The sequence below is a fragment of the Marinicauda salina genome (assembly GCF_003122085.1).
Lineage (GTDB): Bacteria > Pseudomonadota > Alphaproteobacteria > Caulobacterales > Maricaulaceae > Maricicauda_A > Maricicauda_A salina.
The window spans coordinates 168,924-224,671 of sequence record NZ_QEXV01000003.1; the positions used below are offsets into that span (position 1 = coordinate 168,924).

49 protein-coding genes (2 of these 49 cut by a window edge) are annotated in these 55,748 nt (G+C 70.0%); 26 read left to right on the top strand and 23 right to left on the bottom strand.

Annotated elements, in window-relative coordinates; all coding sequences use genetic code 11:
• The 3 genes in view from sufB to DDZ18_RS06315 are tightly spaced (at most 21 nt apart) and all read right to left on the bottom strand, a layout consistent with a single transcriptional unit that may run on beyond the window.
• Window positions 1-193, bottom strand: partial view of a Fe-S cluster assembly protein SufB gene (gene sufB, locus DDZ18_RS06305; RefSeq protein WP_109252527.1) — the start only. It extends 1,313 nt beyond the left edge of the window; the window shows 193 of its 1,506 coding nt (coding positions 1-193); the start codon lies at window positions 191-193; the stop codon falls past the left edge of the window.
• Window positions 194-214: 21 nt separating this feature from the next.
• On the bottom strand, window positions 215-1,354 hold the full coding sequence (locus DDZ18_RS06310; RefSeq protein ID WP_109252528.1) for a cysteine desulfurase family protein: 1,140 nt from the start codon (window positions 1,352-1,354) through the stop codon (window positions 215-217).
• On the bottom strand, window positions 1,351-1,812 hold the full coding sequence (locus DDZ18_RS06315) for an Rrf2 family transcriptional regulator (protein ID WP_109252529.1): 462 nt from the start codon (window positions 1,810-1,812) through the stop codon (window positions 1,351-1,353). The genes DDZ18_RS06310 and DDZ18_RS06315 overlap by 4 nt, the downstream gene beginning before the upstream one ends.
• 227 nt (window positions 1,813-2,039) lie before the next feature.
• Between DDZ18_RS06315 and DDZ18_RS06320 the strand changes: the two genes are divergently transcribed.
• Window positions 2,040-2,723, top strand: coding sequence for an alpha/beta hydrolase (locus DDZ18_RS06320; RefSeq protein ID WP_109252530.1), 684 nt, complete (start codon window positions 2,040-2,042; stop codon window positions 2,721-2,723).
• Between the two features lie 5 nt (window positions 2,724-2,728).
• Here the strand turns inward: DDZ18_RS06320 and DDZ18_RS06325 are convergent, their stop codons facing one another.
• Window positions 2,729-3,835: an anhydro-N-acetylmuramic acid kinase gene (locus tag DDZ18_RS06325; RefSeq protein ID WP_109252531.1), complete on the bottom strand. Its 1,107-nt coding sequence runs from the start codon at window positions 3,833-3,835 to the stop codon at window positions 2,729-2,731.
• Window positions 3,836-3,902: 67 nt separating this feature from the next.
• Between DDZ18_RS06325 and tyrS the strand changes: the two genes are divergently transcribed.
• Window positions 3,903-5,141 (top strand): tyrosine--tRNA ligase, encoded by a 1,239-nt coding sequence (gene tyrS / locus DDZ18_RS06330; RefSeq protein WP_109252532.1) that lies wholly within the window; start codon window positions 3,903-3,905, stop codon window positions 5,139-5,141.
• On the opposite strand, the gene DDZ18_RS06335 is transcribed toward tyrS, so the two are convergent.
• A complete protein-coding gene (locus tag DDZ18_RS06335) occupies window positions 5,138-8,623 on the bottom strand; it encodes a YhdP family protein (RefSeq protein ID WP_109252533.1) in 3,486 nt (1,161 codons plus the stop codon). The genes tyrS and DDZ18_RS06335 overlap by 4 nt on opposite strands.
• Window positions 8,624-8,731: 108 nt before the next feature.
• Here DDZ18_RS06335 and bcp point away from each other — a divergent pair, with 108 nt between their 5' ends.
• The 4 genes from bcp (at window position 8,732) to DDZ18_RS06355 (ending at window position 11,993) form a co-directional block, all read left to right on the top strand.
• Window positions 8,732-9,199 carry a thioredoxin-dependent thiol peroxidase gene (gene bcp / locus DDZ18_RS06340; RefSeq protein WP_109252534.1) on the top strand — a complete coding sequence of 156 codons (468 nt, stop codon included), beginning with the start codon at window positions 8,732-8,734 and terminating at the stop codon, window positions 9,197-9,199.
• Window positions 9,196-10,035: a ferritin-like domain-containing protein gene (locus DDZ18_RS06345; RefSeq protein WP_109252535.1), complete on the top strand. Its 840-nt coding sequence runs from the start codon at window positions 9,196-9,198 to the stop codon at window positions 10,033-10,035. Before bcp ends, DDZ18_RS06345 begins: the two co-directional genes overlap by 4 nt.
• Window positions 10,036-10,183: 148 nt before the next feature.
• Window positions 10,184-11,419, top strand: a complete 1,236-nt coding sequence (locus DDZ18_RS06350; protein ID WP_109252536.1) for a M23 family metallopeptidase — start codon at window positions 10,184-10,186, stop codon at window positions 11,417-11,419.
• 61 nt (window positions 11,420-11,480) lie between these two features.
• A complete protein-coding gene (locus DDZ18_RS06355; RefSeq protein ID WP_233245738.1) occupies window positions 11,481-11,993 on the top strand; it encodes a bactofilin family protein in 513 nt (170 codons plus the stop codon).
• 87 nt (window positions 11,994-12,080) lie between these two features.
• Here the strand turns inward: DDZ18_RS06355 and prfB are convergent.
• The 3 genes from prfB to DDZ18_RS06370 form a co-directional block, all read right to left on the bottom strand.
• A protein-coding gene (gene prfB / locus DDZ18_RS06360) for a peptide chain release factor 2 (RefSeq protein ID WP_109252538.1) occupies window positions 12,081-13,209 on the bottom strand; the annotation gives its coding sequence in 2 pieces (ribosomal slippage) (window positions 12,081-13,139 and window positions 13,141-13,209; 1,128 coding nt in all).
• Between the two features lie 72 nt (window positions 13,210-13,281).
• Entirely contained in the window at window positions 13,282-15,831 is a 2,550-nt protein-coding gene (locus tag DDZ18_RS06365) for a penicillin-binding protein 1A (RefSeq protein WP_109252539.1), read from the bottom strand.
• 117 nt (window positions 15,832-15,948) lie between these two features.
• Entirely contained in the window at window positions 15,949-17,193 is a 1,245-nt protein-coding gene (locus DDZ18_RS06370; RefSeq protein WP_158272087.1) for an N-acetylmuramoyl-L-alanine amidase, read from the bottom strand.
• 513 nt (window positions 17,194-17,706) lie between these two features.
• Between DDZ18_RS06370 and DDZ18_RS06375 the strand changes: the two genes are divergently transcribed.
• The 3 genes from DDZ18_RS06375 (at window position 17,707) to DDZ18_RS06385 (ending at window position 22,514) form a co-directional block, all read left to right on the top strand.
• Window positions 17,707-20,208: an Rne/Rng family ribonuclease gene (locus DDZ18_RS06375; protein ID WP_109252541.1), complete on the top strand. Its 2,502-nt coding sequence runs from the start codon at window positions 17,707-17,709 to the stop codon at window positions 20,206-20,208.
• Window positions 20,209-20,318: 110 nt separating this feature from the next.
• Window positions 20,319-21,713: a M48 family metalloprotease gene (locus tag DDZ18_RS06380; protein WP_109252542.1), complete on the top strand. Its 1,395-nt coding sequence runs from the start codon at window positions 20,319-20,321 to the stop codon at window positions 21,711-21,713.
• A 39-nt stretch (window positions 21,714-21,752) separates the two neighbouring features.
• Window positions 21,753-22,514, top strand: a complete 762-nt coding sequence (locus DDZ18_RS06385) for a DsbA family protein (RefSeq protein ID WP_233245739.1) — start codon at window positions 21,753-21,755, stop codon at window positions 22,512-22,514.
• A gap of 3 nt (window positions 22,515-22,517) precedes the next feature.
• Here DDZ18_RS06385 and DDZ18_RS06390 read toward each other — a convergent pair whose 3' ends face one another.
• The gene (locus DDZ18_RS06390) at window positions 22,518-23,321 is read right to left on the bottom strand and encodes a thiazole synthase (RefSeq protein WP_109252543.1); all 804 of its coding nucleotides are present in this window, start codon (window positions 23,319-23,321) and stop codon (window positions 22,518-22,520) included.
• A 2-nt stretch (window positions 23,322-23,323) separates the two neighbouring features.
• Window positions 23,324-23,557, bottom strand: coding sequence for a sulfur carrier protein ThiS (gene thiS, locus DDZ18_RS06395; RefSeq protein WP_109252544.1), 234 nt, complete (start codon window positions 23,555-23,557; stop codon window positions 23,324-23,326).
• A gap of 71 nt (window positions 23,558-23,628) precedes the next feature.
• On the opposite strand from thiS, the gene aroQ reads away from it, so the two are divergent.
• From aroQ to aat, 4 genes are read left to right on the top strand one after another with little or no spacing between them, the layout of a single operon-like run.
• Complete coding sequence (aroQ, locus tag DDZ18_RS06400) at window positions 23,629-24,084, top strand: type II 3-dehydroquinate dehydratase (RefSeq protein WP_109252545.1); 456 nt, start codon at window positions 23,629-23,631, stop codon at window positions 24,082-24,084.
• A gap of 22 nt (window positions 24,085-24,106) precedes the next feature.
• Window positions 24,107-24,601: an acetyl-CoA carboxylase biotin carboxyl carrier protein gene (gene accB / locus DDZ18_RS06405; protein ID WP_109253072.1), complete on the top strand. Its 495-nt coding sequence runs from the start codon at window positions 24,107-24,109 to the stop codon at window positions 24,599-24,601.
• Between the two features lie 20 nt (window positions 24,602-24,621).
• Entirely contained in the window at window positions 24,622-25,968 is a 1,347-nt protein-coding gene (gene accC, locus DDZ18_RS06410; protein ID WP_109252546.1) for an acetyl-CoA carboxylase biotin carboxylase subunit, read from the top strand.
• 13 nt (window positions 25,969-25,981) lie between these two features.
• On the top strand, window positions 25,982-26,632 hold the full coding sequence (gene aat / locus DDZ18_RS06415; RefSeq protein ID WP_109252547.1) for a leucyl/phenylalanyl-tRNA--protein transferase: 651 nt from the start codon (window positions 25,982-25,984) through the stop codon (window positions 26,630-26,632).
• Here aat and DDZ18_RS06420 read toward each other — a convergent pair.
• Genes DDZ18_RS06420 through DDZ18_RS06430 form a run of 3 tightly spaced genes read right to left on the bottom strand, consistent with a single transcriptional unit; the run spans window position 26,599 to window position 27,961 of the window.
• Window positions 26,599-27,051, bottom strand: coding sequence for a DUF2155 domain-containing protein (locus DDZ18_RS06420; protein ID WP_109252548.1), 453 nt, complete (start codon window positions 27,049-27,051; stop codon window positions 26,599-26,601). The genes aat and DDZ18_RS06420 overlap by 34 nt on opposite strands.
• Before the next feature lie 43 nt (window positions 27,052-27,094).
• Window positions 27,095-27,547 (bottom strand): outer membrane lipid asymmetry maintenance protein MlaD, encoded by a 453-nt coding sequence (gene mlaD / locus DDZ18_RS06425; RefSeq protein ID WP_109252549.1) that lies wholly within the window; start codon window positions 27,545-27,547, stop codon window positions 27,095-27,097.
• A gap of 6 nt (window positions 27,548-27,553) precedes the next feature.
• The gene (locus tag DDZ18_RS06430) at window positions 27,554-27,961 is read right to left on the bottom strand and encodes an NADH:ubiquinone oxidoreductase subunit NDUFA12 (RefSeq protein WP_109252550.1); all 408 of its coding nucleotides are present in this window, start codon (window positions 27,959-27,961) and stop codon (window positions 27,554-27,556) included.
• Window positions 27,962-28,172: 211 nt separating this feature from the next.
• On the opposite strand from DDZ18_RS06430, the gene DDZ18_RS06435 reads away from it, so the two are divergent.
• Window positions 28,173-30,701, top strand: coding sequence for a TSCPD domain-containing protein (locus tag DDZ18_RS06435; protein WP_109252551.1), 2,529 nt, complete (start codon window positions 28,173-28,175; stop codon window positions 30,699-30,701).
• 57 nt (window positions 30,702-30,758) lie between these two features.
• The gene (locus tag DDZ18_RS06440) at window positions 30,759-31,970 is read left to right on the top strand and encodes a pentapeptide repeat-containing protein (protein ID WP_109252552.1); all 1,212 of its coding nucleotides are present in this window, start codon (window positions 30,759-30,761) and stop codon (window positions 31,968-31,970) included.
• Window positions 31,971-31,985: 15 nt separating this feature from the next.
• Here the strand turns inward: DDZ18_RS06440 and aspS are convergent, their stop codons facing one another.
• Together aspS and DDZ18_RS06450 are read right to left on the bottom strand one after the other, a co-directional pair.
• Window positions 31,986-33,800, bottom strand: a complete 1,815-nt coding sequence (aspS, locus tag DDZ18_RS06445) for an aspartate--tRNA ligase (protein ID WP_109252553.1) — start codon at window positions 33,798-33,800, stop codon at window positions 31,986-31,988.
• A gap of 95 nt (window positions 33,801-33,895) precedes the next feature.
• On the bottom strand, window positions 33,896-35,545 hold the full coding sequence (locus DDZ18_RS06450; RefSeq protein ID WP_109252554.1) for a DUF885 family protein: 1,650 nt from the start codon (window positions 35,543-35,545) through the stop codon (window positions 33,896-33,898).
• A gap of 355 nt (window positions 35,546-35,900) precedes the next feature.
• On the opposite strand from DDZ18_RS06450, the gene DDZ18_RS06455 reads away from it, so the two are divergent.
• The 4 genes from DDZ18_RS06455 to rnd are packed head-to-tail and all read left to right on the top strand — an operon-like array spanning window position 35,901 to window position 39,753.
• A complete protein-coding gene (locus tag DDZ18_RS06455; protein WP_109252555.1) occupies window positions 35,901-36,512 on the top strand; it encodes a TetR/AcrR family transcriptional regulator in 612 nt (203 codons plus the stop codon).
• A 24-nt stretch (window positions 36,513-36,536) separates the two neighbouring features.
• Window positions 36,537-37,250: a lysophospholipid acyltransferase family protein gene (locus DDZ18_RS06460; protein WP_109252556.1), complete on the top strand. Its 714-nt coding sequence runs from the start codon at window positions 36,537-36,539 to the stop codon at window positions 37,248-37,250.
• Entirely contained in the window at window positions 37,247-38,548 is a 1,302-nt protein-coding gene (locus DDZ18_RS06465; RefSeq protein WP_109252557.1) for an MFS transporter, read from the top strand. Before DDZ18_RS06460 ends, DDZ18_RS06465 begins: the two co-directional genes overlap by 4 nt.
• Window positions 38,549-38,592: 44 nt before the next feature.
• The gene (gene rnd, locus DDZ18_RS06470) at window positions 38,593-39,753 is read left to right on the top strand and encodes a ribonuclease D (RefSeq protein ID WP_109253073.1); all 1,161 of its coding nucleotides are present in this window, start codon (window positions 38,593-38,595) and stop codon (window positions 39,751-39,753) included.
• Here the strand turns inward: rnd and DDZ18_RS06475 are convergent.
• The 4 genes from DDZ18_RS06475 to DDZ18_RS06490 are packed head-to-tail and all read right to left on the bottom strand — an operon-like array spanning window position 39,750 to window position 45,351.
• Window positions 39,750-41,276, bottom strand: a complete 1,527-nt coding sequence (locus DDZ18_RS06475; RefSeq protein WP_109252558.1) for a Ppx/GppA family phosphatase — start codon at window positions 41,274-41,276, stop codon at window positions 39,750-39,752. The two genes, rnd and DDZ18_RS06475, sit on opposite strands and share 4 nt — an antisense overlap.
• Entirely contained in the window at window positions 41,273-43,468 is a 2,196-nt protein-coding gene (locus tag DDZ18_RS06480) for an RNA degradosome polyphosphate kinase (protein ID WP_109252559.1), read from the bottom strand. Before DDZ18_RS06480 ends, DDZ18_RS06475 begins: the two co-directional genes overlap by 4 nt.
• A gap of 12 nt (window positions 43,469-43,480) precedes the next feature.
• Window positions 43,481-44,218 (bottom strand): P-loop NTPase family protein, encoded by a 738-nt coding sequence (locus tag DDZ18_RS06485; RefSeq protein ID WP_233245740.1) that lies wholly within the window; start codon window positions 44,216-44,218, stop codon window positions 43,481-43,483.
• Window positions 44,194-45,351 (bottom strand): DUF2066 domain-containing protein, encoded by a 1,158-nt coding sequence (locus tag DDZ18_RS06490; RefSeq protein WP_109252560.1) that lies wholly within the window; start codon window positions 45,349-45,351, stop codon window positions 44,194-44,196. The genes DDZ18_RS06485 and DDZ18_RS06490 overlap by 25 nt, the downstream gene beginning before the upstream one ends.
• A 164-nt stretch (window positions 45,352-45,515) precedes the next feature.
• On the opposite strand from DDZ18_RS06490, the gene purM reads away from it, so the two are divergent.
• From purM to DDZ18_RS13715, 6 genes are all read left to right on the top strand, one after another.
• Window positions 45,516-46,547: a phosphoribosylformylglycinamidine cyclo-ligase gene (purM, locus tag DDZ18_RS06495; protein WP_233245741.1), complete on the top strand. Its 1,032-nt coding sequence runs from the start codon at window positions 45,516-45,518 to the stop codon at window positions 46,545-46,547.
• Window positions 46,548-46,551: 4 nt separating this feature from the next.
• Window positions 46,552-47,208 carry a phosphoribosylglycinamide formyltransferase gene (gene purN / locus DDZ18_RS06500; RefSeq protein WP_109252562.1) on the top strand — a complete coding sequence of 219 codons (657 nt, stop codon included), beginning with the start codon at window positions 46,552-46,554 and terminating at the stop codon, window positions 47,206-47,208.
• A gap of 11 nt (window positions 47,209-47,219) precedes the next feature.
• The gene (gene arfB / locus DDZ18_RS06505; protein ID WP_109252563.1) at window positions 47,220-47,636 is read left to right on the top strand and encodes an alternative ribosome rescue aminoacyl-tRNA hydrolase ArfB; all 417 of its coding nucleotides are present in this window, start codon (window positions 47,220-47,222) and stop codon (window positions 47,634-47,636) included.
• A 15-nt stretch (window positions 47,637-47,651) separates the two neighbouring features.
• Window positions 47,652-48,983: an MFS transporter gene (locus tag DDZ18_RS06510; protein ID WP_109252564.1), complete on the top strand. Its 1,332-nt coding sequence runs from the start codon at window positions 47,652-47,654 to the stop codon at window positions 48,981-48,983.
• A gap of 79 nt (window positions 48,984-49,062) precedes the next feature.
• Window positions 49,063-50,967, top strand: a complete 1,905-nt coding sequence (locus tag DDZ18_RS06515; RefSeq protein WP_109252565.1) for an N-acyl-D-amino-acid deacylase family protein — start codon at window positions 49,063-49,065, stop codon at window positions 50,965-50,967.
• A gap of 89 nt (window positions 50,968-51,056) precedes the next feature.
• Window positions 51,057-51,464, top strand: a complete 408-nt coding sequence (locus tag DDZ18_RS13715) for a hypothetical protein (RefSeq protein ID WP_146190619.1) — start codon at window positions 51,057-51,059, stop codon at window positions 51,462-51,464.
• Between the two features lie 492 nt (window positions 51,465-51,956).
• Here DDZ18_RS13715 and ndk read toward each other — a convergent pair whose 3' ends face one another.
• Window positions 51,957-52,379, bottom strand: coding sequence for a nucleoside-diphosphate kinase (gene ndk, locus DDZ18_RS06520; protein ID WP_109252566.1), 423 nt, complete (start codon window positions 52,377-52,379; stop codon window positions 51,957-51,959).
• A 94-nt stretch (window positions 52,380-52,473) separates the two neighbouring features.
• On the opposite strand from ndk, the gene DDZ18_RS06525 reads away from it, so the two are divergent.
• Window positions 52,474-54,357, top strand: a complete 1,884-nt coding sequence (locus DDZ18_RS06525) for an ABC-F family ATP-binding cassette domain-containing protein (protein WP_109252567.1) — start codon at window positions 52,474-52,476, stop codon at window positions 54,355-54,357.
• Window positions 54,358-54,959: 602 nt separating this feature from the next.
• Here the strand turns inward: DDZ18_RS06525 and DDZ18_RS06530 are convergent.
• The 3 genes in view from DDZ18_RS06530 to DDZ18_RS06540 are tightly spaced (at most 10 nt apart) and all read right to left on the bottom strand, a layout consistent with a single transcriptional unit that may run on beyond the window.
• Complete coding sequence (locus tag DDZ18_RS06530) at window positions 54,960-55,292, bottom strand: hypothetical protein (protein ID WP_109252568.1); 333 nt, start codon at window positions 55,290-55,292, stop codon at window positions 54,960-54,962.
• A 10-nt stretch (window positions 55,293-55,302) separates the two neighbouring features.
• A complete protein-coding gene (locus DDZ18_RS06535) occupies window positions 55,303-55,641 on the bottom strand; it encodes an I78 family peptidase inhibitor (protein ID WP_109252569.1) in 339 nt (112 codons plus the stop codon).
• Window positions 55,638-55,748, bottom strand: partial view of a DNA polymerase III subunit chi gene (locus DDZ18_RS06540; RefSeq protein ID WP_109252570.1) — the 3' portion only. Its footprint extends 339 nt past the window's final position; the window shows 111 of its 450 coding nt (coding positions 340-450); its start codon lies off the right edge, out of view — the gene reads right to left on this strand; it ends in the stop codon at window positions 55,638-55,640. Before DDZ18_RS06540 ends, DDZ18_RS06535 begins: the two co-directional genes overlap by 4 nt.

Sequence of the window (55,748 nt, forward strand, 5' to 3'; positions counted from 1 at the left end):
AGCGGCGATAGGCCTCGAGGCGCCATTCGAGCATCCACTCCGGCTCGTTCTTCTTCGCGGAGATGAACCGGATCGTGTCCTCGTTCAGGCCCTTCGGGGCGTATTCCTGCTCGATGTCCGTCGTGAAGCCGTACTTGTACTTGTCGGCTTCAAGCTTGCGGACGTCTTCGACGGTTTCCTTGACCGCGGCCATTGCGATCCTTCCTTCAAGCGTTCAGACGGCGGCCGATTGCGACCGCGCCATGGCGTAGGCGTCGAGCCACGCCGCGGCGAAGCCCTCGGCCTCTTCCATCGTGTTCGTGCGGCCGAAGCTCACGCGCACCGCGGCGCCGGCCTCGTCCTCGCGCGCGCCCATCGACTCGAGCACGCGCGAGCGGCGCGTCTTGCCCGACGAGCACGCCGAGCCCGCGCTGATCGCGAACCCGGCGAGATCGAGCGCGATCACCTGCAGCTCGCCCGGCCAGCCCGGCGCTGACATGGACAGCGTGTTCGGCGTGCGCGGCGCGTTCTCGCCCCAGATACGCACCTCCGGCGCGCCGTCGCGGATGAGCGCGGCGGCCCGGTCGCGCATTGCGCCGATGGCGTCGAGATCGTCGTTCATCGCCGCCTCGATCGCCGCGGCGAACCCCACCGCGCCGACCACGTTCTCGGTGCCCGAGCGCCGGCCCTTCTCCTGGCCGCCGCCGTGCTGGCGGCGCGACAGCGGCGCGCCTTCCTTCACCAGCAGCGCGCCGACGCCCAGCGGGCCGCCGATCTTGTGCGCCGACACCGCCGCGTAATGCGCGCCCGAGGACGCGAAATCGAAACTCGTCTTGCCGAGCACCTGGACGGCGTCGACATGGAGATAGCCGCCGACCTCGCGGACCAGGCGCGCGGCGTCGGCGACGGGCTGGATGACGCCGGTCTCGTTGTTGGCCGCCATCAGCGCGACGAAGGGCGGACCGTCGCGTTCGACGTCCCAGCCGGACAGGCGCTCGGCGAGCCAGTCGAGATCGACCACGCCGTCGGCGGTCACGGGCATGTATTCCGTCGGCAGATCGCTCGCGCGGGCGGGATCGAGCACCGCTTCGTGCTCGATGGACGAGACGATCAGGCGGGTCGCGCCGGCGGTCTCGGCCGAGGCGAGCGCGAGATTGTCGGCCTCGGTTCCGCCCGAAGTGAGCACCAGCTCGTCCGACATCGCGCCGAGCGCGCCGGCGATCACGGCGCGCGCCTGCTCGAGACGCGCCCGGGCGGCGCGGCCTTCGGCGTGCACCGAGTTCGGGTTGCCGACGGCGGCCATCGCCTCGGCGACCGCCTCGATCGCCTCGGGGCGGGCCGGCGCGGTCGCGTTATGATCGAGATACGCCTTCACTCTGCAGCCTCCAGCGATTTCGGGGCGGCCCTGCGGGTCGCCTTGCCCAGCACGCGGCGCTCGATCACGTCCTCCAGCGACACCGAGCTCAGGAAGAGATGGATGTGCCGGCCGAGTTCGTCCCAGAGGTCGTGCGTGGCGCAGCGCCGTCCGTTCTCCATGCAGCCTTTCGCGCCGTTCCGGCAGCGGGTGACGTCGACCGGCTCCTCGACGGCGAGCATGATGTCGGCCACGCGCGTGTCCGCCGCCGGGCGCGCAAGCTGGTAGCCGCCGCCGGGGCCGCGCACGGCGTGGACGATGTCCGCCCGGCGCAGCTTGGCGAAAAGCTGCTCGAGATAGGAAAGCGATATCGCCTGCCGCGAGGCGATATCGGCGAGCGGCACCGGTCGATCGGCGGCCGAATCGGCCAGGTCGACCATCGCCATCACCGCATAGCGGCCTTTCGTGCTGAGCTTCATTGTCTGTCTCCCGCCCGTCCGTCGAAAGCGAACGGGCCTCGCATCCGGGGACGGCGTTGTGCTAAGAGGCCGGACCTTGATCGAACCGCCGCCCGTACAAGGACGTAAGTTCCCGACCGCTCAGGTCAAGATTCGCCGTCTGCGCGCTCTCTATAGCGCCTGCAAGCGGGTCTGAAAAGCCTGAGCTGTGTACTCGGAAATCAGACAGACAGGACGCGACTGATCTCATGCCCGACGTGATCATCTCCGGCCCGGCCGGCCGACTGGAAGGCAAGTACAGCCCGGCGAAGGAGAACGCCGCGCCGGTGGCGCTCATCCTCCACGCCCACCCGCGCGGCGGCGGCCACATGGACACGCCGGTGCCGCTGCAGATGTACGACACATTCAAGCAGCGCGGCTTCTCGGTCCTGCGCTTCAATTTCCGCGGCGTCGGGCGCAGCCAGGGCGTCTACGAGCAGGGGCTCGGCGAACTGTCGGACGCCGCCACCGCGCTCGACTGGATCCAGGCGCACAACACGCACGCGCCCTATTGCTGGGTGGCGGGCCACTCCTTCGGCGCGTGGATCGGCATGCAGCTGCTGATGCGCCGGCCCGAGATCGCGGGCTTCGTCTCGGTCTCGCCGCCGACCAACATGTACGACTTCACCTTCCTCGCGCCCTGCCCGGCCTCGGGCATCGTCGTGCACGGCGAATCCGACACCATCGTGCCCTACGAGGAGATGGAGCGCGTGATGAGCAAGGTGCGCACCCAGAAGGGCATCGAGATCACGCGCAAGGCGGTTCCGGGCGCCGGCCACCTCTTCACCGATCATCTCGACGACCTCGAGCGGGAAGTGTCGGGCTATCTCGACGAGCGCCTCGCCATCCTCGACGCGCCGCGCATCGAGGCCGCCGAGGAAGACGGCGAGTAGGCGCGTCAGCCCCGGGCGATGCGCCCGCCCGTCATGGGCTCGGAGACGCCCGTGGTTCCCGGAAAGCTGATCGGCCGGCCCGCCGCGCAGCGCGCGGCGAGAAAGGCGAAGGCCTCGGCCTCGATCAGGTCGCCGCGCCAGCCCACGTCTTCGGCGGGAATGGCGGGCATGTCGCACGCCGCCTCGATGAGCGCGCGCAGGGTCGCGTTCTTCCGCCCGCCGCCGCACACGATCAGCCGCGCCGGCCGCTCGGGCAGGCGCTCGACGCCGAGGGCGACGCTGCGCGCGGTGAAGGCCGTGAGCGTCGCCGCGCCGTCCTCCGTCGACAGGTTGGCGACCGCGTCGAGATCGAAGTCCCAGCGATCGAGCGATTTCGGTCCGCCGGCGGCGAAATGGTCGTGGGCGAGATACTCCGCGAAGGCGGCCTCGTGGACGCGCCCGCGGGCCGCCGTCTCGCCGTTCGCGTCCATCGCCTCGCCGGTGCGCTGCTCCATGAACGCGTCGATCAGCCCGTTGGCCGGCCCCGTGTCGAAGGCGACGAGCGCTCCGTCGGAGGCGATCAGCGTGATGTTGGCGACGCCGCCCAGATTGAGCACGCCGAGCGGCCGCTCGAGCCCCGACCAGTCGGCGAGCGCGCGGTGATAGACCGGCGCCAGCGGCGCGCCCTGCCCGCCCGCGGCCACGTCGGCGCTGCGGAAATCGAAGGCGACGTCGCAGCCGAGCCGGGCGGCGAGCGCGGCGCCGTCGCCGAGCTGGCGCGTCCGGCCCGGAACGCCCTCAGCCGGGGCGCGGTGGAGCACGGTCTGGCCGTGAAAGCCGACGAGATCGAGATCGGAAGGCGCGATCCCGGCGGCCTCGCAGACCGCGGCGACCGCCTCGGCATGGGTCGTCGTCAGGACCGTTTCGGCCTCGGCGAACGCAGCCGGCTCGGGGCCTTCGAAGCGCCAGGCGCGCGCGGCGTCGACGGCGGCCTGCAGAATCCGGCGCTCGCCCGGCGCGTACGCGCGCTCGAGCCCCGGACCGAAGCGCGCTACCGTCTCCCCGTCGGTCTCCATAAGCGCGGCGTCCACCCCGTCGAGCGACGTGCCGCTCATCAATCCGACAACCTTCATGCGCGCCTCTTTCCGCCAGCGCCGAGTTGTTGCTATTAGCCCCCGGTTCGTTCCGAGGAGAAACCCCATGACCGACACCAAGTCGGACCTCGTCTCCGCACTGGTCGAGCGCGGCTACGTCAACCAGGCGACTGATCTCGACGGTCTCGACGCGGCCGCGGCCAAGGCTCCGGTCACGGGCTATATCGGATTCGACCTCACCGCGCCGTCGCTCCACGTGGGCAGCCTCGTCCAGATCATGATGCTCCGGCGCATGCAGCAGGCCGGCCATCGCCCGATCGTGCTGTTCGGCGGGGCGACGACGAAGATCGGCGACCCCTCGGGCAAGGATTCGGCGCGCCCGCTGCTGACGCCCGAGCAGATCGCCGTCCACAAGGAAGGCATCCTCAAGCCGTTCTCGCGCCTGCTCGATCTCGACGCCTGTCTCGTCGTCGACAACGACGAGTGGCTCGCCGGCTACGGCTATCTCGAATTCCTGCGCGAGTACGGCCGGCATTTCACGATCAACCGGATGCTCACCTTCGATTCGGTGCGCCTGCGGCTCGAGCGCGAACAGCCGATGACCTTCCTGGAGTTCAACTACATGCTGCTCCAAGCCGTCGACTTCCTCGAGCTGAACCGCCGCCATGACTGCACGCTCCAGATCGGCGGACAGGATCAGTGGGGCAATATCGTCAACGGCGTCGAGCTGTGCCGTCGCGTCGACGGCGTCGAGGTGTACGGGCTGACCACGCCGCTCATCACCACGGCGTCCGGCGCGAAAATGGGCAAGACCGCCGAGGGCGCGGTGTGGCTCAACGAGGACCTGCTCAGCGCCTATGACTACTGGCAGTTCTGGCGCAACACCGAGGACGCCGATGTCGGCCGCTTCCTGCGCCTGTTCACCGATCTCCCGCTCGACGAGATCGCGCGGCTGGAATCGCTGGGCGGCGCCGAGATCAACGCCGCCAAGGTCGCGCTGGCCAACGCCGCCACGACCATGCTCCACGGCGAGCAGGCCGCCCGCGACGCCGAAGAGACCGCGAAAGCCACGTTCGCCGGCGGCGCCGGGGCCGGCCTGCCGACGGTCGAGATCGACGCCGCCGCGTTCGAGCGCGGCGAGGCCGGACTCGTCGCCGCGCTCGCCGACGCCGGGCTGTGCGCCTCCCGCGGCGAGGCGCGACGCAAGATCAAGGAGGGCGCGGCGCGGGTGAACGACGCCGTCGTCGACGACCCCCAGCGCGCGCTGTCTGCAGAGGATCTGCGCGACGGCGCGATCAAGCTCTCGGTGGGCAAGAAGCGCCACGCGCTGGTCCGGCCGGTCTAGCCTTCCGATCCCGGATCGGAGTCCGGCGACGGGGACGGGTCCTCGCCGGACGGATCGGCGGACTCCTCCGCATCTTCAGCCGCCTCCTCGGCGGCGCGGCGCTGCGCCTCGAGCGCTTCCAGCTCGCGCTCGGCCGACGTGCCCTCGAAGATGCGGCGGAACACGCCCGGCGCCAGCGCGGAGAGCGGGTTGGCCACGACGCGGGTCTCCTCGAACGGACCCGACACCGAGAAGGTGACGCCGAACACGCCTTCGCCCCGGCGCGAGGTCAGGAGTTCGCCGAGCACCGGGATGCCGCCCAGCGCGGAATTGACGCCGTAGGACGGCAGCAGCGTGCCGTCGAGGGCGAGGCGCTCCTGCTGGAAGTCGACGACGCCGCTATAGGTGACGCCCAGCGACGGACCGGCGGTGCGCGCGGATTCGAGTTCGAGCACGCCGTCATTCCACACGAAGCCGGCCTCGAGGGTCTCGAACACGATGCCCTCCCCGCTCAGCAGGCCGGCCAGCCCCTCAAGCGAGCCGGCGGCGAGGACCCGCGCAAGCAGGGGGAGACGCTCGAGCGTGAAGTCGTCGACCTGGATGTCGCCCGCGAGGCCGCCGCTCTGGCCGAGCGGCGGCGCCCGACCGGACAGGACCAGCGCCCCGCCCCGCGCGTTATCGTAGCCGGTGAAGGCGGCCAGCAGGCCGCCGGCGTCCGCCGTCGAGGCGGTAAGCGTTCTTTCCCCCGTCCCGTCTCCCGCCGGGCCGAACGCGACCTCGACCGGTCCGGCGCCGGAGCGCGCGGCCAGCGCGAAGCGCTCCAGCCCGTCGGGCCCGCTGCGCAGGAACAGGTCGACGTCCTGGAAGCGGCTGTCGCGAACCGCGACCTGCTCCACCGCGCCCTCGAAGATGAAGACGCCGTCCTCCTCGTCGTCGGCCTCCTCGGCGGCGAAACCGCTGGCGCGCAGCACGCGGTCGAAGATGTCGCGGGCGTTGAGATACGCCCCGGTGACGCGGACCCGCAGGGGTCCGTCCGGTCCCTCGGGGCGATCGGCGGCGGCGCTCAGCTCCATGACGTCCTCGAGGAAGACCCGCTCCGCGCTCGCGTCGAGCAGGCGCCCGTCCGGCGCAAGCCCGACGCTGGCCTGCAGCGCGGCGCCCTCCGCCTCGGCCCGGATGCCGTCGAGCTGCAGCGCGCCGCTCTCGGCAAACACGGCGCGGAACGCGGCCGCGCCGGGCGCCCCGGCGGGCTTGCTCCACAGATCGGCGGGAAGCGCGACGGCCGCGTCGGCGAGATCGAGCGAAACCTCCAGCGTCTCGAACTCGAAGCCGCGCCCGCGCGCGACCGCCTCGAGCCCGACGGACCCGTCGAGGAACCGGCGCAGCGGCAGGCCGAGCTCGTCGAGGCTGCGGCCGTCCATGGTCGTGGCGATCTCGATCGCCGTGCTCGGCGCATCGGGTTCGCCGCCGAAGGCCTCGGTCCAGACGATATCGGCGCGGCTGCCCGCGAGCGTGGCCTCGGCGTTCGCCGTCACTCCCGACGGATCCGCCTCGAGGCGCACGTCGCCGTCGGTGAAGCGCGCACCGGGCAGGCCCGCCGGTCCGGTCACGTCGCCGAACTCCGCAGACACGTCAAAGCCGATTTCCTCCACCGGAACAAAGCGGCGCATGGGACGGCGGATCTCGAAATCGATCGTCCCGACGCCGTCGAACTGGGCGGGGTCGATGCCGTAATCGCTCGCGAATCCGAGCGGCTCCTGGTCGAGCAGGCGAATGACCGGCTCGGCCGCCGAGCGCGCGGTTCCGCCGAAGCGCGCCGTCGCGCCTTTCGGGTTGAGGCGCGGAATCTCGACGAAGATGCGCTCGACCTCGATCTCGCCGATCGACGCGCCGGTTCCGGTCAGCGACAGCGAATTGCCGCGCAGCTCGGCCTGGCCCGTCAGCCCCCGCAGGGGCGTCATGGTGGAGACGTAGCGGACGTCCGCATCCGCGAAATGGAAGCTCAGGGACAGCGCCTCGTCCTCGATGAAGCGATCCGCGAGCGCCGCGGCGGAGATGTCCATGTCCATCCGCGCCCGCGACAGCCGGCCGCCTAGAATGCTCTGGCTGAGCCAGTCGCGCGCGCCGAGGGCGAAATCGACCGGCCAGAAGCGCAGAACGTCGGCCTTGCCGATATCCCCGTCGATCGGTCCCTCGAGCCGGACATTGGGAAGCAGGTTCCCGTCGATGACCTCCAGCGAGACCGCCCCCTCGAAACGCCCGACCGCGCCGGGCACCTCCGCCTCGAGCGTTTCGAAGCCCATGCGCACGTCGAACGGCCGCAGCGATCCGGAGGCCGCGACCCGGTCCCAGGCGATCGGCTCGGGGAACACGCCGCCGAGATCGAGCACGCCCGCGTCGGCCGCGATTTCGTACCGCGCCTCGCCCGGCAGCGCGCCCTGGAAGTCGGAAAGCGCGAACAACCGTCCGGACGCGTCCAGCTGCAGAAGGTCCGACCGGACCACGAGCTCGCTCACCTCGATCTCGCCGCGCGCGATGTCGAAGACGATGTCGGCGCCGCCCGACTCGATGGCGTGAACTTCCCCGGCGGCGCGGATGACCCCCTCGCCGACATTGAGATCGGCGAAAGCCGAGCGCAGGCCGTCGGCCTGGGTCGCGTCGATGACGGCCTCGATGTCGACCGGCGCCTCGACGCCCGACAGCCACGCCATCGGACCGCGCCGGGGCGCGGCCGCGGCGGGCGCCAGGTCGCGCACCCGCAGATCGAGGAAGAAGGTCTCGAGGGCGCGATCGGTCTCCACGCCGAACGCGACCGGGGCGCGCCCCGCCGAGGTCACCAGCGCGCCGGAGATGTCCACCTGCACGCGCGCGTCGGAGAGGTCGGCCTGCGCGCGCGCATCGTCGAAGAAGAGCGACAGGTCGGAGACCTCGTCGCGGATCCGGATGTCGGTCCCGCGGAAATCGATCTCGCGCAGCCGGGAGAGCATGCCCTCTCCCTCCGCGTCGGCGAGACCGCCGAGCAGCGTGCGCAGGCCGCCGCCTTCCGAAGGCGCCGCGGGCGACAGGAAACGTTCGGGCCGGCCAAGTCCGGCGGCGATCGTTCCGTCGGCGCGACGCACCAGGGCGAAGGCGCCGCCCTCGGCCTCGAGGCGCACCGGCGCGGCGCGGCCGATGATGAGCCGGTCGAGGGCGAGCGCCGCTTCAAGGCGATCCGCGCGCGCGACCACTTCGCCGCCCGCCGCGGCGATGCTGACATCGCGCGCCGCCAGGACGATCGCCGCCTGCGCCGGGTCATAGCTCACCGTCAGCGCGCTGATCGCGGCGGCGTCGCCCTCGAAGGCCTCCAGCAAGGCGTCGGTCATGGCCGGGCGCACGATCTCGGCGTCGACCGGCCCCTCGGCCAGCCGCCACAACGCCGCGCCGGCGGTGAAGATGACGAGCGCCAGCAGGGCGGCGAGCGCCTCGAGCACGTAGAGCAGGGAAAGGCGAGCGGCGCGGCGCATCAGATCGGAGAATTCACCATCGCTACTGGACGAAGCGGAGCCGCCGGACAATGTTTGCGCCGGCCGGAGCCCCGCGAGCCCGGCGCATGCGCGAGAGGAGACTGTCTCATGAGCGAACTCAAGCCCGGCGACAAGGCCCCCGACTTCACGCTCCCGACCGACGACGGCGGGGAAGCGTCCCTGTCCGCGCTGCGGGGCCGGACGGTCGTCCTCTACTTCTACCCGCGGGACGACACGCCGGGTTGCACCAAGGAAGCCGTCGGTTTCACCGAAAAGATCGGCGATTTCGAGGCGGCCGGCGCCGCCGTGATCGGCGTGTCCAAGGACACGGTCGCCAAGCACGGCAAGTTCCGCGACAAGCACGATCTCAAGGTGACGCTCGCCTCCGACGCCGACGGCGACGTGTGCGAGCGCTACGGCGTCTGGGTCGAGAAGAACATGTACGGCCGCAAGTCGATGGGCATCCAGCGCGCGACCTTCCTCATCGACGGCGAAGGCGTGATCCGGCGCGTCTGGCCCAAGGTGAAGGTGGCCGGCCATGTCGACGAGGTGCTGGAGGCCGTTCGCGACCTATGACGGGGACCGATGTCCGCGAGGCCGCCGGCCGGGTCCTGGAGGCGGCGGATCCGGCGGAGAAGGCCGGCGCGGCCCGCAGCGTCGCCGCCGACTGGCGCGCGGGCCGGTTGGGCCTTCCCGATGAAGGCGCGCCCGGCCTCGCGCCTGACCGCCCCGCCCGGCCGGCCCGACTGCAGCTCGTTCCGCCCGGCCAGGTTCCGCGGCGGCGGCTGACCTCGCAGGCCGGCCGCTTCGCGCTGCTCCACGCCGTCGCCCATATCGAGTTCAACGCCATCGACCTCGCCTTCGACCTGGTCGCCCGCTTCGGCGCGGATCCGCGGATCGCCGCGGAGGAACGCGCCGCCTTCATCGGCGACTGGATCGGCGTCGGCGACGACGAGGCGCGTCATTTCGACCTCGTGCGCGGCCGCCTCCGCGCGCTCGGCGGCGATTACGGCGACCTGCCCGCCCATGACGGGCTCTGGGCCGCCGCGCGGAACACCAGCGACGACCTCGCCGCCCGGCTCGCCGTCGCCCCGATGGTGCTGGAAGCCAGGGGGCTCGACGTGACGCCGGGGATGATCGAGCGCCTGAAATCCGCCGGCGACGCGGACAGCGCCGCGGCGCTGGAAGTGATCTACAACGACGAGATCGGCCATGTGGCCGCCGGCGCGCGCTGGTTCGACCATGTCTGCGCCGCCGAGAACGCCGATCCCGAAACCCGGTTCCGGGAGCTGGTCTCGGCGCGTTTCAACGGCGGCCTCAAGCCGCCTTTCAATATCGAGGCCCGGGGGCGCGCCGGATTGCCGCGGCGGATGTACGAGCCGCTGGCCGGCGGAAGCGGTTCAAACGCCTAGGTCATTTGTTAACGCCCGGCCCGCATCATGCATGACCAGCGGCTATTCGCCCTTGCGGATGCGCGGGCTTTGTTGAAAACGATCGGAGGATCGTGCCACATTCCGCATTCATGAGGGGTGGCCCGAAAATCGCGGCGAGCAGGTAGGAATGGTGAAACGCATTCTCGCCGGTCCGTGGGAAGCGCTCAAGGAGCGGTTCCCGGAGCGGCAGATATATCACCGGACGGAAGGCCAGGTCCGCTATTTCGTTCTGACCACCGGCATGCAGGTCGGGGCGGTGGGCGCGGTGTGCGCGATCGCGGCCTGGATCACGATCGCCTCGGTCAATCTCATGCTCGGCGGCCACGCCATGGACCGCGAGACGGCGCGCTTCGCCGAACTCGAGGCGCGATACCAGGCCGAGATCGAGGAGATGCGCGCGGCCGAAGCCGCCGCGATCGCGTACCTGGAGGCACGCACCAACGCGTTCGACCGCACCGCGGGCGAGTTCCAGATCCGCCACGAGACGCTGCGCCGGCTGCTCGACTTCGCCGAGGACCTGCAGATCGGCGACCAGAATCTCAGCCCGAGCCTCGATGGCGGGCGCATCCTGATGGCGGCGACGACGGCCGATCCCGCCCCGCGCACCGCGCTGGTCTCGCTCGACTCCGACATCGACGTCGACGGCCCCGCCGAGGAGCGCGTCGCCGCGCTCGTGTCCGAACAGGACGCCGTCCTGGCCGAAGCCGAGGATTCCGCCGAGGCCCGACTGGAGAACCTGCGCGCCGTGCTGCGCCTGACCGGCCTGCGAATCGACGACGTCCTGGAGGAGGCCCCTGTCGAGGACGGCGGCACCGGCGGCCCCTTTATCGCGCTGGAGAACAGCCCCTTCTTCTCCGACGCCTTCGTCAGCGGCGAGGACCCGTTCAATGCGCGGGTGTCGCGCATCGCCTCGCGCCTGGTCGAGGCCGAGGAGCTCGAATCGATGGTGCGCACGCTGCCGCTCGGCGTGCCTATCGGCACGCGTCACCGCGAGACGAGCGGCTATGGCGAGCGGGTCGATCCGTTCACGCGCCGGCCCGCCTTCCACGCCGGCAAGGACTTCGCCGCCTACCGCAACGCGCCCATCGTCTCGACCGCGCCGGGCCGCGTCGTTTACGCCGGCTGGCGTGCGGGCTATGGTCGCACCGTGGAGGTCGATCACGGTTACGGGTTCCGAACGCGATTCGGTCACCTGCACTCGATCGACGTGCGGCGGGGTGACGAGGTCACCGCCGGTCAGCGCCTGGGGGGAATGGGCTCGACCGGACGATCCACCGCGACGCATCTGCATTACGAGGTCTGGTTCGACGGCCAGCACCTCGACCCTGAACGCTTTTTGAGAGCCGGACGCTATGTTCAGTAAGAAAGAATCGCCGCCCGTCACCGAGAACGAGGCCGCACCCGCTTCGACGAAAAGGTCCGCCATGAAGTCCCAAGCCCCCTCGATTCTCAGCGCCGATCTGCAGATCACCGGATCGATCATGTCCGACGGCGAGGTCCAGCTGGACGGCTCCGTGGACGGCGACGTCCACGCCGGATCGCTGACCATCGGCGAGGAAGCCTCCGTGAAGGGCGAGGTGACGGCCGAAAGCATCGTCGTGCGCGGCCGGGTCGAGGGATCGCTCCGGGCGCGCCAGATCCAGCTCGCCTCGACGGCGCGGGTGGAAGGCGACATCGTCCACGCCTCGCTGGCCGTGGAGAGCGGCGCCTACTTCGACGGCAACTGCCACCGCTCCTCCGATCCGCTTTCTGAGAAGAGCGGCAAGATCACCGGATCGAGCGCGAGCAGCGGCGGCAAGGCCCAGGCCGGCGAAACGCGCTCGGCCCCGTCGGCCCCGCCCGCCCCCGGCGCCGCGGCGAGCGGCGGCGCGACCAATTCCGGCGGCGGCGAAAAGGCGGCCGCCGCGTCGGGCGATCCCTTCGCGATGAAGAACTGAACAGCCGGCGAACCGGGCTGAACACGATGAAGGCGGGCCGCATGCGGCCCGCCTTTTTCGTTCCCGCAGCCGCGTTCCCGCGCGCGTCTACGCTTCCGCCTCGCCGCCGCCGACGCGCGCGGCCAGCGCCGCGGCCATGAAGGCGTCGAGATCGCCGTCGAGCACGCGGGAGGTGTCCGAGGTCTCCACGCCCGTGCGGAGATCCTTGACCATCTGGTAGGGCTGCAGGACGTAGGACCGGATCTGGTGACCCCAGCCGATATCGGTCTTCGCCTCGGCCTCGGCCTGGGCGGCCGCCTCGCGCTCCTGCAGCTTCAGCTCGTAGACGCGCGCGCGGAGCATGTCCCAGGCCCGCGCCCGGTTCTTGTGCTGCGAGCGGTCGTTCTGGCACTGCACGACGATCGCGCTGTCCTGACCCGGCATGTCGTAGGTCAGCCGGACCGCGGAATCGGTCTTGTTGACGTGCTGACCGCCGGCCCCGGAGGCCCGATAGGTGTCTGTGCGCACCTTCGACTCGTCGATCTCGACGTCGATCGCCTCGTCGATCAGCGGATAGGCCCAGACGCTGGCGAAGCTCGTGTGCCGGCGACCGGAGCTGTCATAGGGCGAGATGCGCACGAGCCGGTGCACGCCGGCCTCGGTCTTCAGCCAGCCATAGGCGTTGTCGCCGCGCACCAGCAGGGTGATCGACTTCAGCCCGGCCTCCTCGCCCGGCTGTTCCTCGATCACCTCGACCTTGTAGCCCGACGCCTGCGCCCAGCGCGTATACATGCGCGCGAGCATCGCCGCCCAGTCCTGGGCCTCGGTGCCGCCCGCGCCGGGATGGATCTCGAGATAGCTGTCGTTCGAATCGGCCTCGCCCGACAGCAGGGCCTGGACCTCGGCCCGGCCGGCGCGATCGGACAGCGCCTTGAGCGCGGCGTGCGCCTCGTCGAACAGCGCCTCGTCGCCGTCGGCCTCGGCCAGTTCGGCGACCTCCAGATTGTCCGCGAGCTCGGATTCGATCTCGCGGACCTCCGTCATCGCGCCTTCAAGGCGATTGCGTTCGCGCATCAGCGACTGGGCCTTCTGCGGATCGTCCCAGAAGCCGGGGTCTTCGGCGCGCGCGTTCAGTTCGTCGAGGCGTTTCCGGGCTGTATCCCAGTCAAAGACGCCTCCTCAGCAGTTCCGACGACTGCTCGATGGAGTCCTTGAGGGCGGAGATTTCGGCGCGCATTCGGGCGCTCCCTTGTCGCGTATTCGATTCGCGGATCGCGCGTTCGGTCGAGGAAATAGACAGCCGCCCGGATCAGTACAACCCGCCGAGCGCGTCGTCCTCGTCCTCGCCTTCATCGTCGTCGCCGGTCTCGCCGTCGCGTTCGCCGGAGCCGCCGAGCGCGCCGGAGCCGAACGACAGCGCCTCGTCCTCGGGACGTTCGCCGCGAACCGGCTCGGTGCCGGGCTGGAACGCCTCGAGGATCGTGCCCGGACGGCCGATGACGGAGGGCTCGCCGGTGCGCGAATCGATCGGCACCAGGCGGACGCCCTCGGGCACCCGGAATGGCGCGACGGGGTAGTTCTCCAGCGTCGGCTCGAGGAAGTCGCGCACGATCGGCGCGGCGACCCGCCCGCCGGCCTCGCCCGAACCGAGCGGCAGGGGCGTGTCGTAGCCGACATAGACGCCCACGATCAGGTCCGGGCTGAAGCCGACGAACCAGGCGTCGCGGAAATCGTTGGTGGTTCCGGTCTTGCCGCCGAGCGGGCGCTCGAGTGAACGCAGCGCCGTACCCGTTCCGCGCTCCACGACGCCCTGGAGCAGGTGCACCATCTGATAGGCGGTCGCGGGCTCGACGACCTGTTCGCCCAGCTCGGGCAGCTCCGGCTCCTCGAGGTCGGGACGCCATTCCTCGGCGTCGCAGCCCTCGCACGGGCGCGGGTCGTGGACATAGATCGTGTCGCCGGAGCGGTCCTGCACCCGGTCGACGATCGTCGGCTCGATCAGGCGGCCGCCATTGACCAGCGCGGCGTAGCCGCTGACCAGGTCGTGCAGGGTCGTCTCGCCGGCGCCGAGCGCCATCGCCAGCACGGGTTCGAGATCCTCGTAGATTCCGAAGCGTTCGCCGTACTCGACGATGGGCTGCATGCCCATGTCCTGGGCCAGCCGGACCGTCATGACGTTGCGCGACAGCTCGATGCCCCGGCGCAGGGTCGAGGGGCCGTAGAACTCCTCGGAATAGTTCTGCGGCCGGTAGAAGCGCAGCTCGGAGCCGCCGGAGGCCGCGAACGGGGCGTCGAGGATGATGCTCGCCGGGGTGAACCCGTTGTCGAGCGCGGCGGTGTAGACGAACGGCTTGAACGCAGAGCCCGGCTGGCGCTGCGCCTGAACGGCGCGGTTGAACTGGCTCTGCTGGAAGGAATAGCCGCCGACCATGGAGAGCACGCGGCCGGTGTGGGGGTCGAGGGCCAGGATGGCGCCGTTGACCTCCGGGATCTGGCGCAGGCCGTAATCGTCGGCCCCGACGACGATCTCGGATTCGTCGCCGTCGGCTTCGGGCGCGTCGGCCTGGGTGAGTTGCTCGACCAGCACCACGTCGCCGACCGACAGCGCATCGGCGGGACGTTCGATCGGATCGCCAAGCGTGGGAAAACCGTTTTCGCGCCGGCCGGGCTCGCGCGCCCACTCGAGCGCATAGAGCGGGATGCGGCCGCGATCGCCGTTCAGCAGCCCGATGCGCGCATCCTCGGCCGTCAGGTCGAGCACGACGGCGACGGTCCAGCCCTCGTCGAGATCGGCGGGCGGTTCGAACTCGGCCAGCTGCGCCGCCCAGTCGTCCAGCGTCTCGAGCTGCGTCAGCGGTCCGCGATAGCCGTGGCGGCGGTCATAATCCTCCAGCCCGTTGCGCAGCGCGCGACGCGCGGTGAGCTGCATCGTCGTGTCGAGCGTGGTCCGGATCGACAGGCCGCCGTCATAGAGCTGGTCCTCGCCGTAGCGGTCGAACACCTCGCGGCGAACCTGCTCGACGAAATACTCCGCGGCGAGATAGCGCGAACCCGACAGGCGCTCGGTCGTCGTCAGCGGCGCCGCCTGGGCGGCGTCGCGCTCTTCGGCGGTGATGTAGCCGTTGACGTGCATCCGCTCGAGCACCCAGTTGCGCCGGCCGATGGCGGCCTCGCGCTCGCGCTCGGGATGGTAGTTCGACGGCCCCTTCGGCAGCGCGGCGAGATAGGCCGCCTCGTGCAGCTCGAGCTCGTCGAGCGACTTGCCGAAATAGTTCAGCGCCGCCGCCGCCACGCCGTAGGCGCGGTTCCCGAGATAGATCTCGTTGAGATACAGCTCGAGGATCTCGTCCTTGGTGAAGGCGCGCTCCATGCGCCGCGCGATGACGATCTCGCGCACCTTGCGCTCGATGCGCTGCTCCGAAGAGAAGAGGAAGTTCTTCGCCACCTGCTGGGTGATGGTCGAGCCGCTCTGCAGCGGACCGCCCCGCCCCAGCGCCAGCTGGATCGCCGACCGGCTCACGCCGCGCGCCATGCCGAGGAAATCGACGCCGCCGTGCTCGTAGAAATTCTTGTCCTCGGCCGACAGGTAGGCGTTGATCACCAGCGGGGGAACGTTGTCGATCGGCACGAAGACGCGCTGCTCGCGCGCGAACTCGGCGATGAGCAGACCGTCGCCGGCGTGCACGCGGCTCATGATCGGCGGCTCGTACTCCGCCAGCTGCTGGTAGTCGGGCAGGTCGTCGGTCACGCGCACGACATAGACCGCCGCGGCGATCACCGCCGCCAGCCCGAGGACGACCGTCGCGCCGCCGCCCCACAAGGCCGCACGCGCGGCGTTCTTCCAGGTGAAAAGCTTCATCAGGCCCTCAACGCGACGCCGCGCCTCCCCTCGACGCGACGCGTCTCCTAGCACGGCTTGTTGGGCGTCATTATGACTTCAGCCGCCGGCCGAATCCAAGCCGGGCCGCAGGACGCATCAGCGGCTCGGCGAGGCGCCGGCCGAGCGCTGGGCGACGATCCGCGAGCGTTGCTCGCCGCCGCCGCAGCGTTCGAAATAGGTCTCGATCGACGACGCCGCGGCCTGCATCAGGCGGCGGCGGTATCCCGCATCGTTCAGATTGCGGGCGTCGTGGCGATTGGTCAGGAAGCCCATCTCGAACAGCACGGCCGGGACCTGGGAGTCGAGCAGGACGTAGAGGCCGCGCTGCCGCGGCGAGCCGTGGAAGAGCGGCGCGACGTCGGAGACTTCGCCGAGCAGCGTCTCGGCGAACACCAGCGACTGGTTGCGCTTCTCTCGCAGAGACATGTCGAGCAGGAGATTGTTCACCGCCTGAGGCCGCGCCCGGTCGGCGAGGAACCAGTCGCCTTCGCGGATGGCGCGGTCTCGCGCCCGGTCGACGGCGCGGTCGGCCAGCGTGTAGACCGCCGCGCCGCGCGGCGTGTGGGACGCGCCCGCGGAATCGGCGTGAATGGAGAAGAACAGGTCGGCGTCGGCCTCCTGCGCGATCCGGATGCGCTCCTCGAGTTCGACGAACTCGTCGTTGTCGCGGGTCATGACGACCTCGTAGCGGCCGGTGGCGACGAGCAGGTCCCGCAGCTCCCGGGCCGCGGCGAGATTGACGTCGGCCTCGTCGCCGCCGCCGTGCTGGGCGAGCGCGCCGGGATCGCGGCCGCCATGGCCGGGATCGATGACGACGCGCACGCGCTCGCAGGAGGGCGGCGTGTAATCGATGCGGGCATGCGTGGCGAGCAGCTCGGTCATCGTGCGGCTGCTCTCGGGAAAGCCGGAGGCCTGCGCGAAGCGGTCCTCGCTCACCGGCTCGATGTCGACGACGAGCCGATAGCCGCCGCCATTGGGATCCAGCGAGAAGCTTTCCCGGACCAGCGCGGGCCGGTCGAGCGCGAAGATCAGGCGCGGGGCCTGCCCGGATTCGTCGAAATCGAAGCGGCCGACGAGACCGTGGCCGATCCCCCGGCCGCCCGGCAGGTCGGACGCCGCCCAGCGCGCGCCGGGAAGCGACATCACCAGCCGGCCTTCGGGCTCGGCGAGCGTGAAAGTCTCGAACTCGAGCGGGCGCGACGTCTCGACGACGATGCGCGTGTACTCGTCATGCTCGCCGAAACGCACCGCCGTGATGTCGGACGCCGAGGCGGCGCCGGTCAGCGCCGCGGCCGCAACAGCCAATCCGCCCTGGATGATTCGCCGGATCATCGTCACCATCGCCACCATCCCGATGCGCCCGCGCTGGGAATGCGCAGGTCGTTGCAAGGCAGCTTGCGGCTGTTTGCTTGATAATCGGTTAGCGCCCATATCCCCTGAGTATCATGAGCCTGCTCGCTTTTCATCGTCCGAATTCTGGTGCATGTTCACCACACGCCGCGCGTCCGGCGCCGGGCGGCCCATTGCTCCGGTCCGGACTGCACTCCATGCGGCGCGCCGCCCGCAACGCCGCTCCGGCGGACAAGGCGGGCCGTGATGAAACGAGGATTTCTGGACCGGGAGCGCGCGCGCCGCGCTCCGGCCGAGAAGCGATCAACCCGGCGGGCGCCGGCGTCCCCTCAGAGAGACGATCCGCCCTGCCCGCCGAAGGAAACGACCCGATGCGCGAAGCGCGAGCCACAGCGTCAATCCCTGAAGACCGGCCCGCGACGCGCCCCAACAATCGCCGACCGCCCCGATCAGCGCGCCCGACAGGCGCGCCGCCGTCAGGGCTGCGGCGCGGAGTAACTGTGAATGTCCCGAAAAATGCTGATCGACGCCGCACACCCGGAGGAAACCCGGGTGGTCGTCGTCGAATCCGACCGCGTTGAAGATTTCGACTTCGAGTCCGCGACCAAGAAACAGATCCGGGGAAACATCTATCTGGCGAAAGTGACCCGCGTGGAGCCGTCGCTCCAGGCGGCCTTCGTCGAGTATGGCGGGAACAAGCACGGCTTTCTCGCCTTCAACGAAATCCACCCGGACTACTACCAGATCCCCTACGCCGACCGGATGGCGCTGCGCGAGGCGGAAGCCGCGCTCGCCGAGGAATCCGCGCCCGATCCGGATTCCGAGGAGCTGTCCTCGCACGGCGCCGATGACGAGGAGATCATCGAGGAGGCCGCGCGCAAGCGCCGCCAGCTGCTGCGCAAGTACAAGATCCAGGAAGTGATCAAGCGCCGCCAGGTGCTGCTCGTCCAGGTCGCCAAGGAAGAGCGCGGCAACAAGGGCGCGGCGCTGACCACCTATCTCTCGCTGGCCGGCCGGTATTGCGTGCTGATGCCGAACACCGCCCGCGGCGGCGGCATCTCGCGCAAGATCACCAACGCCTCCGACCGCAAGCGCCTGAAGGAGTCGGTCAACGAGCTCAAGGTGCCCGCCGGCATGGGGCTGATCATCCGCACCGCCGGCGCGTCTCGGACGAAGGCGGAGATCAAGCGGGATTACGATTATCTTCTAAGGCTTTGGGAGACGATCCGCGAGCTCACGCTGAAGTCGACCGCGCCGACGCTCATCTATGAGGAAGGCAATCTGGTCAAGCGCGCGATCCGGGACCTCTACGACAAGGACATCGAGCAGATCCTGGTCGAGGGCGACGAGGCCTACAAGGAGGCCAAGGCCTTCATCCGCATGCTCATGCCGAGCCACGCCAAGAAGGTCCAGCACTATCGCGAGGAGACCCCGCTCTTCCTGCGCCACCAGGTCGAAAGCCAGCTCGAGGCGATCTACTCGCCCGTCGCGCAGCTGAAATCCGGCGGCTATCTCGTCATCAACCCGACCGAGGCGCTGGTCTCCGTCGACGTCAACTCCGGCAAGTCGACGAAGGAGCGCAATATCGAGCAGACCGCGCTGCGCACGAACCTGGAGGCCGCCGAGGAGGCGGCGCGCCAGATGCGCCTGCGCGACCTCGCCGGCCTCTTGGTGATCGACTTCATCGACATGGAGGAGAACAAGAACGTCCGCGCCGTCGAGAAGAAGATGAAGGACGTCCTCAAGAAGGACCGCGCCCGCATCCAGATGGGCCGCATCTCGCAGTTCGGCCTGCTGGAGATGTCGCGCCAGCGCCGCCGCACGAGCTTGATGGAGGGCTCCACCCAGCCCTGCCCCTATTGCGACGGCAGCGGCCATATCCGCTCGGTCGAATCGAGCGCGCTCGTCGCGCTGCGCACGCTCGAGGAGGAAGGCGTGCGCGGCCGCACCGCCCACGCCCGCCTCACTGCGCCCGAAGAGGTCGCGCTCTATCTCCTCAACGAGAAGCGCGATCACCTGCGCGCGATCGAGGAGCGCTTCCACATGCGCGTGTCCGTCACGGCGGACGCGTCGATGATGCGCCCGCACTGCGAGCTCGAGCGCGTCGAATCCCGCAAGGAGGCCGCCCGGGCCGAGGCCGAGGCCGCCTCCGAAGCCGCGCTGGTGACCGAGGTCGAGGTCGAGACCGAGACGGCCGGCGTCGAAACCGCCGTCGAGACCGCCCCCGAGACCGGCCCCGAGACCGGCGAAGAGGAGACCCGCCGCGAAGGCGGGCGCGATCGCCGGCGCGGCGGTCGCCGCCGCAAGTCCCGGTCCGAAAAGCCCGAGACCGCCGAGGCCGAGGCGAAGGAGGCCGAGGCCGAAGCCGCGACCGAGGAGGAAGGCGAGTCCGCCGCCGCCGCCGGCGAGCAGCCTTCCGAGGGCGAAGCCAAGCCGTCGAAACGCCGCCGCCGCGGACGCCGGGGCGGCCGCGGTCGCCGCCGGCGCACGTCCGAGACCCGCGCCGAGGGCGGCGAGGACGCCGCTTCGGCCGACGACGGCGGAAAAGCCGGCGGCGACAAGGCGGCTGAACCGGCGCCGGCTGGCGAGAAGGCCGACGCTCCCGCGGAGAAAGCCGAGACGAGCGACGTTCTGAACGTGGTCGAGCCGGAAGGCGGCGAGGACCTCGTCTCGACCGAGGCGCCGCCGAAGCGCGAACGGCCGTCGCGGAAGAAGAAGAAGGCCGACGACGACGCGGCGAAGGTCGAGGCCGAGCCGGCGCCCGCCGAGACGACCTCCGAGACGGCGCCCGAATCCGAGTCCGAAAAGCCGGCGCCGAAGCGCAAGCCGCGCAAGTCCGCGTCCCGCAAGAAAACCGAAGCCGAGGTGGAAGCGAAACCCGAAGCCGCGCCGGCGCCGGCCCAGGACAAGGCGGACAGCGATCAGGGCGACAACGAATCCGAGGAGTCCGGGCCGCGCAAGAAGGGTTGGTGGCAGCGTTCGAGCAAGTTTCTCGGCCTCGGTTGAGCGCGTCGTTCGCGGTTCACGGCCTCGTGCGCGGCGGGCGGGATGCGAAACCGGCTCGGAACGACTATCTTGATGGGCGCGGAGGGGCGCCGAAGAAGGGTCGCGCTGTGATGCGTCGCGTACGAACCTGGTTCATGGCCGGACTCGCCGTGCTTTCGCTCGGCGGCAACGCCGCCGCGCAGGGTCTCATCCGCGATACCGAGATCGAAGCGGTGATGCGCGATTACGCGGATCCGTTGGTCGAGGTGGCCGGGCTGTCGCCCGAAGCGGTCGATATCCACCTGGTCGGGGACATGGAGTTCAACGCCTTCGTCACGGGCGGGCAGAACATCTTCATGCACACCGGGGCGATCATCACCGCCGACCAGCCCAACGAACTCAAGGGGGTGATCGCCCACGAGATCGGCCATATCGACGGCGCCCACCTCGCCCGCATGGGCGGCGCCACGCGCGGCGCGATGGCGACCATGATCGGCACCATGGCGATCGGCCTCGCCGCGGCCCTGGCCGGCGAAGGCGGCGCCGGCGCGGCCATCATGGCCTCGGGCCAGCAGTTCGCCACGCTCGACATGCTGCGCTACACGCGCGCCCAGGAATCGGCCGCCGACCAGGCCGCGCTCAGCTATCTCGAGGCGACCGGTCAATCGGCCGACGGCCTGATCTCGACCTTCGAACGCTTCCGCTACCAGGAAGTCATGTCGAACCAGCGCCGGATGGAATATTTCCGCTCCCACCCGCTGTCGACCGAGCGCATCGAGTCGATGCGCCGCCGGGCCGAGGACTCGCCCTACACCGACGTGACGGATTCGCCCGAGGAGATCGCCACGCTGCGGCGCATCCAGGGCAAGATCATCGGGTTCATGGCGCCGCCGGCGCAGACCTTCCGCCGCTATCCCGAGTCGGATCAGTCCATCCCCGCGCGCTACGCCCGCGCCGTGGCCTACTACAAGCGGGGCAGCCTCGACCGGGCGCGCGAGGAAATCGCGTCGCTGCTCGAGGAAGAACCCGAGAATCCCTACTTCCACGAACTCGAGGGCCAGATGCTCTACGAGAGCGGGCGCATCGACGACTCGGTCGCGCCCCACCGGCGCTCGATCGAGCTGATGCCCGAAGCCCCGCTCCTGCGCATCAATCTCGCCGCGTCCCTGATCGGCGTCGGCGACGACGAGGCGCTCGAGGAGGCGAAGACGCATCTTCGCTTCGCGCTCAGCGAGGAGCCCGACAACCCGGTGGGCTGGTACCAGCTGTCGCTGGCCCACCAGGCGCTCGGCGAAACCGCCATGGCCGAGCTCGCGACCGCCGAACGCGCCTATGCGCTGGGCGGCGAGATCGAGGCCTACCAGTTCGCGATGCGCGCGAAGGAGGACCTGGAACGGGGAAGCCCGGCCTGGATCCGCGCCTCCGAGATCATCGCCGTGACCCAGCCGACCGAAGACGAAATCCGCGAATGGAACCGGCGCCAGCGCGACCGCGTGCCGTCGCGCCTCGCCTCAAACCGACACTGAACCGGGCCCAGAGCCCGCCCGCGAGACAGAGGGGATCCCGTGAGCAAGATCATTCTGACCACCGCGTCCGTCGTCGCCCTGGCCGCCTGCGGCCAGGGCTCCGGCGCCGCCCAGACCGAGTCCGGCGACGCCGGGACGTCGGGCGATTACACCCGCGCCGAGATCGAGGAGATCGTCCACGACTACATCCTCGAGAATCCCGAGATCATCGAGGAGGCGCTCGTCGAGCTGCAGGCCCGCGCGCGGGATCGCGAACGCGACGCCCAGTCCGCGGCCGTGCAGGCCAACAGCGCTGCGCTGTTCGAGGACGACCGCGACCCGGTGATCGGCGACGGCCCGATCACCATCGTCGAGTTCTTCGACTACAATTGCGGCTATTGCCGCCTCGCCGGGGAATGGGTCCAGGACACGCTCGACGAGCACGGCGACCAGGTCCGCTTCGTCTACAAGGAATTCCCGATCCTCGGCCGGCAGTCGACGGAGGCCTCTCTGGCCGCCCTGGCCGTCTGGCGGACGCAGCCCGATCGATACGAGGCGTTCCACGACGCCATGATCAGCGCGTCGGGCGAACTGCCGTCGGAGCGGATCGACAGCCTCGCCGAAGACGCCGGCGTCGATGTCGAGGAAATGCGCGCGGCGATGGATGACGAGGCGATCCAGCGCCACATCGCCGACGTGCGCGGACTCGCCCGCACGCTCGGCGTGACCGGCACGCCCTTCTTCATCGTCGACGGCGAGGTCGTGCCGATGGCCGACATCGAGGCGCTCAACGCGGCGCTGAACAGCGCGCTGGAGAGCTGAGGCCTAGATCAGCCCGCCCAGCGGGCTCGACGGATCGGCGTACTTCTTCTTCGCCATGCGGCCGGCGAGATAGGCCTCGCGGCCGGCGATGACGGCGTGCTTCATGGCCGCGGCCATGCGCACGGGGTCTTTCGCCTCGGCGATGGCGGTGTTCATCAGCACGCCGTCGCAGCCCAGCTCCATCGCCTCGGCGGCGTCGGAGGCCGTGCCGACGCCGGCGTCGACGATGACGGGCACGGTCGCCTCCTCGACGATCAGCCGGATATTGACCGGGTTCTGGATCCCGAGCCCCGAACCGATCGGCGCGCCCAGCGGCATGATCGCGCAGCAGCCCGCCTCTTCCAGCTTCTTTGCGTAAACCGGGTCGTCGGAGCAGTAGACCATCACCTCGAAGCCGTCGGCGATCAGCATCTCGGCGGCGCGCAGCGTCTCGGTCATGTCGGGATAGAGATGCTTGGGGTCGGAGAGCACCTCGAGCTTGACCAGGTTCCAGCCGCCCGCCTCGCGCGCCAGGCGCAGCGTGCGCACGGCGTCCTCACCGGTGAAGCAGCCCGCCGTGTTGGGCAGGAAGGTGTACGCCTTCGAGTCGATGAAATCGGTCAGGCGCGGCTGGTCGGGATCCGACAGGTTCACCCGGCGGAGCGCGACGGTGATCATCTCCGCGCCGGAGGCCTCGAGCGCCCGGGCGTTCTGCTCGTAGCTCTCATACTTGCCGGTGCCGATGATCAGGCGGGATTTGAAGGTCCGGCCGGCGATCTCGAGCGGTTTGTCCTCGGCGTCCCGGCGAAGCGCTGCGGCGTCATCCATGATCAGCCTCCTCCCACGAAATGCACGATCTCCAGCCGGTCGCCGGCTTCGATCCTGACCGCGTCATAGGCCGATCGCGGCGCGATCTCCAGATTGCGCTCCACGGCGACCTTGCGCGGATCGAGATCGAGCGAGCGCAGGAGATCGTCGAGGCTGAGCCCGGCGGCCAGCTCCCGGGGTTCGCCGTTGATCGTGACCGTGATCAGGTCCGTACGGGCGTCATCGCTTGTTTCCATGATCCCTCACGTCGTAAAACCGGCGGCCCCAGTCAAGGCGCGCAGGCGCCGTCGCGGAGCATGCGGTCTTCATGAGCCGACCGGTCCATATCCTCAACGGCCCGAATCTCAACCTGCTCGGAACGCGCGAACCCGAGATATACGGCGCCGCGACGCTTGCGGACATCGAGGCGATGTGCGCGGCGCGCGCCGACGCGCTCGGCCTGGAGATCGTGTTCCGCCAGACCAACAGCGAAGGTCAACTGGTGGACTGGATCCATGAGGCCGCCGAACGGGCGAGCGCCATCGTGATCAATCCGGCCGCCTACGGCCACACATCGATAGCCTTGCATGACGCATTAAAGGCTATAGACCTGCCCGTCGTGGAGGTTCACCTGTCCCAGCCCGCCGCGCGCGAAGCGTTTCGCCATCGATCCTACGCGGCCGCGGCCGCGAGCGGCTCGATCAGCGGCTTCGGCGCGGAAAGCTACTTGCTTGGGCTCGAGGCGGCCGCGCGGCTTGTGCGCGATCGAGACACGCAGCGATAAGAACGAAGAAGGCTTCATCCTCATGGCGTCGACCCCGTCCCGGAACCAGATCAATCCCAAGCTCGTCCGCGAGCTGGCGGATATTCTCAAGGACACCGAGCTGACCGAGATCGAGGTCGAGCGCGGCGAGCTGCGCATCCGCGTGGCCCGCGAAATCACGGCCGCGCCCGCCGCCTACGCGCCCGTCCCGCACGCCGCGCCCGCGCAACCCGCGCCTCAGCCCCAGGCCGCCGACACAGCGGAGACCCCGGCGCCGGTCGGCGCAGCCGAGGCCGCCAGCCATCCCGGCGCGGTCACCTCGCCGATGGTGGGCACGGTCTATCTCCGGCCCAACCCGGAATCGGACGCGTTCGTGAAGGTCGGCGACACCGTCAAGGAGGGCGACACCATCCTGCTGGTCGAGGCGATGAAAACGTTCAACCCGATCACCGCGCCGAGCTCCGGCAAGGTCACGGAGATCCTCGTCGAGGACGCGCAGCCGGTGCAGTACGGCGAACCGCTCTTCATCATCTCCTGAACCGGCGGGCGGACCAGATCATGTTCGAGAAGATCCTCATCGCCAATCGCGGAGAGATCGCGCTCCGCGTCCACCGCGCCTGCCAGGAAATGGGCATCCGCACGGTCGCGGTGCATTCCGAGGCCGACGCCGACGCGATGCACGTCAAGCTCGCCGACGAGAGCGTGTGTCTCGGCCCGCCCCCCGCGGGACAGAGCTATCTCAACGTGCCCAACATCATCGCCGCCGCCGAGATCACCGGCGCGCAGGCGATCCATCCCGGCTACGGCTTCCTGTCGGAGAACGCGCGCTTCGCCGAGATCGTCGAGGCCCACGGCCTCACCTTCATCGGTCCGAAGCCCGAGACGATCCGCCTGATGGGCGACAAGATCACGGCCAAGAAGGCCGCCGCCGACGCGGGCATCCCGGTCGTTCCCGGATCCGGCGGCGCGGTGTCGGACATGGACGAGGCCCGCCGCATCGCCAAGGAGATCGGCTTTCCCGTGCTGATCAAGGCCGCCGCCGGCGGCGGCGGGCGCGGCATGAAGGTCGCCGAGGACGAGGCCCGGCTCGAGCACGCGCTTCAGACCGCCTCGACCGAAGCCAAGGCCGCCTTCGGCGACGGCGCGGTCTATATCGAGAAATATCTCGGACAGCCGCGTCACGTGGAGATCCAGGTGCTCGCCGACGAGCACGGCAATGTCATCCATCTCGGCGAGCGCGACTGCTCGCTGCAGCGCCGCCACCAGAAGATTCTCGAGGAGGCCCCCTGCCCCGCGCTCACCGCCGAAGAGCGCGCCCGCATCGGCGACACCGTCAGCAAGGCGGTCAACGCGATCGGCTATCGCGGCGCCGGCACGGTCGAGTTCCTCTACGAGAACGGCGAGTTCTACTTCATCGAGATGAACACCCGCCTGCAGGTCGAGCATCCGGTCACCGAGATGATCACCGGCATCGACCTGGTCCGGGAACAGATCCTGGTCGCCGACGGCCAGAAGCTCGACCTGACGCAGGACGAGGTCGTGTTCGAGGGCTGCGCGATCGAGTGCCGCATCAATGCGGAGAACCCGCGCACCTTCGCGCCCTCGCCGGGCAAGGTCACCGAGTTCCACGCGCCCGGCGGTCTCGGCGTGCGGCTGGATTCGGCGCTTTACGCCGGCTACTCGATCCCGCCTTATTATGACAGCCTGATCGGCAAGCTGATCGTGCACGGCCGGACGCGCGAGGAGGCGATCATGCGCCTGCGCCGCGCGCTCAAGGAGATGGTCGTCGGCGGCATTGAGACCACCATCCCGCTGCACCTGGAGCTGCTCGAGGAGCCGGCCTTCCTCGGCGGCGACTACCACATCCGCTGGCTGGAAAGCTGGCTGGCGGAACGCAACGCCTGAGGACGTCTCGCGCATGCGGGGATTCGGCGTCGAGGAACTGACGGCCTGCTATGCGCGCGGCGTCTTTCCCATGGCGGAATCGCGCGACGATCCGCGGCTCTTCCTGCTCGACCCGGACGAGCGCGGCGTCATCCCGCTCGACGGCTTCCACATCCCGCGCAGCCTGCGCCGCACGGTCCGCCGGGACGTCTTCCACATCACGCTCGACCGTTGCTTCGAGGCCGTCGTCGACGCCTGCGCCGCCCCGGCGCCGGACCGCGGCGAGACCTGGATCAACGACAAGATCCGGCGGCTATACCTCGAGATGCACCAGCTGGGTCGCGCCCATTCGGTCGAATGCTGGCGCGACGGCCGGCTCGCCGGCGGCCTCTACGGCGTCTCCCTCGGCGGGGCCTTTTTCGGCGAGAGTATGTTCTCGCGCGAGACCGACTCCTCGAAGACGGCGCTCGTCCATCTCGTCGCGCGGCTGCGCTGCGGCGGCTACCGCCTGCTCGACGCGCAGTTCACGACGAGCCATCTTGAGCGTTTCGGGGCCCGGACGATCACCCGCGATTCCTATCAGCGCCAGCTCGCCGACGCGCTCGACGCGCCGGCCGACTTCTTCGCGATGCCCGAAGGCATGAGCGGGGCTCAGGTCCTGCAGTCGATCACCCAGACGTCGTAGACGGGATGCTCGAGCGGGTTCAGCGCGGGGCTGGAGGCGAACATCCAGCCCGAGAAGATGCGCTCGCCCTCGGCCTCCTCGCCGAAGCCGTCGGTCCGGCGGTCGTCGACCTGCAGGAAGACGAAGGTCTCGGGCGTCTCCTCGGGCGGGCGCTTGCGGCAGTAGCGCACGGTGATGTCCAGCGCGCCGAAGGTGACCGTCTCGCCCACCGGAGCCTCGAAATCACGCGTGCGCGCGGTGACCTTGTCGAGCCCGCGCAGGACGGCCACCGCGCCGGGCTCGGAGGAGCGCTCGGGGATCTCCGCGGCCTGGTCCGACTCCTCCCGGGGCGCGGCCTGTTCGGCGGCGTCCTGGGCGAAGGCCCGGCCCGCGGCGAGGCCGGCGAGCGCGGCGAGGAGGATCAGGCTGGTGCGAAGCATGAAGCGAAGCTTTCCCGGCAATCTGGCGAAGTGATGGCGGCGGTCAGCCGCCGCTCCCGTTCATCACGGTCTCGCCGATCAGGTCCATCAGATCGACCGCGCCCTGGGTGAAGCGGATCTCCTCGCCCGCGGCGAGCATCTCGGCGTCGCCGCCGGGCTCGATCTCGACATACGCCCCGCCGAGCAGGCCCGAGGTCGCGATCTTCGCCGTCGAATCCGCGGGGATCTCGACATCGCTCCGGATCGTCAGCGCGGTCCGCGCGAAATAGGTCTGCGCGTCAAGCTCGATCGCCGAGACCGCGCCGACCGGAACGCCGGCCACGCGCACCTCCGCGCCGCGCGCCAGGTCGCCGATGGTGTTGAACCGCGCGGTCAGCTGATAGCCGTCCCGGCCCGGCCCCTCTTCCAGTTCGCCCTGGGCGTAGGCGAAGAACGCGCCGGCCGCGGCCAGAACGATGAAGCCGATGATGGTCTCGAGCAGCGCGCCGGTTCGCATCGGATCTCAGCCCTCCGGGGTCCAGGCCTCGTAATCGGCCGAAGTCGCCTGCCGCTTGCGTTCGCCGGCCAGCGATCCCGTCGGGCGGTAGGCGTGCAGCGTGCCCGTCAGGTTCGGCTTGTGATCGATCTCCCAGGGCCGGCGGGGCAGCGGCTCGACCGTCGGCGGCTGATCGAAGGTGTGATGCATCCAGCCGTGCCAGTCCGACGGCACGCGCGAGGCGTCGGCGAATCCCTTGTAGACGACCCAGCGGCGCGGCCGGCCCTCGGCCCCGCGGCCCGCCTTGCGTTCCTCGTAGTAGCGATTGCCGTACTCGTCCTCGCCGACGAGCTTGCCGTCGCGGCGGATCGTCCACAGCGCGCCGAGCGCCGCGCCGTCCCACCAGGCGAACAGTCTGCCGATGAATGCCAGCATTGCGGTTCCGTTTCCGGTTGATCCGTTCAGCTCCCTATATGCCTGCGCCCCGGGGGCGGGTCCAGAGCGCGCGCCGCATCCAGCAGCGGTCGGCCGCGGAACGTGACTTTCCGCACACGTTGGGCGACGCGCGACTTCCTTCGACAGCCTGCGCCGGCGCCCGGTATCCTGCCGACTGATTCGCGACGCCGCCCGCGCAGGAGCCTCCCGCATGAGCCTGGAACGCCGCCTGACAGCCGATCGCGCCGACCCGCTCGACGGCGTCGCGTTCGAGCTTCGTCGAATGGAAACGCAGGACGCGCTCGAGGAGGTTGAAGCGCGGATCCCCGCCGACTGGCCCGATGACGCCGCGGCGGCCTGGGCGAGCCTGTCCGGGGCGGTCGGGCTGAACGCCGACGAGGCGCTGCGGGGCCTGGCGGCGCGCCTCGCCGAGGCGTTTCCCAAGCGCGACCGCGCGAAGGCGCGCGACGAGATCCTGGCCTCCATGCTGGCCCGGGAGGCCGCCCCGGCCGCGCCGCTCTGGCGCGGGGAAGCGCTCTCGTCTGCGGCCGAACCGGCCGAGGCCGGCCCCGAGGACGCGCAAGCGCTGATCGCGCAGATCAACCAGGCCGCCGCCGGCCGCGCCGCGGCCGACATGGGCGCGCGCGTGCTGCGCGATCGCCTGGAGGCCGTCGCGTCGGCGTGCGTCAACTGCGACGGCGAGGCCGAGGAGTGCTTCGATCCGAGACGCAATCGCGCGCTCGCCCGAGCCATTCGCGCCGCGCGCCGCGACGGCGCCCCGGACCCCATGATCGAGCGCGCCATCGCGCGGGCCCGCCAGGGCCTGACCGAGCCGGAGCCGGGACTCGATTTCGCCCCGGCGCCGCCCGCCCCGGCCCCGCTGCGGCTCGACGCCGCGCTCATCGACGCCGCCGAACAGGATGAAGCCGTCGACGGCGCCAGCGCCCGCGGCCTGTTCCGCGCCCTCGCCGAGACGGTGTGGAGCCATGGCGCGCCGGAACTCCGCTTTGAGTCCTTCGACGCCGCCCCGGCCGCCGCCGTCATCGACGTCGCACGCCTGATCGCGTCTGATCCCGGTCTCGCCGCGCTCGAGCACGCCGCCGCGCTCTGGGGCGGACTCGCCGCCCGCCATGACGGCGCGCTCGTTCTCACCGGGCTGTCCGCCGCCCTGCTGGGCGAAGGGCTGGCCTATGACAGCGAGGACGGCCGCGCGCGGGCCGCGGAGATCGCCGGGGCCGCGCGCGCCGCCTCGCCGGCGCCGGTCCGGCTCATGCGGCCCGACGCGGCGATCGCCAGCTTCCTCGGCGCGGAGTCGGTCGGTCTCGCCCCGCCGATCGGCCCGAGGCGCCCGGAGGCCGGCGCGCTCACCGCATGCGCGGAGCGCGCCCTGGCCGGGCTCGACGCCGAGTCCCGCATCGCAGCGGAACGCCACGCCCTGGGCGCCGGCGGCCTGGAGGGGCTCGACGCACCGTGGCTGGAGGCGCTGCGCGAGGCCGGCCTGGACGACGACGCCTTCGCGCGCATCAACGCCGCGCTCGTCGAAGGAACCCCGGTGCGCCACGCCTTCAACCGCTGGACGGTCGGCGACGCCTTCGCCGAGCGCCTCGGCCTGTCGCCGGAGCGATTCGAGGACGCCGGCGCGGGGCTTCTGGAAGCCTTCGGCGTCGACCCCGTCGATATCGAGGCCGCCGAGCGCCACGTCCACGGCGCGGGGCGGCTCGACGACTGCCCCGCCCTGCCCGTCGCGCTGCGCGGCGCCTTCGCGCGAGCCGGGACGGACGCCCGCCTCGCGATGGCCGAGGCGGTGGAGGCCGCGATGGACGGGCCGTGCGATCTCGAACTCGCCCTGCCCGCGGCGGCGACCATCGACGAGGTCGCCGAGATCATCGCTTCGGCGGCGCGGCGCGGCCTGCACGGGCTGCGCATCGCGCGCGAGGGCGCGGCGCTCTACGACCTGCTCAACACGATCGAGTACGAAGCCGGCGATTCCGGGCGCCGCGAGTTCGTCGCCGAGGAGCGCGTGGTCGAACGCGTGGTGGAGCGCGTGGTCGAGCGGCCGGCCAGCCGGCGCAAGCTGCCGGACCGGCGCAAAGGCTATATCCAGAAATCCACCGTCGGCGGCCACAAGGTCTATCTTCACACCGGCGAGTTCGAGGACGGCGAGCTCGGCGAGATATTCATCGACATGCACAAGGAAGGCGCGGCCTTCCGCTCGCTGATGAACAATTTCGCGATCTCGATCTCGATCGGGCTGCAATACGGCGTGCCGCTCGAGGAATATGTCGACGCCTACGTGTTTACGCGCTTCGAGCCCGCCGGACCGGTCGAGGGCAACGACTCGATCCGGCACGCGACCTCGATCCTCGACTACCTGTTTCGCGAGCTGGGCGTGTCCTATCTCGGCCGCACCGACCTGGCGCAGACCGACCCGCACAAGTCCGACCCGGGCGGGCTCGGCGGCGGCGTCGAGAAGGAGAAGCTCGCCGTCGAGCAGGACGCGGCCAAGTTCATCTCGAAGGGGTTCTCGCGCGGCCAGCTGCCCGACAACGTGGTGATGCTGACGACGCCGCGACATTCCTCGCCCGGCGGCGGCGCGTCCGGCGGCGCCGAACCCGCGCCGTCGGCCGAGAGCTATTACGGCGAGCCCTGCCCGGACTGCGGCCACTTCACGCTCATCGAGACCGGCTCGGAACTCAGCTGCGACGCGTGTTCCTGGAGCGGCCCGCCGCCCGAACAGTAGCGCGCGTTACCGCATTTTAAGTCGAAACCCGCGCTTCGAGCCGCTACTTATGCGGAGATGAAGCTTGTCAGGCTGCTTACCGCCCTCGCCGTTTCGGCGCTGACGGCCGGTCCCGCGCTGGCCGGCGATCCGCATCGCCGGCTCGTCATCGGCGGCGAGTGCGTCGATTGCGACTTCAGCGGCTCGAACCTCGCCGGCGGACACTTCGTCGGCGGCGATTTCAGCGGCAGCGATTTCTCGAACTCCGAACTGCTCGGCGCGCGCTTGGTGGACATGGAGCTCGACGGCGCGGATTTCTCCAACGCATCCATGATCGACATCCGGCTCTCGGGCGTGTCCTTCGACGACGCCGATCTGAGCAACGCCGTGCTCGACGGCGTGCGCGGACAGCGCGTCAGCCTGGACGGGGCCTCGCTGGAGAACGCCAGCCTCGACGGCGGCGTCTTCATGACCCTCGAAGCCTCCGGCGCGCGGTTCAACGGCGCGCGCTTCCGCAACGCCGTCCTGCGCGCCGCCGAGTTCGACGGGGCGGATCTCCAGAACGCCGACTTCAGCGGCTGCCATTTCACACGCGCATCGCTCGACAGCGCGGACGCCCGCTACGCCGTCTTTTCCGGCGCGATCTTCGAACACGCCGATCTGTCGAACGCCGACCTTCGCGGCGCCGTGCTCAACGGCGCCCGCTTCGTCTTCGTCGACCTCTCGGGAGCGGACCTTCGCACGGCGTCAGGGCTGAACGCGGACATGTTGCGGCGGGCCTGCGGGGACGACGCCACGCGTCTGCCCCAGGGGCTCGAGATCACGCGGTGCGAGGAGGACGAACCGCGCCCCGCCGAACGCGCGCAGCCGCGGACGGTCGGCTCCGTCGCCGCCCGCCGCGCCGAGGTCGAAGCCGCGCGCCAGGCGATCGAACGCGCCCTGGCGAATCTCGACGACGACAATCGCTTCCACGAGGTATGGAACGAGGAGGCGCTCGCCGCGGCCCGCGAGGGCCTGCGCGCGGCCGCGCAGGAGATGGAGGCCGAGCACGCCGAGGCGCTGCGCGAAATCGAGCGCGAATGGCGCATGGAAATTCGTCGCGCCGAGCTTGGCGACACGGTCCGAATGATCTTCGAGCAGGCCGATGCGCTCGAGCGCGCGCGCCACGCCGGCGACGCTCCGCGCCCTCCCAAGGCGCCGCAGCCGCCGCTGCCTCCGCGCATGGAGAACGGCCTCGCCGGCGCTCCGGACGGCGACCCCGACGCGGACGCCGAACCGGACGACGGCTGACGCCGCCGCGCGGCGTCAGCTCTTCTTCTGATCCGGAATGACCGTGCGCAGGTGCAGCTCGCGCAGGTGATGCGGCGAGGCCGGCGCGGGCGCGTTCATCATCAGATCGCGCGCCTGCTGGTCCTTCGGGAACATCACCACCTCGCGGAGATTGCCGACGCCGGCCAGCAGCATGACGATCCGGTCGATGCCCGGCGCGATGCCGCCGTGCGGCGGCGCGCCGTAGCGGAAGGCGTTGAGCATCCCGCCGAACGCCTCCTCGACCACGTCCTCGCCGTAGCCGGCGAACTCGAACGCCTTGAGCATGACGTCGGGGCGATGGTTCCGGATCGCGCCCGACGACAGCTCCACGCCGTTGCAGACGATGTCGTACTGGTAGGCCTTCAGCGACAGCAGCGCCTTCTCGTCGGTCTTCTCCAGCGCCATGAAGGCGTCGGGATCCATCTGCGGCATCGAGAAGGGGTTGTGCGAGAACTCGACCTTCTTCTGGTCGTCGTCCCACTCGTACATCGGGAAATCGACGACCCAGCAGAACTTGAACACGCCCTCTTCGAACAGGCCCAGCTCCGCGCCGATCATGTCGCGCGCCTTGCCGGCGAACGCGGCGAAGTCCTTCGGGAGGCCGGCGACGAAGAACACCGCGTCGCCCGCGGCGAGCCCCAGCTGGTCGCGGATCGCCTCGGTGCGCTCGGGGCCGATATTCTTCGCGACCGGACCGGCGCCGGCCACGGCGCCCTCTTCCTCGCGCCAGAAGATGTAGCCCAGCCCCGGCTGGCCCTCCTTCTGCGCCCAGGAGTTCATGCGATCGCAGAAGGCGCGCGAGCCGCCCTGCGGCGCGGGAATGGCCCAGACCTCGACCTCGGGGTTCTTCTCGATCATGCCCGCGAAGACCTTGAAGCCGGAGCCCGCGAAGTGCTCGGTCACGGCGGCCATCTCGATCGGGTTTCTCAAATCCGGCTTGTCGGTGCCGTACTTGCGCATCGCCTCCTCGTAGGGGATGCGCGGAAACGGGACGGGCGTGACGGCGTTGTCGCCGGCGAATTCCTCGAACACGCCGTGGAGCACGGGTTCGATGGCGGCGAACACGTCCTCCTGGTCGACGAAGCTCATCTCCATGTCGAGCTGGTAGAACTCGCCCGGCGAACGGTCGGCGCGCGCATCCTCGTCGCGGAAGCAGGGCGCGATCTGGAAATAGCGGTCGAAGCCCGCGACCATGATCAGCTGCTTGAACTGCTGCGGCGCCTGGGGCAGCGCGTAGAAGCTTCCCGGATGCAGGCGCGAAGGCACGAGGAAGTCGCGCGCGCCCTCGGGCGAGGACGCCGTCAGGATCGGCGTCTGGTACTCGAGAAAGCCCTGCTCGACCATGCGCCGGCGGATCGAGTCGATGATCTGCGAGCGCAGCACGATGCGGTGGTGCAGCCCCTCGCGGCGCAGGTCGACATAGCGGTGCTTGAGCCGCACCTCCTCGGCCCATTCCGGCTCGCCGAAGACCGGAAGCGGCAGCTCCTTCGCCTCCGACTGCACGTCCATCTCGTCGACGCGGATTTCGACCTCGCCGGTGGGCAGGTTCGGATTCACGGTTTCATCGGAGCGCGCCACGACCCGGCCGGTCACGGTGATCACGCTCTCGACGCGCATGTGCTCCAGGCGCTCGAAATGCGGGCTGTCGGGTTCGAGCACGCACTGGGTCAGGCCGTAATGGTCGCGCAGGTCCACGAACAGCAGGCCGCCATGGTCCCGCTTGCGGTGAATCCATCCGGAAAGCCGTGCGGTCTCGCCCACATGGGTCTTGCGCAGCTCTCCGCACGTGTGGGTGCGATAGGCGTGCATCGAATTTTCGCTTCCGTGAAACTGGGCCGGGTCGGGTTCGCGGCGGGAAAAGGCGACGGAAGCGCCCGGATGTCAAGGCGGGGCGTTCGTCCGGCTCACTCGGGAATCGGCTCGCGGTCCCAGAATTCGCGCACCTCGTCGTCCAGCCCCGTCATCTCCCAGCGAATGAGCGAGATCGGCAGCCGGCCGCGGGCGAGGAAGGAGTCGTGGAATGCGCGCAGCGAGAAGGCGTCGCCGAGCTGGCGGCGCCGGTCGGCGAGCAGGCCCTGCATCTGCATCGCCCCGACCTGGTAGCCCAGGCCATAGCCCGGCGGCCGGCGCAGATAGATCTCCGCATCGACCCGGGCGACGTCGGCGTCGAGATAGGGCGTGACCGACCGCCAGTACGCGACGGCCTCGTCGACGGTCATCTCGTTGGTCTGCAGCCAGACATCGGCGGGCACGCGGGCTGCGCGGAAAATCCCGAAGATGTAGATGAGCTCTCGCGTTCTCGGCCGATCGTCCAGAAGGCCCGCCTGCAGCATCGCCTCCTCGAGATAGGTCGCCCAGCCCTCGATCCGCGCGCCGTCGCCGATGCGGCCGCGGACGGGATGGTCGACCACCATGCGCCCGTCGAAGCGATGACCGGGGATGACGGCGTGAAGATGGTCCGGCGTCGGGTCGCGATACTGGACCTCCTCCCAGAAATTCCACCCGCCCGGCCGGACGATCCAGGGCACGTTGTGATCGAGCGCGCCGATATGGTCGGGGATGGTGATGATGTCCTCGTCCTCGAGGAAGCGCCGGACCCGGGCGTCGGTCTCGGCGATGCGGCGGCGGTATTCCTCCGCCGAGGCGGCGGGCTCGAGCTCGGGCAGGTCGCGATTGCGATGGCGCTCCAGCGCGTGGAAGGCCGACATCCGGTCGAGCTCGCGTTCGCCCAGCGCGACGATCTCGGAGGCCGTCCAGGGCATCAGCTTGACGTGTTCGAGATACCAGTCGAACCGCGCCTCCCCGACGCCCGCGGCCGCGGTCATGTCCGGACGGTTCGCCTCCAGCCAGTCGCGGAAGGCGCGCACCGCCGCCAGCGCGGCCTCGATATCGGGGACGAGCGCCGGCTGCTCCGCCTCGGCGCGCGCGAGCAGGTCCTCGTACCAGCCGATGACGCCGGCCGGCGGGGTCTCCCGGTAGGGATGGCCGTGGCCGACGCCGTCGGCGGTGGTGAGATTGTGCAGGGCGAGATCGGCGTAATCGGCCGCCGCCGCGTCGAGATTGGTCCGGGCGGCCTCGAGCAGCGCCGGCACGGCGGCGAGCCGCGCGCGCAGGCGGGCGAGCGCCTCGCCTTCAGCCGGCAGCTCCGTGAAGGTGAGCCACAGCAGCGGGTCGACATAGAAGCCGGGATCGCGCTCGAAGGGCCGCGAGGCCCGCAGCCAGAAATTATGCTGATCGATGCGCGCGCGCACGGCGAGATACTCCGCCTGACGGGCGCGGTCCCACGCCGCCACATTCATATCGGCCATCTGCCCGAGATAGTCGTCGACGGTCTCGATCCGGGCGGCCACGGCGGCGTCGGAATAGTCGGCCACCGCGATCCCGCCCCCATCGCGATCGATCAGGGGATCGTCCTGACCCCAGGTCTCGAACTCGAGGAACAGCGCGACGAAATCCTCGTAACTACCTGTTCCCGCAGGCGGTCCCGCCATGGCGGCGCCGCTCGCCGCCAGGACGGACGCCGCCGCCGCGATCACCGAAATCCAGACCCGCATCGCTGACGCCCCTCTCCGCGGTCATCGTCGCGATCAGCCGACCCCGGCGGCGCGACGGCGTCAAGACCCGGCTCGACCGCCCGCGCCCCGTGCGCGGCGTGAGTCCCATGCGCGCCATGCGTGGCGTGCGGGGCGTGCGGGGCGTGCGGGGCGTGCGGGGCGTGCGCCCACGCGACGCCGAGTCCCGTAATGAGTAAACATTCACTCACTTGACCTCGGCGCACGCATCTGGTTTAAACCCGCCTCGTAGTGAATGAACGTTCACTCATTGAGCCGGAGCCGCGTCGCGTAGCGCGCGGCGACGCGGCGGACGGGCGCCCGGCCCGGACGCCGGACGAACGGGAAGGAGACGCGCATGGACAAGAGCACGCTCGATCTGGACGCCGTTCGCGGCGTGACCGGCGTCGACGGGACGGCGCGCGCGCGCATCGAACGCGCCGCGCTGCAGCTGTTCGCCGAGCACGGCGTCGACGGCGTCTCGATCAAGGACATCGCCGCCGCCGCCGGCCTGTCCCAGGGCGCGATGTACCGGCATTTCGAGAGCAAGGAGGCGCTCGCCGGCGCGCTGTTCGAGACGATCCACCGGCGGATCTTCGATCTGGTCCGCGCCGCGATCGACGAGGCCGCCGGCTTCGACGACGCGCTGAACCGCGTGGTCCGCGTCTACTGCGAGGCCGCCGACGACGACCCGGCGCTGTTCTCCTACCACCTCACCCACATGCACCGCTTCGGCGCGCAGCCCCGCGCCGACCGGCCCGACCCGGTCGGCCTGATCGCCGCGCGCGTGAAACAGGCCATGGACGACGGCGACCTGCCCCCGGGCGATCCCGAGATCCGCACCGCCGCGGCGCTGGGCGTCGTGCTGCAGCCCGCCGCCCACCGCATGGTCGGCCGCTTCGACACCGCCCTGGTCACCAAGAGCGACGCCTTCGCCGCCGCCGCCGCGGCCGTGCTGCGGCTGGCCTGAGCGCGAACGTAAAGGAGACTCGCGATGATCCGCTCCGCCCTCTTCCACGCCGCCTACTGGCTCGCCACCGTCGTCTTCGCGCTCGTCTGCACGCTGCTCGCGCTGCTTCCGGGCAAGCGCGCGCTGGGCTTCGGGCTGTGGCTCTACGGCTCGTCCATCGTGGCGCTGCTGCGCTACGTCGCCGGGGTCCGCCTCGAAGTGCGCGGACGGGAGAACCTGCCCGCCGAGCCCTGCGTCATCGCCGCCAAGCACCAGTCCTGGGGCGACGGATTCTCGATGCTCGCCACCGTCGAGCAGCTCGGCTTCGTCGCCGGCGACCATCTCTACAAGTTTCCGCTGATCGGCCGGATCCTCGACAAGGCCGGCGCGATCGTCCTGTCGAACGGCGGCGGCGAGGAGGCGAAGGCGCGCATGGCCGACGGCGTGAAGCGCCTGCGCGCCGACCGCCGCGACGTGCTGATCTATCCCGAGGGCCATCTCTCCGCGCCCGGCGAGAAGCACCGCTACCGCAAGGGCGTGTTCCATCTCTACGCCGCGCTCGATCGGCCCTGCGTCCCGGTGGCGACCAATCTGGGCCTGGCGTGGGACCGGCAGGCCTTCCGCAAGACGCCGGGCCGGGTCACGCTGGAGTTCCTCGAACCGATCCCGCCGGGCCTCGACAAGGAGGCCTTCATGGCGCGGCTCGAGGAGGCGGTCGAGACGCGCACCGACGCGCTGGTCAGGGAGGGCCTGAAATGAGCCTCAAGCTCGCCGTCTCGCTGATGGGCCAGCGCCGCTATCTGCCGATGTGGATCGGCCAGGTCTTCGGCGCCTTCAACGACAATCTCTTCCGCTGGTCGCTGGTGGTCCTGGCCACCTATCAGGGCCTGACCGTCTTCGACCTGCCGCCCGAGCAGATGACGCCGATCGCGGCGACGATCTTCACCTTGCCCATCTTCCTGTTCTCCGCGGTCGCCGGACAGGTCGCCGACCGGTTCGACCGCACCATGATCATGCGCGTGCTCAAGTTCGCCGAGATCTTCCTGATGACCGCCGCGGCCGTCGGTTTCATCTTCGAGCGGCCCTTCGTCCTGCTGTGCGTGCTTTTCCTCATGGGCGTGCAGACCGCCTTCTTCATCCCGGCGCGCACCTCGGCCATGCCGACCCTGCTCCAGCCGAGCGAGCTGGTCACCGCCAACGCCCTGATGTCGGGCCCCATCAATGTGGCGATCCTCGCCGGCGCCATCGGCGCCACGCTTCTGATCACCCAGGTCTGGGGCCCGTATGTCGTCGGCGCGATCCTCGTGTCCATGGCCGTGCTGGGCTGGCTGGGCATGCGCCAGGGCGTCCCGGCGCCCGCCTGGGACCCGACCCTGAAGATCCGCGCCAATATCGTGGTGGAGACCGGACGAATCCTCGCCTTCCTCTGGCGGGCCCGGGACGTGTTCCGCCCGGCGGCCGGCGTGGCGTGGTTCTGGATGATGAGCGCGGCCGTTTTGACCGTGCTGCCGCTGTTCGCGCGCAACGTGCTCGGCGCGGATGAAAGCGTCGTGGCGGTCTTCCAGGTCCTGTTCACGCTCGGCGCGGTCACAGGCGCGCTCGCCTGCGGCGCGCTCAATCGCGGCGAGGACGCGCTGATCTTCACCGTGGTCGGCGCGGCGGGCCTGGTGATCTTTCCCGCCGACATCGCGCTCTACACCGCCGGCTGGACGCCGGCCGGCGAGCTCGCCGGCGTGGGCGCGTTCGTCAACGACCCGGCGAACCGGCGCATCCTGATCGACCTGTTCATGGCGGCGGTCTCGGGCGGGCTGTTCCTGGTGCCCCTGCAGGCCATGACCCAGCGCCGGGCCGATCCCGAGCGGCGCGGCCGACTGCTCGCCGCCAGCGGCGTTCTCAACGGCGCGGCGGCCACGCTCGGACCCTTCGTCCTGTTCGTGCTCGCCCGCACCGGCCTGCCGGTGCACGCGGCCTTCGTGTTCGTCTCGGCCGGATCGCTGGCGGCGGGGCTGTTCTTCGCCTGGCGAATGATCGTCCGGGCGCGCGAGGCGGCCGCCTGAAGCCGCCCCTCGCCAATCCCGTCGCGGCCCGCTACATGGACGCCATGGAATTGATCAAGACCACGAAGGAGCTGGAGCAGGCCGCCGACGCCCTCCGCTCCGCCGATTTCGCCGCCGTCGACACCGAGTTCATGCGCGAGTCGACCTTCTGGCCGCAGCTCTGCCTGATCCAGGCGGCGGCCGGAAACGACGAGTTCCTCATCGACCCGCTTTCGGAGGAGCTCGATCTCGGCCCGTTCCTGGAATTCCTCACCGACGAGACCGTCACCAAGGTGTTCCACGCCTGCCGGCAGGACATCGAGATCTTCTTCTTTCTCGGCGGCGAGCTGATCCCGAAGCCGCTCTTCGACACGCAGATCGCGGCGATGGCCGTCGGCCTCGGCGATTCCATCTCGTACGACAATCTCGTGCGCGCGCTGCTCAAGCGGGACATCGACAAGGGCTCGCGCTTCACCGACTGGTCGCGCCGGCCTCTGTCGAAGAAGCAGGCCGACTACGCGCTCGCCGACGTCACGCATCTGCGCGATCTCTACCCGATGCTCCGTGACCGGCTGGCCGACAAGGGCCGCGAGGGCTGGGTCGACGAGGAGATGGGCACGCTGACCGATCCGCGCACCTATCGCTCGGAGCCGGAGGACGCCTGGCGGCGGCTGAAGATCCGCAAGACCACGCCGAAATGGCTCGCCGCGCTCAAGGCCGCCGCGGAGTGGCGCGAACGCGAGGCTCAGACGCGCGACATGCCGCGCAACCGGGTGATGAAGGATGACGGTCTCTACGAGATCGCGCAGGCCGCGCCGGTCTCGCCCGATCAGCTCTCCGAGCTGCGCGCCGTGCCCCGGGGCTTCGAGCGCTCCCGGCCGGCCGAGCGGCTCCTCGATCACCTGCGCACGGCGATGGATGATCCGAAGGCCTACGCCCCGAAGGTGGAGAAGCGTCCGCCGCCGCCGGGCAATCTCGGCCCCGTCGTCGAGATGCTGAAAGTGCTCCTGAAGATGGTCGCCGAAGACGCCGGCGTGGCGCCGCGCCTCATCGCCAATGTCGCCGATCTGGAGAAGATCGCCGAGAGCGATGAGGCCGACGTCGCCGCGCTTTCGGGCTGGCGGCGCGACGTGTTCGGCGAGGCCGCCCTGCGCCTCAAGCGCGGCGAACTCGCCCTCGTGCTCGAGGACGGCCGCGTGACGGCCGTCGAGCGCCGCGCGACCTAGATCACCCGCGGCGTCAGCCCCATCGCGTCAGCGAATTGCTCGAAGCGCTGAAGCGCGCGCTCGACCACGAGCTCCTCGCGACCCGGCTCGACGCGCAGCACCAGCTCGGCTTCGGTCCGCTCCAGGCGGAACGCCTCGAGCAGTCCCGCCGATCGCCCCGACAGCGCCGCGCCCAGCCGCAAGGCGAGCCCGACGCGCATCGCCGCCTCCTCGCCCGCGTCGTCGAGCAGGCGCCGGCTCGGACAGGTCTCTTCGCGCGGCTTGCGGCCGGCGTAGCGGTGATGCATCGCCAGGGCGAGGAACGCGCGCTCGCCGTGGCTGACCCCGCCGAACGGGGCGTAGAGCGTCTGGGTGGTTGCGAGCTCGGCGCGGTGATCGGGATGCATGCGCGCGCCGATATCCGTCAGCCGCGCCGCGGCCGCGCGCACCAGCGCGTCGCGGGCGCGGCCGAACACTTCGGGTTCGGCCTCGAAGGCCCGGGCGATCCACGCCGCCAGCGCCGGACCGAATCCCGGCTCGGGCGAGGCGTTACGCACGAGCGCCTCGGCGGCGTCGAGCAGCGGATCGCCGTCGGCGACGAGGCTCGAATCGGCGGCGTACACGACGCCCTCGCGCAGGCCGTTCGCGGAGAACACGACGCGTTCGAATCCGCCATGCCTGATCAGGCGCTTGAGCAGAAGCGCGGCGTAGGGCAAGGTGGGCGCGCGCTTGCTCGACACGCCGGGGATGCTCGCCAGCGAGGCTTCGCTTTGCGTGGCGGCGAAGTCGGCCGCCCGCGCGACCTGCTCGGGACGCAACGCATACTGGTGCAGCAGGATCAGCGGGTAGTCGTCGAGCGCCATGGCGAGATGGGCGAAGGCCCGCCAGGCGCCGCCGACGGCGTAGAAGACCGGTCCGGCGCGATCGAGGACCGGGGCGGCGCGCTCGAGCCCGGCGTCGATCGCGGCCTTGTACGCCTTCGGGTCGCCGGGGCCCTCCCCGTGGACCGCGAGCGGGCCCAGCGGCAGCGAAACCGCCGCCCCCGCGCGCCGGCCCGACAGCGGGGTGAGTTCGAGACTGGAGCCGCCGAGATCGCCGGCGACCCCGTCGGCGTCGCCGACCCCGCCGATGACGCCGATCGCCGAACGCCGCCCCTCTTCCTCGCCGGAAAGCACCTCGATATCGAGCCCGGTCTCGCGCTCCGCGCGGGCGACGAAATCCGGCCCGTCCTCGCTGTCGCGCACCGCGGCCGTGGCGACGGCGTGGCGCTCCCCGACATGCTTGGCGTCCAGGAGTCGGGCGAAACGCTTGAGCGCGCGCATCGCGCTCTCGACGCCCTCGGGATTGAGGCGGCCCGTCTCGCGCGCGTCGCGGCCCAGCCCGGCCATGGTCTTTTCATTGAACACCGGCCAGAGCGCCCGGCCCTCGATCCGGAACTGAACCAGGCGCACCGAGTTCGAGCCGATATCGATGACGGCGACGTCCCGCCGCGCGGGCGCCTCGGCGAGACTCTCGGGCGGGGCGCTCGCCGGAACCGGCGTCAACGCCTCGGCCCGATGAAGGGAAACGCCGGCGGCTGGTCGTGCTTGAGCGCCTGGCCGCGGCCGGAAAGGCTCGGATTGGTCATGAAATAGGCGTGGGCGGAGAACGGCTCCTCGACGCCCGAGTTGTCGACGCGGGTGTAGGATCCGTCCGGGTTCATGGTCCAGCTCTGCGTCTCGTCATTGAGATTGGCGACCATGATCTGGTCGAGGATCTGGCGATGGACCGTCGGATTCTCGATCGGGCACAACGTCTCGATCCGGCGATCGAGATTGCGCGGCATCCAGTCGGCCGACGAGATGAAGACCTCCGCGCTGGTCGAGGGCATCGCCGCGCCGTTGGCGAAGCACACGATGCGGGAATGCTCGAGGAAACGGCCGACGATCGACTTGACCCGGATATTCTCCGACAGGCCCGGAATGCCCGGGCGCAGGCAGCAGATGCCCCGGATCACGAGATCGACGGGCACGCCCGCCGCGCTCGCCTCGTAGAGCTTGTCGATGATCTCGGCGTGGACCAGCGCGTTCATCTTCGCCCAGATGCCCGACGGCTCGCCGGCGCGGGCGTTGGCGATCTCGCGGTCGATCTTCTGGAGCAGCAGCTCCTTCATGCCGATCGGCGAGATCGACAGCTTCTCGAGCGAGGTCGGCCGCGCGTAGCCGGTGACGTAGTTGAAGATGCGCCCGGCGTCGCGCGCGCAGGCCGGGTCGGCGGTGAACAGCGACAGGTCGGTGTAGATCCGCGCGGTGACCGGGTGGTAGTTGCCGGTGCCGAAATGGGCGTAGGCGCGCAGCTCGGCGCCCTCGCGGCGGACCACCAGCGAGACCTTCGCGTGGGTCTTGTACTCGATGAAGCCGAAGACGACCTGCACGCCGGCGCGCTCGAGATCGCGGGCCCACTTGAGATTGGCCTCCTCGTCGAAGCGGGCCTTGAGCTCGACGAGCGCGGTGACGTTCTTGCCCGCCTCGGCCGCCTCTATCAGCGCCGCGACGACCGGCGAGTCCTTGGAGGTCCGGTAGAGCGTCTGCTTGATCGCGACGACGTCGGGATCGGCCGCGGCCTGGCGCAGGAACTGCACCACCACGTCGAAGCTCTCATAGGGATGGTGGACCACGAGGTCCTTGGCGCGGATCGCGGCGAAGGCGTCGCCGCCGTGGTCCTTGATGCGTTCGGGGAAGCGCGGCTCGTAGGGCTCGAACTTGAGATCCGGCCGGTCGTCGGGAATGAGCTGCTCGAGCTGGGACAGCCCCAGAATGCCGTCGACAAGGACGACGTCCTGGGGCTCGGCGCGCAGCTGCTGGATGATGAAGCGCCTGAGCTCCTCGGGCATCGAGGCGTCGATCTTGAGCCGGACGAGCACGCCGCGCCGGCGCTGCTTGAGCAGCGCTTCGAACTCGCGGACGAGGTCCTCGGCCTCCTCCTCGATCTCGATATCGGAGTCGCGGATGATCCGGAACGCGCCCTTGCCCAGGAGCTCGTAGCCCGGGAACAGCGCGTCGATGAACAGGATCAGCACGGTCTCGAGCGCGATGAAGCGCTTCACCGGACCGCCGCGCCTGTTCTTGCGCCGGCTGGGGATTTCGACGAAGCGCCGCACGCCGGCCGGCAGCGGCAGCAGTGCGTTCATGATCTTGCCGTCGCGCTCGCGCTTGAGCTTCAGCACCAGCGCGAAGCCGAGATTGGGAATGAACGGGAAAGGATGCGCCGGATCGATCGCCAGCGGCGTGATCACGGGAAGGGTGTGCGCCAGGAAGTCGTCGCGCAGCCAGGCCTTGTCCTGGGCCGAGAGATCCTCGACGCCGACGAGTTCGACCCCCTCCTTCCTCATCTCGTCGCGGATCTCGCGCCAGCGTTCCTGCTGGTCCTCCATCAGCCTGCCGGCGGCGGCGTTGATCTTCTCCAGCTGCCGGGCCGGCGTCAGGCCGTCCTGGCCGGGCCGATCGACGCCGTTGCGCACCTGGGCGCGCAGGCCGGCCACGCGGACCATGTAGAACTCGTCGAGATTGCTCGCCGAGATCGACAGGAAGCGCAGCCGCTCGAGGATGGGATGGGCGGGGTTCTCGGCTTCCTCGAGAACCCGCAGATTGAACTCGAGCCAGGACAGCTCGCGATTGAGGAAGCGCTCCGGCGAAACGCGCAGGGCGTCGACGTCGGGAAGCGCCGCGTCCGCCTCGCTCGAAACCGCCTCGGTCATCGTCGCCTCCGCTCAGCCGTCGTCGGCGACGGCGGCCGCCTCATCGGTCAATAAGGCGCTGAGGGCGTCGCGGGCAAGGCTTCGCGTCACCGGCTTCTTCCGCGCGAGCGCGGCGCGGTCGAGCGTCTCCACCAGCAGGCGCGCGAACGCGACCGAGCGCTCCATCCGCGCGAGCAGGTATTCCAGCACCCCCGCCGAGAGCGGCGTTCGCCGGTCGCGGAACAGCTTCTCCATGACCTGGCGCAACAGCGCGTCGTCCGGCTCGTGCAGCACGGCGGTCTCCGCCGCCGCCAGCCGGGAGGCGAGATCCGGCAGCGCGACCGGCCATTCCCCGGGCGCGCGCCGAGCCGTGAGCAGAGCGGTCGCGCCAGTCTCGCCCGCCGTCCGGTTGAGCAGATGAAACAGGCCGTCCTCGTCGACGCCCCGGTCGCAGTCCTCGACCAGCACGGCGGCGTCCGGCTCGAGCCCGGACAGCGCGTCCGAAAGCGCGCGCGCGTCCACGCGGCGCGCCTGCGCGCGCGTCCGCCACATCTCGGCGAGATGCGTCTTGCCCGACGCCGGCGGACCGATCAGCAGGAGATGCCCCTGGCGCCAGCTCGGCCAGCGGTTGACGATCGCCAGCGCCGCGGCGTTCGACTCGCTGACCGCGAAGGCCTCGGCGCGATAGTCCGGGGCGCTCGAGAGATCGAGCGCGAGCTGGCCTGTTCGCGACGCCGGCAGCGGCGTCATCGACTGGCGCGGACCGTCCATCCCAGATCGGCGTCCTCTTCGAGCCGCGCGCCGCGCTGGGCGAGTTCGGTGCGCAGCTGCTCGCTCGCCCCGCGATGGGTCAGCGTCATGACCGCGCCGCCGCGCGAGAGCGCGTCCAGCCGGGCCTCATCGACGAGCGAGGCGCCCGCCACCGCGCGCTGAAGGTTCCGCCACTGGCGCAGCCCGTCGAAGATGAAGGTCACCTCCAGCATGCGGCGCTCGGTCTCGCGCACGATATTGATCCGCTTCCAGGATTCCTGCCGCTCATAGACGATCTGCGCCGCCGCGGCGTCGAAGCCGCGGCCGATGACGTCGGGCAGGCTTTCGCGCCGGGTCGTTTCGCCGGAGAAGTCGAGCAGCGTGCCGCCGGCGCGCACGCGCGGCTCGGCGTCCTCGTCCTCGCCGCCGGAGGCGCGCGCGACGATGACCGCGACGGCCTCGACGTCATAGAGCTCGGCGATCTCGCGCAGCGCGTACTCGTCGAGCCTGAGCGCATCCTCGGTGAACAGCACGTCGCGGCCGAGCGGGGCCGGCTCCTCGGAGGCGCGGTTTCGCGGCCTGTAATCGGTTTCGGGGTCTTCGACCGGCTGGGTTTGAGAGCCCAGCCCGACGAACGGCGTCAGCGCGTGATCGTAGCCGCCGGTCAGCCAGGTCTCGTACCAAGGCCCCTCCCAGAGCGTCGTCTCCCCGTCCCGGTCGAGCACGGGCAGCACCAGGACCGGCCGCGACTGCGCCTCGACATAGGGCACGCCGTAGCCCTCGAGGTGTTCGCGCACCGCGCCGTCGTCGAACTCCAGCGTGAGCGAGGCGAGGTAGCGCGTCGCCGAGCGCTGCTCGTCGGAGATCTGCAGACCCGCCAGCAGCTCGGCGGCGCGATCGGGATCGATCGTCGGCATCGCCGCGGCGAGCCGATCCTCCGGCAGGGTCAGCCGTTCGATCAGGCGCTGAGCGCCGAGCGCCTGGCCCTGGGCCAGCGCCAGGCGCTGGGCCTGGGTGGCGGTGTCGGCCTCGGCGTCGACCTCGACGCCGACGACCGTGAAGGGGTCGGCGGCGAGCGCCGCGCCGGCGAACGCCAGCGCCGCGCCGAGCGCGGCGAGCGTGTCGCGGAAGGCCTGTACGAGCGGGCGGTCCATCGCGCATCTCCGGAAAGCAGCATTCGCCGGCGACTATACCTGTCCGCGCCTTGCGGTGAAGACCCGCGCTGAGCCGCATGAACGCGAACCCCTCGCGCGCGGGCGCGTTCGCGGCTAAACAATTCCCGGAATCACACCTGTCCAGCCGGCCCGGAGCCCTCCCCTTGGCTGACGAAACCCGATCGAACGGCCTGACCTACGCCGAGGCCGGCGTCGACATCGACGCCGGCGACGCGCTCGTCGAGGCGATCAAGCCGCTGGCGAAATCCACCGCGCGGCCGGGCGCGGAGGCCGCGCTCGGCGGCTTCGGCGGCGCGTTCGACCTCAAGGCGGCGGGGTATGACGATCCCATCCTGGTGTCGGGAACCGACGGCGTGGGCACCAAGCTGCGCCTGGCCATCGACACCGACCGGCTTGAGACCGTCGGCATCGATCTCGTGGCGATGTGCGTCAACGACGTCCTCGCCCAAGGCGCCGAGCCGCTCTTCTTCCTCGACTATTTCGCCACCGGAAAGCTGTCGCCCGAGGCCGGCGCGCGGGTCGTCGAGGGCGTGGCCGCCGGTTGCCGCGAGGCGGGCTGCGCGCTCATCGGCGGCGAGACCGCCGAGATGCCGGGCATGTACGCCGCCGGCGATTTCGATCTCGCCGGCTTCGTCGTCGGCGCCGCCGAGCGCGGCCGCCTGCTGCCGCGCGAGGCCGACATGGCGCCGGGCGACGCGCTGATCGGGCTGGCTTCCTCGGGACCGCACTCGAACGGCTATTCGCTGATCCGCCGCATCGTCGAGCGCGCCGGGCTCGGCTGGGAGGGTCCCGCCCCCTTCGCGCCGGAGCGCCCGCTGGGCGAGGCGCTGCTCGAACCCACGCGCATCTATGTGAAGGCGCTCCTGCCGCTCGTGCGCGAAGGCCGGATCAAGGGGCTCGCCCACGTCACCGGCGGCGGGATCACCGAGAACACGCCGCGCATGCTGCCCGACGGGCTCGATTTCTCCGTCGATTACGGATCGTTCGAGCGGCCCGCGGTGTTCGACTGGCTGGCGGAGGCCGGCGGGGTGTCGGAGGCGGAGATGCGGCGCACCTTCAATTGCGGGCTGGGCATGATCGCCGCGGTCGCGGCGGGCGACGCCGACGCGATGGTGGATGCGCTGACCGCGGCGGGCGAGACCGCCGCCGTCGTCGGCGAGCTGAAAGCGGGCTGATCCCATGGCGAAGACCAAGATCGCCGCGCTCGTCTCCGGGCGCGGGTCCAATCTGCAGGCGCTGATCGACGCGTGCGCCGAGCCGGACTTCCCCGCCGAGATCGCGCTGGTGCTCTCCAACAAGGCCGGCGCGCGCGGGCTCGAGCGCGCCCGTGACGCGGGCCTCGAGACGAAATTCATCGATCACACCCTGTTCGACGACCGCGAGGCCTACGAGCGCGAGGTCGACGCCGCGCTGCGCGAGGCCGGCGCCAAGTTCGTGTGTCTGGCCGGCTTCATGCGGATCCTGACGCCCTGGTTCGTCGACAAGTGGAAGAACCAGCTGCTCAACATCCACCCGTCGCTGCTGCCGGCCTTCAAGGGCGTGCACACGCATGAGCGCGCGATCGAGACCGGCGTGCGCATCCACGGCGCGACGGTGCATTTCGTCCGTCCGGAAATGGACGACGGCCCGATCATCGGCCAGGCCGCCGTGCCGGTGCTGCCCGACGACGATCCCGACACCCTCGCCGCGCGCGTGCTCGAGGCCGAGCACAAGCTCTATCCCGCCTGCGTGCGCCTGGTGGTCGAGGGCAAGGCCCGCGTCACGCGCGAGCGCGTGCGCATGGAGGCCGCCGTGGCGGCCGAGGCCGGCCTGACGCTGTTCAATCCGCAGACCTGACGGGACGGGCCATGCGCATCACCGAGCACATGGTGATCGACGAGGCCCTGATCGAAGAGCGCTATACGCGCTCGCCCGGCCCGGGCGGCCAGCACGTCAACAAGGCCGAGACCGCCGTGCAGCTGCGCTTCGACGTCGACGGCTCCGATCTGTCCGACGACGTCAAGAAGCGGCTCGCCGATCTCGCCGGCTCGCGGATGACCCATGACGGCGTGCTCATCGTCAAGGCCCACGGCGAGCGTTCGCGCGAGCGCAATCGCGAGGCCGCGCGCGAACGCCTCACCGCGCTGATCCGCAAGGCGCTGAAAAAGCCGAAGCCGCGGCGGCGCACGCGGCCCTCGGCGGCCTCGGTTCGTCGCCAGAAGGCGGCGAAGGAAAGACGCAGCCGAGTCAAGTCCTTGCGCTCGAAACCGAAGCCGGAAGAATAAGTTCGGGAGGCCGCCCTGCCCGCACCGAGAGATCGCGCCGACGCGCTCGCCGCCCCGGTCTACGCCGCGCTCTACGGCGACGACGAGGACGCCCGGGTCTGCAAGGACATCCCCGAATCCGCCTGCCATCACCAGCCGCGGAACTTCTTCTACTCCAGCCTCGCGCTGACGCTGACCAAGACCGGAGACCGGCTGATCGACCCGAAGATCACGCTGGCCTGGCTGTTCACCGCGCTCGGCGCGCCGGGCTATCTGATCGGTTTGCTGGCCCCGGCCCGGGAGTCGCTCTCGCTCATCCCGCAGCTCTTCATCGCCCGGGCGGTGCGCGAGCGGCCCGTGCGCAAGTGGTTCTGGTCGGCGGGCTCCGTCGGACAGGCCGCCGCGCTGATCGCTATGGCCGGCGTCGCGCTGACGATGCGCGGCGCAGCGGCGGGCTGGACGATCCTGGCGCTCGTGTGCGCCTTCGCGCTGGCGCGCGGGATGTGCTCGGTCTCCCACAAGGACGTGCTCGGCAAGACCGTCTCGAAGACGCGCCGCGGCGCGGTGTCGGGCTACGCCTCCAGCCTGTCGGGGGCGGCCGCGCTGGTCTTCGGCGGCGCGCTCATCTTCGGTTTCGCCGAGGGCGCGGGGCCGGTCTTCTTCGCCACGCTGCTCATCGTCGCGGCCGTGCTCTGGCTGATCGCGGCGGGCGCCTACACGCTGCTCAAGGAGGAGCCCGGCGCGACCGAGGGCGGCGGCAACGCGGCCGTCGAGGCGATCCGTCAGCTTGCGATCCTGCGCGACGACGCGCCCTTCCGGCGCTTCGTGATCGCGCGGACGGCCTTCATCGCGACCTCGCTCTCGCCGCCCTTCTATGTGGCCGTGGCGCGCGAGCAGACCGGCGCGGAGCTGGCCGGCCTCGGCGGCTTCCTGATCGCCTCGGCGACGGCGAGCCTTGCAAGCGGCTGGATATGGGGCCGGTTCGCCGACCGGTCGAGCCGGGGCGTGCTGATCGCGGCCGGCCTGGCGGCGACGCTGTCGGCGGCGATCGCCGCGGCGGGCGCCTTCCTCCATCCGCCGGGGTCGGATTCTTCGGCCTGGTATGTCGCCGCCCTGTTCGTGCTGGCGCTGTCGCACGAGGGCGTGCGGCTGGGCCGGTCGACCTATGTCGTAGACCTCGCCACCGCCGAGACGCGCGCGGCCTACACCGCGGTGTCGAACACCGTGATCGGCGTGCTCGTGCTCGCGCTGGGCGCGATCACGGGCGTCGCCTACGCGCTCACGGGCCCCTGGATTCTCGTCATCCTCGCGAGCTCGACGCTCATCGCCTCGGCGCTGTCGCTGCGGCTGAAGGAGGTCTCCGGCTGACGCGCGCGACAGCGGCCTTCCCTTGACGCATACGCCCGCCTCGGCTCCGCTCCGCGAAGGGAGACCGGAAGGACGGGACATGACAGCCTGGGACACGCTCATCCGCGGCGGGCTCGTCTTCGACGGGACCGGCGGGCATCCCGTCGTCGAGGACGTCGCGATCAAGGACGGCCGCGTCGCGGCGCGTGGGCCCAAGCTCGACGCGGACGCCGCCGGGACCGTCATCGACGCGGCGGGCAAGTGGGTCATGCCCGGCCTTCTGGACATCCACACCCATTTCGATCTCGAGGTCGAACTCGCCCCGGGCCTGCCGGAAGCCGTCCGCCACGGCACCACGACGGTGCTGATGTCGAACTGCTCGCTCGGCGTGGTCTACGGCGCCCAGCGGCGCAACGGCGAGGACCCGATCGTCGACTGCTTCGCCCGCGTGGAGAACATCCCCAAGTCCGTGCTCAAGAAGGTCGCCGACAGGTGCGACTGGTCCACCAGCGCGGAGTACTACGCCCATCTCGACGCCCTTCCCGTCGGGCCCAACGTCATCCCCATGATCCCGCACTCCATGCTGCGCGCCGAGGTAATGGGGCTGAAGGAATCCGTGACCCGCGACCCCGATGCGGCCGAGCTTTCCGAGATGGAGCGCCTGCTCGAGACGGCCATGGACGAGGGCTATGTCGGCTTTTCGACCGACGCCCTGCCCTTCCACTTCCTCGCCGAGGACCCGCACCGGCGCACGAAGATCCCCTCGCAGTTCGGCTCGCGCAAGGAGCTCAAGCGCCTCACCGACATCCTGCGACGCCGCGACCGGCTGTGGCAGGCCACCCCGCCCAAGGACAGTCCGAAGGACGTCATCGCGAACTTCCTGCTGACCAGCGGGCGGCTCCACGGCAAGCCGCTCAAGATCACCGCCGTGGCCGCCCTCGACGTCGCCTCGAACGGCTCGATCGTGCGCCTGGCGCGCACGCTCACCGGCCTGTTCAACTCCTCGATCCTCGACGGGCGCTTCCGCTTCCAGGCGCTGGCCGCGCCGTTCAAGGTCTACTGGGACGGGCCGATCAACCCGCTCGCCGAGGAGATCGCCGAGCTGCGCGAGCTCAACGAGTTCGACCTGGAGGACTCAGCCGGCCGCCGCGCCCTGCTCGACGATCCCGGCTTCCGCGCGCGCTTCGCGAAGATGTGGATGCACGGCAAGACCGGCTTCGGCCCGGCGCGGCTCAAGCGCAAGCTGAGGATGGAGACGCTCGCCTTCGACCGCGACTTCGCGCAGATGGTGGTCCATTCCGGCGGCCCCGAAGTCTGGGCCGGCGACACCTTCGCCGAGATCTTCTGCCGCTATCAGCTCTGGCGCGACGAGCCCGAGGCCGCCCGCGACGCCGAGGAGGCGGCCGCCTTCGCCGCCCTGCCCGACGAGGCCATCGCCGAGCCGGGCTTCGTGCTGGCCCTGTTCCGCGAATACGACACGGACCTGCGCTGGTGGACGGTCTCGGCCAATCGCGATCCGGCGGTGGTGCGCGATCTGCTCAACGACCCGCAGATCCTGCCCGGCTTCAACGATTCCGGCGCGCATCTCACCAACATGGCGTTCTATGACGGCAATCTGCGCTGCCTGCAGGTCGCCCAGGACGAGGGCCTGCACCGCGTCGCCGCCCAGGTGAAGCGTCTCACGCGCGAGCCCGCCGACTTCATCGGCGTCGACGCCGGGCGCATGGAGGTCGGCGACGTCGCCGACCTCGTGGTCATCGATCCCGACGCGCTGTCGGCCTACGACTCGGACGCCAACACGGCCTTCGTCCATCGCGCCGAATTCGAGCACGAGCAGCTGGTCAACCGCTCCGACGGCGTCGTCGCCCATGTCCTCATCGGCGGCGAACGCGCCTGGACCGGGGACGGCTTCACCGAGGCGCTGGGCGAAAGACGCCTCGGCCGCGCCCTGCGCCATCGCGACTGGCGCGCCGAGGCGAACGTCGAGGCCGTGGCGGCGGAGTGAGGTGGACGTGGCGCGATTTCCAGCGGGCACGGATCAAGGAAAGCTTCGCAAATCCCCATGCGCCGACCATTGAGAGATGGATTCATCGGATGAATGGAAAACTCTTTTCCTTTCTGAGCGGCTTGCTGCTCATGTTGAATGCATGCAATTCGCCAGAAAGAACGGCGCTATATCTAAAATCATGTTACATAATGGAATACAATGAAGAACACGACAGCATAATGGAAGAAACACTACATTATTTTGCTCAAGACATAAATGCTGATTTTATATCAGGCGGACCATTTTTAGAAGTGATAAATAATTCTAGAGAATATCATGTTTTTTATACCGTGCACATCCCGAAATATGGAAGGATGATTGAAACCTACTGGGATGAATCAAATCAATTTTCATCTCTATATCGAGAATGGGATCAGGATTTGTTAAATCGATTATCTGTGGTTAGCGATGTTGAATCTTGTCCCGATGGTTGGGATTCAGCCATTTCTGGTTGATAGGATGGGGTCAATATTCGTGCGATTTGGTGTTTGAGCCTGCTGTGGATGACGCAAACGCCACGGCGGCGCACGCGCTCAACTCGTCCCAACTCGCCTACACCCCACCCGTGCCTCCGACGCGCTGAACCGGCGGACCCGACCAGTCATGGCCGCTAGGCACCCGACGCGCCAATGGCGTAGGTTTTCCCGCTAAGGGTGCGTCGTACGCACGAGCGCGGATCGGCGAGGCGGCGGCTCACAGACTCTGGGTTCCCGCCGAAGTTCACCCCCGCGAAGGCGGGGGCGGGAATGACGAGGAAAGGAGGGGAAAGGATTCGCCCTCCTGCCGTCATCCCCGAGGCCGCAGGCCGTCGGGGATCCAGGGGCGAGACGCCTCGGCCGCGCCCCAGTCTCAAACCCCAACAAAAAACCCCGGCGTCTCCGCCGGGGCTTTTCGCGTCTTGAGACCGCCCGCCGCCCGCAGGCGGCGGACGTCATGAGGCCGCTGGATCAGCCCACGATCTCGTCGTCGGAGAAGAAGAACTTGATCTCCTCCTTGGCGGTCTCGGGCGCGTCCGAGCCGTGGACGGAGTTGGCCTCGATCGACTCGGCGAATTTCTTGCGGATCGTGCCCTCGGCGGCCTCGTCGGGATTGGTCGCGCCCATCACGTCGCGATAGCGCTTGATGGCGTCGTCGCCCTCGAGGACCTGCACCACGACCGGGCCCGACGTCATGAAGGCCACGAGGTCGTTGTAGAAGGGCCGCTCCTTGTGGACGGCGTAGAAGTCCTCGGCCTGCTGCTTCGTCAGGCGCAGCCGCTTCTGGGCGACGATGCGCAGGCCGGCGTCCTCGATCATCGCGTTGATCTTGCCGGTGATGTTCCGGGCGGTCGCGTCCGGCTTGATGATGGAGAAGGTGCGCTGGATGGCCATGGGATGAACGTCCTCGAAATCGGCGGGGAGGGAATTTGCGGCGGCTTATAGCCGTGCTTCACCGGGCTGTGAAGCCGTGCTAGCTCGACGCGCCATGCTCCACGTCAACGATCTCTCCCACCGCATCGAGGGGCGGCTTCTCTTCGACCGGGCGACCTTCCACCTGCCCGCGAAGACGAAGTTCGGCCTGGTCGGGCGCAACGGCACGGGCAAGACGACGCTGTTCAAGCTCATTCGCGGCGAGGCCGCGGCCGACGACGGCGCGGTGCGGCTGCATCCCGACGCGCGGCTGGGCTATGTCGAGCAGGAGGCGCCCGGCGACGCCACCCGCGTGATCGACTACGTGCTCGCCGCCGATGTCGAGCGCGCAGCGCTGCTGGCCGAGGCCGAGACGGCGACGGAGCCCAACCGCATCGCAGAGATCCAGACGCGGCTGGCCGATATCGGCGCGCACTCGGCCGAGGCGCGCGCGGCGTCGATCCTCAAGGGGCTCGGCTTCGACGACGCCGCCCAGTGCCGGCCGTGCGCGGAGTTCTCCGGCGGCTGGCGGATGCGCGTCTCGCTGGCCGCGACCCTGTTCGCCGAGCCCGACCTGCTGCTGCTCGACGAGCCGACCAACTATCTCGACGTCGAGGGCGCGATCTGGCTGGAAAGCCATCTCAAGAAATTCCCCGGCGCGGCGCTGATCATCTCCCACGACCGCGATCTGCTGAACGCCTGCGTGGACGCGATCGCGCACCTCAAGGACGGCAAGATCACGATCTGGGAGGGCGGCTACGACCAGTTCGAGCGCCAGCTCGCCGAGCGCCAGCGCCTGCAGATGAAGATGCTGGAACGCCAGGAGGAAGAGCGCCGGCGCCTGCAGGCCTTCGTCGACCGCTTCCGCGCCAAGGCGTCGAAGGCCCGCCAGGCGCAGTCGCGGGTGAAACGCCTGGAGAAGATGCAGCCCGTGGCGACCATGGTCGAGGACCCGGTCGCGCCCTTCGACCTGCCCGCCCCGCAGCGGCGCATGGGCAATCCGCTCATCCGCATCGAGGACGGCGCGACGGGCTATTCCGAGGACGACCCCGTGCTGTCGGGCATGGACCTGCGCATCGACGCCGACGACCGGATCGGCATTCTCGGCCGCAACGGCTCGGGCAAGTCGACCTTCGCCAAGCTCCTCACCGGCGCGCTGCCGCTGACGGCGGGCCATCTGCGCATGCACAAGAAGCTGCAGATCGCCCATTTCGCCCAGCACCAGATCGACGCGCTCAACCCGAACCGGTCGGCCTACGACCATGTGCTCGAGCTGATGGAGGACGCCACCGAGGCCCAGCGCCGCGCGCGGCTCGCCCGCTTCGGGCTGCCCGCGGACCGCCAGGAGACGCCGGCGAAGAATCTCTCCGGCGGCGAGAAGGCGCGGCTCCTGATGAATCTCATCAGCTTCGACGGCGCGCACCTGCTCATCCTCGACGAGCCGACCAACCATCTCGACATGGACAGCCGCGCCGCGCTGATGGACGCCATCAACGCCTATGAGGGCGCGGTCATCGTCATCAGCCACGACCGCTACCTGATCGAGACCTGCGTCGACCGGCTGTGGCTGTGCGAAGCGGGCGCGATGGCGCCCTGGGACGGCGATCTCGACGACTATCGCCGCCAGCTTCTCCAGGCCGAGACCGGCGCGGCCGCCGACAAGCCCGCCGGCGGGCAGAAGGCCGATCGCCGGCGCTCCGCCGCCGAGGCGCGCGCGAAACTCCAGCCGCTCAAGGCCGAGGCCGCGAAGTGGGAGAAGGAGATCGAGCGGCTGAAGGGCGTCATCGAGAAGATCGACGCAGGCCTCGCGACCGAGGGGCTGTGGGAGAAGGACCCCGATCTCGCCGCCGAGCTCAACAAGAAGCGCGCCAAGGCCGCCGAGCTGCTCGAGGCGGCCGAAGAGAACTGGCTCGAGGCCGACGACGCCTGGGCGCGCGCGAAGGCCGAGGCGGGGGTGTAGGGCGGCGTCGTTCGCGCACGCGCGCGTTTCGTCTCACCCCACCCCGGCCCTCCCCTCGAGGGGAGGGAGACCGGAAGCGTCTGAGGCGTTCGTCCACGCAAAGACCCCCGTCGCAGCAAACGCATCCGTCGCCGCAAACGCATCCGTCGCCGCAGAATTGCGATTCGTGCGGGACGCCCTTCCCCCTCCCCCGCTTGCGGGGGAGGGTCGGGGTGGGGGCCGGGGTCATGAAACCCCGGCCGACCGAAGGGAGAGCCGGGGGCTCCCGGCGAACAATCGCGCAAGCTCCCCTCATCTTACTTCTCCCCTCCATGAGGGGAGAAGGGACGCCGGCGTCGATGGCTTTCCTGAACGGCCGCGCCGGGCTCCGATTCCTCTCCCCCGCTTGCGGGGGAGGGTCGGGGTGGGGGGGGCGTTGTCATGAAACCCCGGCCGACCGCAGGGAGAGCCGGGGCCTCCCGGCGAACAATCGCTCAGAGGTCCCGGATCGCGCCTGCGGCGCGTCCGGGAGTTCAGGCGTCGAAAACCGCGCGCGGCCTCTCTGGGTTCCCGCATTCGCGGGAATGACGATTGAGAAAACTTGCGAAGTCCGAAGAAGCCCCCTACCCGCAAGTCACGCTTTCGACGATCTCGGTCTCGTCGAGCCGGATCGTGAGCCGGTCGTCCTGCGGCCGCCAGGTCCGGGGCGCGTCATAGGTCAGCACGCGGTACGGGTCGGGCAGCGTGCGCGCGTCGATCTCGCTGAGGCGAAGCCCCACCAGGTGCTGGAACTCCGTCATCGGACAGGTCCCGGTCACGGGGGCGCGCACCGGGGCGGCGTCGACGCTCTGGACCGCGCCGAGCGGCGGCAGGTCGGAGGATGCGGTCTCGTTGGCGAACATCGAGCACCCGGCCAGGACCGCCGCCCCCGCCAGCACCAGGACAAGCCGCATCATGCTCCCCTCCTCACCCGCAATAGACCTCGACGATCCGCCCGTCGGCGCCGACGACCAGGTTCAACCGGTCCGGGCGATAGTCCTGCGTGACCATGTCGCCGCGATTATAGACCCGCAAGGGATGGGGCAGGCTCGCCTCGTCGATCTCGGCGCGCAGCTGGCCGACCAGGACCTGGTAGCGCTCCGCCGCGCAGCTCGGGGGAGCCGCCTCCCCGCCGCCGACATCGCCGGTGCGATCGACGATCGGCGCCGGCTCCGGTTCGCCGTCCTTGCTTCCCGTCATGGGCCATCCCGCGCAGCCGCCAAGAGCGAGCCCCGCCACGGCCGCGATGAGAATGCGCAGGGTCATGCCTTCTTCTCCCAGCGGCCCTCGGGGCTCTGTCGCCAGTAGGATACAGAAACGCCGGCGTCTTTCGACCCGCGCCAGAGATCGCGCGCCTTGCTCACGCTCGCGGG

Excerpts from the sequence above, each read along its gene's own strand:
- DDZ18_RS06455 (WP_109252555.1), top strand. The coding sequence starts at position 35,901 with ATGGACAAGAGCACGCTCGATCTGGACGCCGTTCGCGGCGTGACCGGC.
- DDZ18_RS06440 (WP_109252552.1), top strand. The coding sequence starts at position 30,759 with ATGAAGCTTGTCAGGCTGCTTACCGCCCTCGCCGTTTCGGCGCTGACG.
- DDZ18_RS06350 (WP_109252536.1), top strand. The coding sequence starts at position 10,184 with ATGGTGAAACGCATTCTCGCCGGTCCGTGGGAAGCGCTCAAGGAGCGG.
- DDZ18_RS06535 (WP_109252569.1), bottom strand. The coding sequence starts at position 55,641 with ATGACCCTGCGCATTCTCATCGCGGCCGTGGCGGGGCTCGCTCTTGGC.
- DDZ18_RS06355 (WP_233245738.1), top strand. The coding sequence starts at position 11,481 with ATGAAGTCCCAAGCCCCCTCGATTCTCAGCGCCGATCTGCAGATCACC.
- DDZ18_RS06390 (WP_109252543.1), bottom strand. The coding sequence starts at position 23,321 with ATGGATGACGCCGCAGCGCTTCGCCGGGACGCCGAGGACAAACCGCTC.
- tyrS (WP_109252532.1), top strand. The coding sequence starts at position 3,903 with ATGACCGACACCAAGTCGGACCTCGTCTCCGCACTGGTCGAGCGCGGC.
- DDZ18_RS06480 (WP_109252559.1), bottom strand. The coding sequence starts at position 43,468 with ATGACCGAGGCGGTTTCGAGCGAGGCGGACGCGGCGCTTCCCGACGTC.
- DDZ18_RS06490 (WP_109252560.1), bottom strand. The coding sequence starts at position 45,351 with ATGGACCGCCCGCTCGTACAGGCCTTCCGCGACACGCTCGCCGCGCTC.
- DDZ18_RS06430 (WP_109252550.1), bottom strand. The coding sequence starts at position 27,961 with ATGCTGGCATTCATCGGCAGACTGTTCGCCTGGTGGGACGGCGCGGCG.
- DDZ18_RS06320 (WP_109252530.1), top strand. The coding sequence starts at position 2,040 with ATGCCCGACGTGATCATCTCCGGCCCGGCCGGCCGACTGGAAGGCAAG.
- DDZ18_RS06420 (WP_109252548.1), bottom strand. The coding sequence starts at position 27,051 with ATGCTTCGCACCAGCCTGATCCTCCTCGCCGCGCTCGCCGGCCTCGCC.
- DDZ18_RS06435 (WP_109252551.1), top strand. The coding sequence starts at position 28,173 with ATGAGCCTGGAACGCCGCCTGACAGCCGATCGCGCCGACCCGCTCGAC.
- aroQ (WP_109252545.1), top strand. The coding sequence starts at position 23,629 with ATGAGCCGACCGGTCCATATCCTCAACGGCCCGAATCTCAACCTGCTC.
- rnd (WP_109253073.1), top strand. The coding sequence starts at position 38,593 with ATGGAATTGATCAAGACCACGAAGGAGCTGGAGCAGGCCGCCGACGCC.
- DDZ18_RS06345 (WP_109252535.1), top strand. The coding sequence starts at position 9,196 with ATGACGGGGACCGATGTCCGCGAGGCCGCCGGCCGGGTCCTGGAGGCG.
- bcp (WP_109252534.1), top strand. The coding sequence starts at position 8,732 with ATGAGCGAACTCAAGCCCGGCGACAAGGCCCCCGACTTCACGCTCCCG.
- DDZ18_RS06485 (WP_233245740.1), bottom strand. The coding sequence starts at position 44,218 with ATGGACGGTCCGCGCCAGTCGATGACGCCGCTGCCGGCGTCGCGAACA.
- DDZ18_RS06530 (WP_109252568.1), bottom strand. The coding sequence starts at position 55,292 with ATGATGCGGCTTGTCCTGGTGCTGGCGGGGGCGGCGGTCCTGGCCGGG.
- DDZ18_RS13715 (WP_146190619.1), top strand. The coding sequence starts at position 51,057 with ATGAATGGAAAACTCTTTTCCTTTCTGAGCGGCTTGCTGCTCATGTTG.
- purN (WP_109252562.1), top strand. The coding sequence starts at position 46,552 with ATGGCGAAGACCAAGATCGCCGCGCTCGTCTCCGGGCGCGGGTCCAAT.
- arfB (WP_109252563.1), top strand. The coding sequence starts at position 47,220 with ATGCGCATCACCGAGCACATGGTGATCGACGAGGCCCTGATCGAAGAG.
- DDZ18_RS06515 (WP_109252565.1), top strand. The coding sequence starts at position 49,063 with ATGACAGCCTGGGACACGCTCATCCGCGGCGGGCTCGTCTTCGACGGG.
- DDZ18_RS06325 (WP_109252531.1), bottom strand. The coding sequence starts at position 3,835 with ATGAAGGTTGTCGGATTGATGAGCGGCACGTCGCTCGACGGGGTGGAC.
- ndk (WP_109252566.1), bottom strand. The coding sequence starts at position 52,379 with ATGGCCATCCAGCGCACCTTCTCCATCATCAAGCCGGACGCGACCGCC.
- DDZ18_RS06335 (WP_109252533.1), bottom strand. The coding sequence starts at position 8,623 with ATGCGCCGCGCCGCTCGCCTTTCCCTGCTCTACGTGCTCGAGGCGCTC.
- accC (WP_109252546.1), top strand. The coding sequence starts at position 24,622 with ATGTTCGAGAAGATCCTCATCGCCAATCGCGGAGAGATCGCGCTCCGC.
- aat (WP_109252547.1), top strand. The coding sequence starts at position 25,982 with ATGCGGGGATTCGGCGTCGAGGAACTGACGGCCTGCTATGCGCGCGGC.
- aspS (WP_109252553.1), bottom strand. The coding sequence starts at position 33,800 with ATGCACGCCTATCGCACCCACACGTGCGGAGAGCTGCGCAAGACCCAT.
- DDZ18_RS06525 (WP_109252567.1), top strand. The coding sequence starts at position 52,474 with ATGCTCCACGTCAACGATCTCTCCCACCGCATCGAGGGGCGGCTTCTC.
- DDZ18_RS06380 (WP_109252542.1), top strand. The coding sequence starts at position 20,319 with ATGCGTCGCGTACGAACCTGGTTCATGGCCGGACTCGCCGTGCTTTCG.
- DDZ18_RS06465 (WP_109252557.1), top strand. The coding sequence starts at position 37,247 with ATGAGCCTCAAGCTCGCCGTCTCGCTGATGGGCCAGCGCCGCTATCTG.
- DDZ18_RS06460 (WP_109252556.1), top strand. The coding sequence starts at position 36,537 with ATGATCCGCTCCGCCCTCTTCCACGCCGCCTACTGGCTCGCCACCGTC.
- DDZ18_RS06315 (WP_109252529.1), bottom strand. The coding sequence starts at position 1,812 with ATGAAGCTCAGCACGAAAGGCCGCTATGCGGTGATGGCGATGGTCGAC.
- DDZ18_RS06365 (WP_109252539.1), bottom strand. The coding sequence starts at position 15,831 with ATGAAGCTTTTCACCTGGAAGAACGCCGCGCGTGCGGCCTTGTGGGGC.
- DDZ18_RS06450 (WP_109252554.1), bottom strand. The coding sequence starts at position 35,545 with ATGCGGGTCTGGATTTCGGTGATCGCGGCGGCGGCGTCCGTCCTGGCG.
- accB (WP_109253072.1), top strand. The coding sequence starts at position 24,107 with ATGGCGTCGACCCCGTCCCGGAACCAGATCAATCCCAAGCTCGTCCGC.
- DDZ18_RS06370 (WP_158272087.1), bottom strand. The coding sequence starts at position 17,193 with ATGGTGACGATGATCCGGCGAATCATCCAGGGCGGATTGGCTGTTGCG.
- thiS (WP_109252544.1), bottom strand. The coding sequence starts at position 23,557 with ATGGAAACAAGCGATGACGCCCGTACGGACCTGATCACGGTCACGATC.
- DDZ18_RS06375 (WP_109252541.1), top strand. The coding sequence starts at position 17,707 with ATGTCCCGAAAAATGCTGATCGACGCCGCACACCCGGAGGAAACCCGG.
- mlaD (WP_109252549.1), bottom strand. The coding sequence starts at position 27,547 with ATGCGAACCGGCGCGCTGCTCGAGACCATCATCGGCTTCATCGTTCTG.